Below are 57671 nucleotides of genomic sequence, written 5' to 3' on the forward strand. Positions count from 1 at the left end.
AGGCGAGGTGTCCGGGCCCGCAGCTCCCGGTCCAGGTCCGCCACAGTCCACGCGCCGTATCCCGACTTCGCCCGCCCCGTCTCCCGTGCCGCGACCGCCTCCGGCCTCGGCGCCAGGACCACGACACGCAGCGGGCGGGTGCGGATCAGGTCGACGTACGCGGTCAGCTTCTCGCCCAGCACCACGTCCTGGACCACCGCCGTGAATCCGGCCTCCGCGTACGCGTCCGCGGTCGCCGCCGACAGCCGGTACCTCAGTCGGAGTTGGGCCTCGCCCTCACCACCGTCGGCCCCGGGCACGTACTCCTCCCGGCCGGACACGACCATCCGCCGGAAGAGGTCCCCACGCACATGTGCCGCCCGCGGCAGCCGTTCGGCCAGCGCCTGCGCCACCGTCGACTTCCCGGACGCCATCACGCCGGTGATGAGAACGACCCCGTCCATGGAGATCAGGAGATCAGGAGATCAGGACTTCGGGGCTTCAGGACTTCCGAACTTCCGGGCATCAGGACTTCAGGACCGGTCCGTCACCACCGCCGCCTGCGGGCGGATCGGCAGCCGGTTCACGGGGCGGCCGGTCGCGGCCCGTACGGCGGACGCGATGGCCGCCGGGGAGGTGACCACCGGCACCGCGCTGACCGCCTTCGCCCCGAAGGGCGCGACGACATCGCGCTCCTCGACGAGCTTGACGATCCGGATGTCCGGCGCGTCCAGGGCCGTCGGCAGCGAGTAGCCGGTGAGGTCCGGGTGACGGATCAACCCGCGCGCGGTGCGCAGGTTCTCCGTCAACGCGATGCCCACGCCCTGGGTCACTCCCGCCTCGATACGCGCGGCCAGCTGGGCCGGGTTGAGCACGCGGCCGACGTCCTGGGCGAGCGCCAGTTCCACGACCCGTACCGAACCGAGCTCGATGTCGACGTCGACGACCGCGCGGATCGCGCAGAAGGCCATGCCGACGAAGGCGTCGCCCTGGCCGGCCTCGTCGAGCGGCTCGGTGGGGTGCGGGCGGCACTGGGCGGTCGCCCACAGCTCCTTGCCGTCCATGGCCTCGGTGACGGTGGTCGACAGGACTCCGTCGTACGAGGTGATCTTGCCGTCGGTGATCTGGAGCAGCTCCGTCGACATGCCGAACTTGTGCGCCAGGGGCTGCAACAACTGTGTGCGGACCATCTTGGCCGCTCGTTCGACCGCGCCGCCCGACACCCAGGTGTGGCGGCTGCGGTTGCCCGCGCCGGCCGGGGGCTGGTCGGTGTCCACGGGGGCGACGTGCACCTCGTCGATGCCGAGCGTCTCCTGGACGATCTGGCGGGCGAGTGTGGTGAAGCCCTGGCCGGTCTCGACCGCCGCGCACAGGACCGTCGCCACGCCGTCCTGGACCTTCACGGTCGCCGTGGAGACCTCGTCCGCGCCCTCGGCGCCGAGCATGTGCACCATGCCCAGGCCGTAGCCCACGCCCCGGCGCACCGCGCCCGGTTCGCCCGCGCCCTCGGGGCCGCCGGGCAGCAGCCACTCGTCCTCGGGGGTGTCCTTGGGGAGCGCGGGCAGCGGGAAGTCCCGTACGGCCTGCAGCAGTTCGGCGACCGGCGCGGGGCACGTCACCGTCTGGCCGGTCGGGAGTACGTCACCGGTGGCCAGGGCGTTGCGCAGGCGCAGTTCGGCGGGGTCGACGCCCAGCTTCTTGGCCAGCTTGTCCATCTGGGCCTCGTAGGCGGCGCACACCTGCATGGCGCCCTCGCCGCGTACGTGCCCGGAGGGCGGATTGTTGGTGCGTACGGCCCAGCCCTCGATGAAGGCGTTCGGGACGACGTAGGGGCCGCAGGCGAAGCCGACGGCGGCGGCCAGGGCCTCGGAGGAGGTGTCGGCGTAGGCGCCGGCGTCCAGCAGGATCTGCGCCTCGACCTTCACCAACTTGCCGACGGCGTCGGCGTGGTGGCGGTACCTCAGCAGGGTCGGATGCCGGTGCGCGTGCCCCAGGAAGGACTCTTCGCGCGTCGCGGTGAGCTTGACCGGGCACTGCGTCTTCAACGCCAGCAGGCCGAGCGGGAGTTGGAAGCCCTGGTCCTCGCGGTCGGCGGTGGCGCCGGGGACGCCGGTGACGACGATCTTGACGCGCTCGGGTTCGAGGCCGTAGCAGGCGGCGGCCGTGTCGCGGTCGGCGTGCGGGTCGGTGGAGGCCAGGTAGAGCTCCACGCCGCCGTCGGGGCGCGGGACTGCGAGGCCGGCCTCGGCGCCGATGGGGGCCGGGTCCTGGCGGCCGATGCGGTACAGGCCCTCGACGACGATCTCGCCGGCCGCGTCCGGGTCGCCGTGGCGCAGCGGGATGTGGCGGATCAGGTTGCCGTCGGGGTGCAGCGGCTCGGCCTCGAACGCCTGCTCGGGGTCGGTGACCGGGTCGAGGATCTCGTACTCGACCATGATGGCCGCGGCGGCCATGCGCGCGGTGTCGGGATGGTCGGCGGCGACGGCGGCGATGGGCTCGCCGTGGTGGCGTACGACCTCGGAGGCGAAGACCGGGCGGTCGGGCTTGCCACGGCCGTAGCGGGCCGCGCCCGGGACGTCCTCGTGCGTGACGACGGCCCGGACACCGGGCATCTCCCGCGCGTGGGATGTGTCGATGTCCACAATGCGCGCGTGCGGGTGCGGGGAGCGCAGCACGGCGGCCCACAGCAGGCCCTCGGCCCACAGGTCGGCCGCGTACGGGAAGGTGCCCTCGGTCTTGGCGCGGGCGTCGGCGGCCGGCAGGGACGCGCCGAGCCCGTGCGGCAGCGACTCGGGGGCGGGTGCTGCCTCCGCGGCGGTGGTCGCGGTGGCGGCTTCGTTGCTCACGCCTGGCCTCCGTCCTGTCCGTACGCCTGGTCGTGCGGTCCGGCGGGACCAGGGTTCATGGCCCCGGGTGCCTCGAACGCCGACGAGTGGACCCCGCCGGCTCCCGGGCCCGCCTGATGAGGAATACGCGCCTCGTCGCCGTCGTGTTCGGCGGAGTGCGCCTCGCGTTCGGCGACGACCTCCTGGACGGCGTCCACGACGCCCCGGTAGCCGGAGCAGCGGCACAGGTTGCCGCACAGGGCCTGGCGGGTCTCCAGCTCGGTCGGCGCCGGGTTGCCCTCCAGCAGGTCGTGCACGGTCATCGCCATGCCGGGCACGCAGAAGCCGCACTGGACCGCTCCGCACCGGGCGAGGGCACGCTGCACGTCCGACGGCCGGCCGTCCTCGGCGAGCCCCTCGACGGTACGGACCTCACTGCCGGCCGCGGTCACGGCGGGTACGAGGCAGGAGGCGACGAGGCGCCCGTCGACCTGCACGTTGCAGGCCCCGCACTCGCCCTGCGAGCAGCCGTCCTTGGCGCCGGCGAGCCCGAGGCGCTCCCGCAGCACGTACAGCAGCGACTCGCCGATCCACGCGTCGGAGACGGGGCGTTCCACGCCGTTGACGCGCAGGACGTAGGAGGCGAGGGGGTGTTCTTCGCCGGAGGGCGGGGGGCCGGGGTCCTCGGAGGCCTCGGGGGTGGCGGCGTCGTCCTGGCCGGCGTCGGAGTCCGGGTGGGCCGAAACGGCGGCGGAATCCGGGCCGTTGGGGTCGGCGGACGCGGGCCCGTCGGCGGCGGAACCGGTCGCCGGGGGAGCGGACTCCTCCGCGTCCCGTGCCCCGGGCACACCGTCCGCGCCCTCCGCGGCCCCAGCGAGCGCCTCTACGGCCCTCTCAGCGGCCTCTACGGGCCCTCGGGCGCGCTCGGCCACCCCGGCGGCCTCACGGGCCTCGTGGACGGCCTGTGAGGCGTCGATGGCGGCGTCGGACGCGGAGGCGTAGGGATCCGCGTGCTCGGTGGCACGGAGTCGGGCGGGGTGGTCGGCGGTACGGGCCCCGTCCGTGCTCCCGGTGACGTGCTCGCCCGCGAAGGGCCCACCCGCGCCTTCGGTGGTGTGTCCGCCTCCGAGCGGGCGACGCGTTCCACCGACCGTGTGCCCACCCGTACCGGGCTGTCCGGTGTACTCGGCCGTCGGTGACTGGGCGGCCTGCGGCCGCTCGCCGTCGTGCGCCGGCGCGTGTCCGCCCTGCTCGGTGGCGGTACGCGGCGTGGACCGGCCCTGCGCCTCGTCGGCATCCGGCGCGTGGTCGCGCGCGTGCCCGGTCCCGGAGGTCGCCTCATGACCGTGCTCGACGTCCACCGGGAACGCACCGGTGTGCCCGTGGACCTGCCCGGTCTCCGGCGCCCGCACGTGCGCGTGGCCGGTGCCGGCCTGCCCCCCGAACGTCTGCCCGCCGGTCGGCTCGTGCGTCTGCCCAGGGGCGATCCCCGCCCCCGCAGCCGCCCCGTGGACCTGTCCGGCCTCGCCCTCGGCTCCCGGCGTCCCGGTGTCCTGCTGCCCCCACGGCTGTCCCGCCGCCTCCGTCGCCCACGGGGCGGGGGCGCCGCCCGGGAGGGTCGCCGGAGGGGTGCCGCCCCACTGCTGGACCAGGGACGACGTGGTGAACTCGCCCGATTCGTCCGGGAGGTCGCCGTCGGCCACGGGGATCGACCACTGGCCGGTCACGTCGTGACCCGGCGCGGGGGCGGCCTCCGGAGCGGGCGGCTCCTCGTAGGCCCACTGCTGGGTGGCCGCGGGGTTGTACGTGAACTGGTCGTTCCCGGCGCTGTGGGGCACGGCGTTGGGGTCGGGCCAGTGGGCGCCGTCGGCGGGGGCCGCCCAGGCGCCGTTGCCCGCGGGATCGGCCCCGGGCGTCGGCGTTATCTGCGGCGGGACGTAGCCGTGGCCGCGCGCGGCCAGCGGGCTGTCGGTGGAGGCGAGGAGCGCGTCGATGCCGCCTTCGGGGAGCTTCACGAAGGCGGTCGCACCGTCGTCGTAGTCGCCCTGGGGCAGCGGGTCCCAGCGGCCCCCGCTCTGGGGCGTGGTGTCCTCTCCGTGCTGGTCGTCGGTCACGACAGCGCCCTCCCCAGTGCTCGTCGGGCCAGCGCGGCGACGGTGCGCCGCAGGTGCAGTACGGCGGGCGGAAGCGTCGGTACGGTGCCGTCCGGCTCCGGGGCCGGATCGGGAATGCAGGCCGCGGCGACGTACTCCCCGAAGGCATGCAGCGCCTCGGGGACGATCGTGCGGTTGTTGTCCCAGTCGATGAGCCGGGCGACCCACTGCTCGGCGTCCAGGGGGCGCAGCGGCATCGGCGCTATGGCACCGACGGCGCAGCGCACGCCGCGTCGCGCCGGGTCGAGGACCAGCGCGACGGAAGCCATCGCGCGGCCCGGTCCGGTGCGGCCGGTCGCCTTCAGGAAGACCTGCGGCGCGTGCAGCAGGGGCACGCGCACGTACCCGATGAGTTCGCCGCCGCGCAGCATGTCCACACCGGCCAGCAGGTGCGACACCGGGATCTCCCGGCGGGCTCCGCCCGGGCCCGCGATGATCAGTGTCGCCTCCAGGGCGGCCAGCACCGGCAGCGCGTCTCCGGTGGGCGCGGCCGTGGCGATGTTGCCGCCCAGGGTGCCCGCGTTGCGGATCTGCGGCGGGCCCGCGGCGCGCGCGGCGGCGGCGAGCGCCGGGATGAGGGCCGCGAAGTCGGGGCGGCCCATGCGCGCGTGCGTGAGGCCGGCGCCGAGCAGCGCGTGACCGTCCTGGTACTGCCAGCCGCGGATCTCGCTGATCCGCCCGAGCCCGACCAGCGCGGCGGGCCTGAGCTGTCCCGAGTTGACGGCGGCCATGAGGTCGGTGCCGCCCGCCACGGGCACGGCGGTGGGCACGGCGGCGAGCGCCGCCACGGCCTCGTCCAGCGTCGTGGGCAGCGTGACGGACTGCGCCGCCTGCGGTGCGTGCGTGGTCAAACCGGCTGCCCCTTCCCGCTGCCCCACCTGGTCCCACCTGTGTTGCCGTACGGTACGTGCTGACAGGGCGGACGTGGCAACTCTGGCACATCTTCGAGGCACCCGAAGACGGGGGTCCACTACGAGGCATTCGCCCCCGCCACCAGGGAGATGGTCCGTTTTCGCACGGCATTACCGGTGCGCGCGATTTGCCACTCTTCGGTGATGCATACGACGTTTTTCCAGTGTCCGTTCGGGACGGCCGGTTACCTGTTCGCGGGCTGCCCGTTCGTGCGCTACCTGTTCGGGGGCGCGCCCTCGATCGGGCGGCCCGGCACTCCCGGCCGCCGCTGCCACGGGTGCGGTCCGGCCGGTGGCCGGTACCCGACGCCCAGGGCGTCGAGTCGCCCGTAGTGGACGGCCATACGCCGCTCGAACCCGGCGAGGTCACGCTCCCCGGGGGCCGGCAGGGAACTCCACGCCACCTCGGCGAACGCCGCGAGCCTCGGGAAGGTCTGGTAGTCCACGCGCGTGTGGTCCTCCATCACCTCGGTCCACACGTTGGCCTGCGTACCGAGGACATGTCCGGCCTCACTCGGCGTCAACTGCGCCGGAACGGGCTCGAAGCGGTAGACGTCCTCCAGGGTGCGGACGTACCCGATGGGGACCGGCTCGTCGGCGCCCGCGTCCTGACGGTGGTCCAAGTACACGTACTGCTCGGGGCACATGACGACGTCGTGCCCGGCCCGGGCGGCGGCCACCCCGCCGGCGTAACCCCGCCACGAGGAGACGGCGGCCCCGTCCGCGAGCCCGCCCTCCAGGATCTCGTCCCAGCCGATGAGCCGACGCCCGCGCGCGGTCAGCCACTTGTCGAAGTGGCCGATGAACCACGCCTGCAACCCGTCCTCGTCCGTGAGCCCGAGTTCCTCGATACGGGCCTGCGCGGTGGGCGACTGCTTCCACTGGTCCTTGAGGCATTCGTCACCCCCGACGTGAACGAACTCCGAGGGGAAGAGATCGAGCAGTTCCTCGAAGACTCCCTCGTAGAAGCGCAGCGTGTTGTCAGTGGGGGCCAGTACGTTTGCGGAGATCCCCCAGTTGTCCCAGACGGTAAGGGCGGTGGTGTCGATGACGTCGGTGTTGCCGAGTTCCGGGTACGCGGCGATGGCGGCCTGCGAGTGTCCCGGTACGTCGATTTCGGGGACGACGGTGATATGCCGCTCGGCGGCGTAGGCGACGATCTCCCGGATGTCGTCCTGGGTGTAGTAGCCACCGTGCGGCTTCTCCTCCCAGAGCGGAGAGGCCCGGTGGCCGAATTTGGTACGCGCCCGCCATGAGCCGACCTCGGTCAGCCGGGGGTACCGCTTGATCTCGATCCGCCAGCCCTGGTCGTCCGTCAAGTGGAAGTGGAAGACGTTGAGTTTGTGCGCGGCCATCAGGTCGAGGTAGCGCAGGACGCCTTCCTTGGGCATGAAGTGCCGGGCCACGTCGAGCATGAGGCCCCGCCAGCGGAAGCGGGGCGCGTCGTGGACGGTGACGTGCGGCACGGCCCAGGTGCGGTCGAGGTCGACCGGGGCTTTGCGGTAGGCGTCGGGACCGAGGAGCTGGCGCAGTGTCTGGGCGCCCCAGAAGACACCGGCCGGGCTGCCCCCCGCGATGAGGACACCGGTCGAATCGATGACGAGACGGTACTCCTCGGGGCCGAGTCCACGGTCGAGTCGGAGCCCGATGCCGTCGCCGTCGGTGTCGTCGAGTGCCCGTCCCTCGCGCAGGGGCAGGCCGGTGGCCTGCCCGAGGACCGTGCGCAGCCAGCGGCCGACGCCCTCCACCCCGGTGCCGGCGTAGAGCTGGGAGCGCGCCGTCAGCCGCACCTCGCCGGAACCGGCGACCACGCTGCGGGGTGCCGGAATCAGTTCCGTCTCTGAAGTCACGTCAGTCCTTAACCGCTCCGCCCAGCCCGGAGACCAGCCGTCGCTGTACGAGTACGAAGAACACCAGCACCGGAATCGTCATCACCGTGGAAGCCGCCATCACGCCTCCCCAGTCCGGGTCGTCCGGCTTGTAGAACACCAGCAGCGCCATCGGCAGGGTCGACCGGGACGTGTCGCTGATGATGAACGACTTGGCGAACAGGAAGTCGTTCCAGGCCGAGATGAAGGAGAACACGCTCGTGGCCACAAGGCCCGGGAAGACGAGCGGGAAAAGGATCTGCCACAGGAATCGCCCACGGCTCGCCCCGTCGAGGTACGCGGCCTCCTCCAAGGCCTCCGGCACCCCCTTCACAAACCCCCGCAGCATCCAGATCGCGAAGGGCAGCGAGAAGGCGATGTGGGGCAGGATCAGCGAGCCCAGCGTGTTCAGCAGACCGAAGTCCCGCATCTGGAAGAACAGGGGGATGGTGAGGGCTTCCACGGGCACCATCTGGGCCACCAGGAACATGATCAGCAAGGTGGTCCGGAAGCGGAAGCGGAATCGTGCGACGGCGGTCGCGGCGAGAAACGCGACCAGCGCCGAGACGATCACCACACTGCCCGCCACGACAAGGCTGTTGACGAAATACCGACCGAAATCCTGCTGTCCGAACACGCGCCGGAAGGAATCCAGAGAAGGGGACGTCGTCCACGGCCGGGGCTCGCTCGACTCGATCTCACCGGCCGGTTTGAAGGCGCCGAGCACCATCCAGTACAGCGGGAAGGCGACCACCACGGCGACGACGAGCGCCGCGGCGTCAGGCAGCCATCTGGTCCGCAGGACAACAGGGTTCACCCGGGTCACAGCTCCTCCCCCTGCCTCCGCAGCAGCCGCAGATACACCAGCGTCACGGCCAGCAGGATCAGCAGCATCACGACGCCGACCGCCGAGCCGAGGCCGTACTGCGAGGAAGCGAACGCCTGTTGGTAGGCGTAGACGTTCAGGACGAGGTTCTGCCCGGCGATGCCGCCGCCGTTCGTCATGACGTAGATCTGCGTGAAGACCTTGAAGTCCCAGATCACCGACTGGATGGTGACGACGGTCAGGATCGGCCGCAGCATCGGCGCCAGCACGGAGCGCCAGATCCGCCACTGCGAGGCGCCGTCGAGGGCCGCGGCCTCCAGCACCTCACTCGGTACGGCGCGGATACCGGCGTACACCGTGACCATCACGAACGGGAAGGAGCACCACACCACTTCGAGCAGCACGAGGAAGAAGGCGCTGAGGCGGCCGTATGTCCATGAGTGGTCGCCGAGGCCGAGGACGCGGTTCACCGGCCCGAAGTCGGGGTCGAAGAGGAACAGCCACACCGTCGAGCCCGTCACCGCGGGTGTCGCCCACGCCCCGAGCGCGGCCAGCATCAACGCCAGCCGCGGCACGGCACGCACGCGCGTGAGCAGCACGGCGAGCGCGCAGCCGACGGCGAGCGTGGAGACGACGCAGGCGGACGCGAAGAGGACGGTGGCGAGGAGCACCTGCCAGAACTCGGAGTCGGAGAAGAGCTCGCTGTAGTTGCCGAAGCCCTCGAAGGTGGTGGGTTCGCCGCCGCTGACCTGGGCCTGGGTGTAGTGGAAGAACGAGATCAGGCCGAGCTGGTAGATGGGGTAGAGGAGCAGGCCGCCGAGGAGGATCAGGGCGGGGGCGAGATAGAGCCAGGGGGTCCAGCGGAGGTCGGTACGCAGGTTCACAGGCTCAACCCACAGAGCTGAACGCGGCGTTCATCTTCTTCGCCGCTTCCTTCGAGGCCGCCGCCACGTCCTTCTTCCCGCTGATGACCTCCTGCAGCATCGTCGGCAGCACCAGCTGTGAGTCGATCTGCGACCAGGCGGGCGAGGCGGGCACGAACTTCGTGCCCGCCGCCAGTGTCTGCGCGAAGGGCTTCACATACGGCGCCTTCGCCGCGACCTGGGACCGTACGTCCGCGAACGTCGGCAGGAAGCCCATCGCGTCGAACATCGACGCCTGCGTCTTCTTCGAAGTGAGTTGCTCCATCAGATCGACGGCGAGTGTGCGGTGGGACGTGCTCTTGAGGACCCCGATGTTGTTGCCGCCCGCGAAGGCCGGCGCGATCGAGCCCGCCGTCACCCCCGGCAGCGGCACCACCCCGTACTCGCCCTTGACCTTCCCGGCCTCCACCGCCGTATGGCTGAAGTCGCCCCCGAGCGCCATCCCCGCCTTGCCCGCGGCGAACGCGGTGATCGTGTCGTTGCCGCCCATGCCCGCGCACTTGGCGGCGGGACAGTTGTCGTCGGTGAAGAGGGAGGTGTACGCCTTGACGCCCTTCTGGGCGTCCGCGCTCTCGATGGCGGAGGCGTAGGAGCCGTTCTTGCCGGTGGCGAGTTCGCCGCCGTTGGCCCAGACGAAGGGCATCGCCCCGTACGTGTAGGCCCCGCCGACCACCAGGCCGTACAGGTCCGGCTTCGCGGCGCGGATCTTGCGGGCGGTCGTCGCCAACTCGGCCATGGTCTTCGGGGGTTCGAGGCCCAGGTCCTTGAAGACGTCCGTGCGGTAGTACAGGGCGCGGACGCCTACGTAGAAGGGGGCGCCGTAGATCTTGCCGTCGACCGTGACGGACGTCTTCGCGGTCGGGTCGGTGTCCTTCGCCTCGCTCCAGGCGCCGAACTCCTTGGTGACGTCGAGGAGTCCGCCGTCCTTGACGTAGCCCGCGGTGTCCGTGTTGCCGAACTCCATCACGTCCGGCGCGGACTTGGGGTCGTTGAAGGCGGCCTTGACGCGCTGGGCGCGGGTGTCGATGGGGATGTACTCGACGTCCACCTTGGTGCCGTTGTGGGCCTTCTCGAAGGCGGCGACCACGGAGTCGACGACCTTCTCCTTGGGCTTGTTGCCGACCTCCTGGAAGAGCCAGACGCGCAGGGTGCCGCTCTTGTCGTCCTTCTCGGAGGAGGAGTTGGTGGAGGTCTGGGGGGCACAGGCGGTGACGACCGCGGCTGCCGCGAGGAGTGCGGCGAGGCGGGAGGGGAGCTTCATGGGGGGAGATCCTCCGAGCGTGTGCGTTGCAACATATGCAATGACTGTTTCGCTCTGTACAACGCCCGGAGCCTAAGGACTACATGAACATGTCCACAAGAGGTCTCAACCACTTCGTGACACACAAAGGCCCTCGGAGCGCGCCGAAACGCGCCCCGAGGGCCTCGCGGAACTCAGATCGAGAGCAGGGCTCCTACTTGTCGCCGCCCTTGCCGTTGTCGCCACCGCCGGCGCCCATGGAGTCGTAGATCTCCTTGCACATGGGACACACGGGGTACTTCTTCGGGTCGCGGCCCGGCACCCAGACCTTGCCGCAGAGCGCCACGACGGGGGTGCCGTCGAGGGCGCTCGCCATGATCTTGTCCTTCTGGACGTAGTGGGCGAAGCGCTCGTGGTCGCCGTCGCCGTGGGACACCTGTGGCGTCGGCTCTACGAGGGTCCCCGTACCAGTCCCGCGCTCGGGCTCAAGAGTGCTCATAACAGCCAAGGGTACTGAAGCTCACACGCATCAGTTGAGCGAAGGGTCGTCCGGATAGGTGGCCACCATCGCGAGCTCGTTGCGCTGGCGGCGCAGGACCTCGCGCCAGAGTCTCTCCGGGGACGGGGACGAGACGTCGCCGGGCTCCGACTCCACGACGTACCAGGCGCCCTCCGTGAGCTCGTCCTCCAGCTGGCCCGGGCCCCAGCCCGCGTATCCCGCGAAGATCCTCAGGGACCCGACGGCCGAGGCGAGCAGCTCGGGCGGGGCCTCCAGGTCGACGAGTCCGATCGCGCCGTGCACCCGGCGCCAGCCGAGCGGAGCCCCGTCGACGGAGGAGCCGCCGGGGATGACGGCGACTCCGAGAGCCGAGTCCAGGGAGACCGGACCGCCCTGGAAGACGACGCCGGGCTCGCCGGCCAGGTCCGCCCAGCCCTCCAGGATGTCACCGACGTCCACCGGGGTGGGGCGGTTGAGGACGACACCGAGGGAGCCCTCCTCGTCGTGGTCGAGAAGGAGCACCACCGCACGGTCGAAGTTCGGGTCCGCCAGGGCGGGCGTTGCCACGAGCAACCGCCCTGTGAGCGAGGACACCTCGGTCATGCCAGACATGATCCCGCATCTGCCGTCGGTGTGGGGAGGCAATCCGCGTAAGGAGGGGGAATGCAGCTCAGGCGGACGGATGCATGCCGGGGGCACGCGCGAGGGGCGGTGACCCCATGTGCCCGACAGGGAACCGTTCGTGTTGTGACAGAGCTATGACGGAGCTGAGCGGTACTTGGGCTTACAGAAGGGGGGTAGGCGGCGATTACCCTTTCCCTTCTGGCCCTGCCCCACTCATCGGAACGCGAGATACATGACCGTCAACGACGATGTCCTGCTTGTCCACGGCGGAACCCCGCTGGAGGGTGAGATCCGTGTCCGCGGTGCGAAGAACCTCGTACCGAAGGCCATGGTCGCCGCCCTCCTGGGCAGCTCGCCGAGTCGACTGCGCAACGTTCCGGACATCCGTGACGTGCGTGTCGTACGCGGCCTGCTGCAACTGCACGGGGTGACGGTCCGTCCGGGTGAGGAGCCGGGCGAACTGGTGATGGACCCCTCGCACGTCGAGAGCGCGAACGTCGCCGACATCGACGCCCACGCGGGTTCTTCACGCATCCCCATCCTCTTCTGCGGTCCGCTGCTGCACCGCCTCGGCCACGCCTTCATCCCGGGTCTCGGCGGCTGCGACATCGGCGGCCGCCCGATCGACTTCCACTTCGAGGTGCTGCGGCAGTTCGGCGCGCGGATCGAGAAGCGCGCGGACGGGCAGTACCTGGAGGCGCCGCAGCGGCTGCGCGGCACGAAGATCCGGCTGCCGTACCCGTCCGTCGGCGCGACCGAGCAGGTCCTGCTGACCGCCGTGCTCGCCGAAGGCGTCACCGAGCTCTCGAACGCGGCCGTGGAGCCGGAGATAGAGGACCTCATCTGCGTGCTGCAGAAGATGGGCGCCATCATCGCGATGGACACCGACCGCACCATCCGCATCACCGGTGTGGACAGCCTCGGCGGCTACAACCACCGCGCCCTGCCGGACCGTCTGGAGGCCGCCTCCTGGGCGTCCGCGGCACTGGCGACCGAGGGCAACATCTACGTCCACGGCGCACAGCAACGCTCGATGATGACGTTCCTGAACACCTACCGGAAGGTGGGCGGTGCCTTCGAGATCGACGACCAGGGCATCCGGTTCTGGCACCCCGGCGGCCAGTTGAAGTCCATCGCGCTCGAAACGGACGTCCACCCGGGCTTCCAGACGGACTGGCAGCAGCCGCTGGTGGTCGCCCTCACCCAGGCCACCGGCCTCTCGATCATCCACGAGACGGTCTACGAGTCCCGTCTCGGCTTCACCTCCGCGCTCAACCAGATGGGTGCCCACATCCAGCTGTACCGCGAGTGCCTGGGCGGCTCGGTCTGCCGCTTCGGCCAGCGCAACTTCCTGCACTCGGCGGTCGTCTCCGGCCCCACCAAGCTCCAGGGCGCCGACCTGGTCATCCCCGACCTCCGCGGCGGCTTCTCGTACCTCATCGCCGCCCTCGCGGCCCAGGGCACGTCCCGCGTCCACGGCATCGACCTGATCAACCGCGGCTACGAGAACTTCATGGAGAAGCTCGTGGAGCTCGGCGCGAAGGTCGAGCTGCCGGGCAAGGCGCTCGGCTGACTCCGGCCACAACCAGCCCGGTCGGCGGTCGAGACCATGTGTGACCGCGACAACGATGGGGCGGCACCCGAACCATTCGGGTGCCGCCCCATCGCACTGCCTACCTGCCCCACACCGTCCCACGAGGTGTGGACGGCGAGGTCACTTGCCCTTGGCCGCTTCCTTGAGCTTGGAACCCGCCGAAACCTTGACGCTGTAGCCGGCCGGGATCTGGATCGGGTCGCCGGTCTGCGGGTTGCGCGCGGTGCGAGCTGCACGGTGGGTGCGCTCGAAGGTCAGGAAGCCGGGGATGGTGACCTTCTCGTCGCCCTTGGAGACGATGTCGCCCACAACCTCGGCGAACGCGGCCAGCACGGCGTCGGCGTCCTTGCGGGTCACCTCGGCGCGGTCGGCCAGCGCGGCCACCAGCTCACTGCGGTTCATGTTGTTACTCCCGTGTTCTTCTTGCCGTTGGGGTGTGCCACGCGGCTAGGCCGCACGCGAGGCACAGCGAAGCCGATGCGCTCGCGCCCAGGGACGCATCCTGCCCCTACCTGCTGCGGGAAAGCCAATCCGGCACCCGCTGGAGTCGTGAGAACACCCTTGGGTGTCACACGAGGAGAGCTCCCGAGCCTGGCCGACACGATAAACGTCGACCAGGAGGCCCGGGTTCCACGACGCGCCGGTGCAAGGCCTTGCCGTGGCGATGCTCACAGCCTACGTCCACCTCGCGGCGCGTCCACCAGGACAGGCCCTAGGAGGCCGTCGCGGCCTTCGCCGCCTCGCGCACCGCGCCGGCCACCGCGCCCGCGACCTTGTCGTTGAAGACGCTGGGGATGATGTAGTTCGGGTTGAGCTCGTCCTCGGTCACCACGTCCGAGAGGGCGGTCGCGGCGGCGAGCATCATGTCCGTGTTGACGGTGCGGGACTGGGCGTCCAGCAGACCGCGGAAGACACCCGGGAAGACCAGCACGTTGTTGATCTGGTTCGGGAAGTCGGAGCGGCCGGTGGCCACGACGGCCGCCGTCTGACGGGCGATCGCCGGGTCGACCTCGGGGTCCGGGTTCGCGAGCGCGAACACGATGGCGCCCTCGGCCATGGCGGCCACGTCGGCGCCGTCCAGGACGTTCGGGGCGGAGACACCGATGAAGACGTCGGCTCCGCGAACGGCTTCCTTCAGCGTGCCGGTCAGGCCCTCGGGGTTGGTGTTGTCGGCGATCCAGCGCAGCGGCGAGTCCGCGGCGGCCTCGCGCAGGTCCTCGCGGCCGGCGTGCACGACGCCGTGGATGTCGGCGACGACGGCGTTCTTGACGCCCGCGGCGAGCAGCAGCTTGAGGATGGCCGTACCGGCCGCGCCGGCACCGGACATGACGACGCGGATGTTCTCAATTGCCTTGCCGGTGACGCGAAGTGCGTTCTTCAGGGCGGCCAGGACGACGATCGCGGTGCCGTGCTGGTCGTCGTGGAAGACGGGGATGTCGAGGGCCTCGCGCAGCCGCGCCTCGATCTCGAAGCAGCGCGGGGCGGAGATGTCCTCGAGGTTGATGCCGGCGAACCCGGGGGCGATCGCCTTCACGATCTCGACGATCGCGTCGGTGTCCTGGGTGTCGAGACACAGCGGCCAGGCGTCGATGCCGGCGAACCGCTTGAAGAGGGCCGCCTTGCCCTCCATGACCGGGAGGGCGGCCTTGGGGCCGATGTTGCCCAGGCCCAGCACGGCCGAGCCGTCCGTCACGACCGCAACGGAGTTGCGCTTGATGGTGAGGCGGCGGGCGTCCTCGGGGTTCTCGGCGATCGCCATGCAGACGCGGGCCACGCCCGGCGTGTAGATCATGGAGAGGTCGTCACGGTTGCGGATGGGGTGCTTGGACTGCATCTCGATCTTGCCGCCGAGGTGCATCAGGAACGTACGGTCCGAGACCTTGCCGAGGGTGACGCCCTCGATGCCGCGCAGCTGCTGGACGATCTCGTCGGCATGGGCCGTGGAGGTCGCCGCGATGGTGACGTCGATGCGGAGTGTCTCGTGGCCTGAAGCGGTCACGTCGAGGCCGGTCACCGAGCCTCCGTGGGACTCTACGGCCGTGGTGATCTGGGAGACCGCGGTTCCGCTCGCGGGCACCTCCAGTCGGACCGTTATCGAGTAGGAGACGCTGGGCGCCGTTGCCATGGCCGACTTCCTCTGCTTTCACCGTGACGCTGGTATGCCGTCCGATCGTCGCACCTACTGCCGAGTAGGCGTTAGCCGCGCTGGATTGCGAACGTTTTGTTCACAGCACGAAGAGGCCCGCGTCGCCTTTCGGTGACGCGGGCCTCTCACACGCTCAAGTGGCACCGACCCGCCATGCTCGCCTCGCGGCAAGTGGTCGCTCGTAGCGACGAAGGTTGGGCCCGGGGGCTTGGATCGGGCCGGTGCCACGTCCAGGCTAACAAACGGATCCCGTAAGGCCATTCCCGTGCCGAGAGTTCATCCGCTTCTCATCCGGTCGGCCCCGGCGATCAGTCCCTGAGCAGGTCCGGCACTCCCTCCGCGTCCGGCTGGTCCCGCTCGCCCGAGACGATCGTGAGCTGCTGGGTCGCCCGGGTGAGGGCGACGTACAGCACCCGCAGGCCGGCCGGGGACTCGTCGGCGATCTCCGCGGGTGAGACGACGACCGTGGCGTCGTACTCCAGGCCCTTCGCCTCCAGGCTGCCGAGCGCCACCACGCGGTCCCCGAGCCCGGCCAGCCACCGCGCGGCCTCCTCGCGCCGCTGCATGGCGACGACGACGCCCACGGTGCCGTCGACCCGGTCGAGCAGACGGGCGGCTTCCTGACGGGCGGTCTGGGCGAGCGAGTCGTGTACGACGGCGAAGCGGGGCTCCACACCGGTGGACCGTACGGCCTTCGGCGAATCGGAGCCGGGCATGGCGAGGGCGAGCACCTTGGACGCCAGCTCGGCGATCTCGGCCGGGTTGCGGTAGTTGACGGTGAGTTCGAAGCGTCGGCGGGGGCGGGTACCGAGCGCCTCGTCCCGGGCCTCCGCCGCTTCGTCAGGATCCGACCAGGAGGACTGGGCGGGGTCTCCGACGACCGTCCAGGTGGCGTGCCGCCCCCGTCTGCCGACCATGCGCCACTGCATCGGCGTGAGGTCCTGGGCCTCGTCCACGATCACGTGCGCGTACTCGGTGCGCTCCTGGGCCAGCCGCTCGGCCCGCTCCCGTTGCGACTCCTCGCGCACCGGCATCAGCTCTTCGAGGCCGGTCAGCTGGTCCAGCGGGTCCAGCTCGCGTCTCCTTCTGGGGCGGGCGGGGACGCCGAGGACGGCCTGGAGCTCGTCGAGCATGGCGATGTCGTGCACGGAGTACCCGTCGCGCCGCAGCGAACGGGCCACCCGCCGCACCTCACCGGGGTTGAGGATCCGCCGCGCCCAACGCCCGAGCCGCCGCTCGTCGGCCATCGCGTCGAGCACGGCCTTCGGGGTCAGCTCGGGCCACCAGGCGTTCAGGAACTCGACGAAGGAGTCCTCCGACACCATGTCCTCGTCGAAGGAGGAGCGCAGTTCGGCGGCCAGCTCCGGGTCGGTGTGGCGGCCGGCGGCACCGGACTGTTCCCACAGCGCGTCGAGGAGCAGCTTGCGCGCACGGGGACGCAGCAGGTTGACCGGGGCGGTCCCCCCGAGGGCGATACGGCGGAGCCGTTCCAGCGCCCCCGCCTCCAGCTCGAGGCGGCGCCCGAAGGCGACGACGCGGAGACGGGTGGGGGTCCCCGCGGGGGCCTGCACCTCACTGGCGTCGAAGGACAGCTGACCGGAGTCGCCCCCGCCTGGCCGCCCGAGCTCCAGCGCCCCCCGCGCCGCCTTCCGCAGCACCCTCAGCATCCGGTGCGAGCCCTTGGCGCGGGCCGTCGACGGCGAGTCGTACAGCGTGGCCTGCGCGCCGTCGACGAGGGAGCCGATCGCACGGATGGCGACCTGGCCCTCCTCGCCCAGCGACGGCAGGACGCCCTCGGTGTACGCGACCAGCAGCGGGGTCGGCGAGACGATCAGGATGCCGCCCGAGTACCGGCGCCGGTCCTGGTAGAGGAGATACGCGGCGCGGTGCAGGGCGACGGCCGTCTTGCCGGTGCCCGGGCCGCCCTCGACGTATGTCACCGACGCGGCAGGGGCCCGGATGACGAGGTCCTGCTCCGCCTGGATGGACGCCACGATGTCCCGCATGGTGTGGCTGCGGGCCTGGCCGAGCGCGGCCATCAGGGCGCCGTCGCCGATGACGGGCAGCTCATGGCCGTCGAGGGAGGCCTTGAGCTCGGGGCGCATCAGGTCGTCCTCGACGCCGAGGACCCGGCGGCCCTTGGAGCGGATGACGCGGCGGCGCACGACCCGGCCGGGGTCGACGGGGGTGGAGCGGTAGAAGGGGGCGGCCGCGGGTGCCCGCCAGTCGATGACCAGCGGTGCGTACTCGGAGTCCAGGACGCCGATGCGCCCGATGTGCAGGGTCTCCGCGATGTCGGCCGTACCGTCGTCCCGGACGGCCCCCTCGGCAGGCTCGACGGCGGTGTAGGCGCCGTCGGGCCCCTTCTTGCCGTCCTTCCCCAGCAGCAGGTCGATGCGCCCGAAGAGGAAGTCCTCGAACTCGTTGTTGAGGCGGTTGAGGTGGACGCCGGCCCGGAAGACCTGGGCGTCCCGCTCCGCGAGCGCGCCGGGCGTGCCGACCTGGCCCCGCTTGGCCGCGTCGTTCATCAGGAACTCGGCCTCGTGGATCTTCTCCTCGAGACGCCGGTACACCCGGTCGAGGTGTTCCTGTTCGACGCTGATCTCTCGGTCCCGTACGGAGTCGTGATCCGAGCCGACCGCGGTTTCCTGCTGAGCCTGAGCGGCCACCGGGCCCCCTTCTGACGTGCTGGGCAGCCGTCAACCGTACGCGAAGGGGACCCCGGATAGCTACGAAAGCTACGCGTCGACCTGGACGAGCTTCTTGCCGTCGAAGGTCATGACCTCGAAATGGTCGATCTCATTGGGCTTGAAGGCGGCGCCGCCCTGCGCGTACAGGGGCTGCTTCGCTTCCTCGGTCTTGCCGTTCGGGATGCCGTAGCCCCACTTCGGGACCGCCCAGGTGGACATCGTCTCGCGCTCGCCGTTCTTGCCGACGGCGATGAGGGAGCACTTCAGCGGGCCCTTGACGTTGCTGAGTTCCACGACACCCCAGGTGCCCCAGTCCTTCTGCTCCATCGCCACGGTCGCCTTGACCTTGGTGGAGGCGTCCGTCGAGGAGACCTTGTCGGTCAGGGTCCCGAAGGCCGCCTTGGCGCCGGTCGACAGAGGTGTGGCGGTCGTCGTACCCGAGTCCCCGCCGCCGTTCACGGCCATCACCGTGAGTGGTCCGCCGATGATCAGCGCGGCCGCGGCCGCGACCAGATAGAAGCCCTTGCGGCGCTTCACGGCCCGGCGTTCGGCGACCTCGTCGACGAGCTTCTCCGCGAGCCGTGGACTGGGCCGCGCGGACAGCGACTCTCCGATGGCGGGCGTACCGGCTCCGGGCAGGTCGGCGAGGGCCGCCAGCATGGGCTCCATCCCGGCGAGCTCGTCGAGCTGCCGAGCGCACCACTCGCAGGTCGCGAGGTGTGCTTCGAAAGCGGTTGCCTCGGCGTCGTCGAGGATACCGAGGGCGTAGGCACCGACCGTTTCATGCTCGCTCGGGCCCGGAGATCCCATCATGGAGCCAGACATACCCGAACCACCTGTGCCGAATCCCTGGTTTCCCCCGTAAACACTCATCACGCCGTCACCCCCCGCTCCTCCAGTGCGAGCTTCATCGACCGCAGGGCATAGAAGACCCGCGAGCGCACCGTGCCGCTGGGAATGCCCAGCGTCTCGGCCGCCTCATTGACCGTACGCCCCTTGAAATACGTCTCGACCAGTACCTCCCGGTGAGCCGGGGTCAGGTCGTCCAGCGCGTCCGACAGCGTCATCAACCACAGCGCCTTGTCGATCTCGTCCTCCGCGGGGATGACCTCCAGCGGCGACGGATCGACCTCCTGCGGCCGGGCCTGCCGGCTGCGGTGGCCGTCGATGACGATGCGGCGTGCGACCGTCACCAGCCAGGGGCGTACCGATCCGGTCGCTCGATTGAGCTGACCGGCGTTCTTCCAGGCACGGATGAGCGTTTCCTGGACCACGTCCTCGGCGCGCTGCCGGTCTCCGGCGACCAGGCGCAGTACATATGCAAGGAGAGGTCCGGCGTGCTCCCGGTACAGGGCACGCATCAGCTCCTCATCAGGTTCCGAGGGCTGGGACATGCGATGTCGGGCCCTCGATCCACGTTCATTGGCCACGACGGAATCCTTGCGCACGCCCACCTCCGATGTCCGGGGGTTCCCCCGTTCGGTCGCTCGTGCACAGGTACGGATGTGGTGCGCGTCATGTTCAAACCGCGACGACAGTTTTCTTCGGGGTGTCGTGATGAGAGGGACATGAGAGCACATTCCCCCCTCGCGATCTTTACATTTCCGCCACATCGGCAAGATCACGCCAGCTGCCCGCGGGTTGCCGATGACAAACGGAGTGTTGCCGAAATCACTTCGACAACACAGTAGCCCTCCCCTCACAGAAGGCGCATATCGGACACCTAGGCGCGCGTGAGGGCGGCTCTCCGACGGTGCCGAGCGACTCTTTCCCGGTTCCCGCAGACCTCACTGGAGCACCAGCGCCTCCTGCGCCCCCGGGACGAATCGACATAGACGATCGGGCAGTTGTCCCCCTCGCACTGCCGCAGACCCGCTCTCGCGACCGGATCGGTGAGCAGTTCGACGGCGTCCCTGGCGATGGCACCGAGCAGCGCGGCGCACTCCGGCGGCCCGTCCAACTCCCGCACGAGCACCCCGTCTCCGCCATGGACGGCACGGGGCGCCGGCGGCGCGACACGGGCGAGCTCGTTCACCCGGGCGAGCGCGATGTCGTACGACGACCTCGGTACGGCGGCGACCAGCCCTCCCCGCACCAACTGCCCCACCTGCCCCCGCAGTTCCCGGAATCCGACCAGCCAGGAGGCGTCGGCGTGCGCGAGCGACGTGCTCGGTGGCACCAGCCCGGCCCTCACCACCCACGCGCACAACACCTCGACCGAGTCGAACCGTTCCTCGGGATGGGTGGTCGCGAGGAGATCGAGGCAGATCCGTCCTGCGTCGAACCGCAGCTCGTACGGGGCCGTGGCCGTACCCAGTGCCATGTGCCTGTCACCGCCTAGGGGTTACCAGGGGCTGGGGAACCGTTCCCTCTAACAGTGCCTGCCCGCTCGTGCGGCCGGAAGACCTCGTTGGACGCGTGCTTGTGCGAGCGCGCGTCTCGGCCATGTTTCGAGTGGGTCGCCGTCCGTTCACCAAAGACGTGACGACACAGAGGCGCACAAGCGCGGGGTTCGGTGTTGTACGGGGCCGAGGGACGGCACATTCTCGACGCCGGCCGGCACATCTCAGCCCGTCCGGCGTTTGAGGACGAGGCCGTTCAGGCCGAAGCGGGGGTCTGAGGGCTGCAAGCCCCCAGGTACGCCCGCACCAACGCCGGGTGCCTGCCTCACACGTCCGCGTACTTCGCGTCCGCCGCCGGATCCAACGCCAGCCGATACCCCCGCTTCACCACCGTCTGGATCAGCTTCGGCGCCCCAAGTGCCGTCCGCAGCCGAGCCATCGCCGTCTCCACCGCATGCTCATCGCGCCCGGCACCGGGCAGCGCACGCAGCAGCTCCGCCCGGGCCACCACCCACCCCGGACGCCGGGACAGCGCCCGCAGCAGGGACATCCCGGCCGGCGGTACCGGCTTCAGGTCACCGTCGACCAGGACCGCGTGCCCCCGGATCTCGACCCGGTGACCGGCGATGGGCAGCGCCCGAGCCCGGCCCGGCAGCTCCTGGCACAGCAGCTGGACGAGAGGCCCGAGCCGAAACCGCTCGGGCGCGACCGTGTCGACCCCCCGTGCCTGCAACGGCAGCGCGGTGACCGGCCCGACACACGCCGGCAGCACGTCATGGTGGAGGGCGGCCAGCAGCTCGGGCAGCAGCCCCCGCTCCTCCGCCCGGTTCAGCAGGGACGCCGCGGCCGGGGCGCTCGTGAAGGTGATCGCGTCCAGCCCGCGTGAGACCGCCGCGTCCAGCAGCCGGTCCACCGGCCCGATGTCCTCCGGCGGCATCCACCGGTACACCGGCACCCCGACGACCTCGGCCCCGGCCACCCGGAGCGCCTCCACGAAGCCCGGCAGAGGCTCGCCGTGCAGCTGGATGACGATACGGCGCCCCTCGACCCCCTCCTCCAGCAGCCGGTCCAGCACCTCGGCCATGGACTCGCTCGACGGCGACCAGTCCTCGGTGAGCCCGGCGGCGCGTATCGCCCCCTTCACCTTGGGCCCGCGGGCGAGCAACTCCACGCCCCGCAACCGCTCCAGCAGCGGCTCCCCGAGCCCCCAGCCGTCGGCGGCCTCGACCCACCCGCGGAACCCGATGGCCGTGGTCGCGACCACGACGTCCGGCGCCTGGTCGATCAGATCCTTCGTCGCCGCCAGCAGTTCGCTGTCGTCGGCGAGCGGCACGATGCGCAGGGCGGGTGCGTGCAGGACGGCGGCTCCCCGTCGCTGCAGCAGTGCGCCCAGTTCGTCTGCCCGGCGGGCGGCGGTCACGCCCACGGTGAATCCGGCCAGCGGGCCGTGTTGACCGGGGTCTGGTCGCTGCTGTTCGTCGTACATGGCTCTCGTCCCGAACCTCGAGTCGCCGTACATACAGCACGGCGGTGTACCTACATGCCGAACGAGCCTGTCAACGGTCCGTGACAGGCTCGGTTCGGCTTCATGTCGCCAGTGTTACGTCACACCTCGGCGTAGCTGAGCTGGGGCTTTGTCTCTGCGGCTGCCGCGGCCCGGGTCACCGAGGCCGTACGGCGAAGGTATACGGCCCAGGTGACCGCGAAGCAGAGGGCGTAGAAGGCGAGGAAGACGACGAAGGCGCCGGTTCCGGAGCCGTTGGAGAGGAAGGACTGGCGGAAGGCGAGGTTGATGCCGACACCGCCGAGCGCGCCCACGGCGCCGATGAGACCCATGGAGGCACCGGAGAGCCGGCGACCGTACGCGGCGGCCTCCTCACCCTCCAGTCCCTTGGCGAGCGCCTTGGCCTGGAAGATGCCCGGGATCATCTTGTACGTCGACCCGTTGCCGAGGCCGCTGAGCACGAACAGCACCACGAAGACGGCCACGAACATCGGCAGCGACTTCTGCATGCTGGCGACGATCAGGGCGCCGGTCGCGGCGGCCATGCCGATGTAGTTGTAGAGGGTGATCTTCGCGCCGCCGTACTTGTCGGCGAGCCAGCCGCCGACCGGCCGGATCAGCGAGCCGAGCAGCGGGCCGATGAAGGTGAGGTACGCGGCCTGCAGCGGCGTACGGCCGAACTGCACCTGGAGCACCTGCCCGAAGGCGAAGGCGTATCCGATGAAGGACCCGAACGTGCCGATGTAGAGGAAGGACATGATCCAGGTGTGCGCGTCCTTCGCGGCGTCCTTGGCGGCGCCGGTGTCGTTCTTCACGGACGCGAGGTTGTCCATGTAGAGCGCGGCGAGGACGGCGGCGATGAGGATCAGCGGGATGTAGATGCCGAGCAGGACCCGCGGCCCACCGCTCGCGCCGATGACCGCAAGCGCGACCAGCTGGATGACCGGCACACCGATGTTGCCGCCGCCGGCGTTGAGCCCGAGGGCCCACCCCTTCTTCTTCAGCGGGAAGAAGGCGTTGATGTTGGTCATGGAGGAGGCGAAGTTGCCGCCGCCGATGCCGGCCAGCAGGCCGATCCACAGGAAGGTGTCGAACGACGTCCCCGGCTTCATCACCGCGAAGGCCGCCACCGTCGGGATGAGGAGCAGGCTGGCCGAGATGATCGTCCAGTTCCGCCCGCCGAAGAGGGCGACGGCGAAGGTGTAGGGGACGCGGACGACGGCGCCGACGAGCGTCACCATCGACGTCAGCAGGAACTTGTCGGCCGGGGTGAGCCCGTACTCCGGGCCCATGAAGAGCACCAGCACGGACCACACGGTCCAGATCGAGAACCCGATGTGTTCAGAGAGGACGGAGAAGAAGAGGTTCCGCTTGGCGATCTTCTCTCCGGTCTCCTCCCAGAAGGTCTCGTCCTCGGGATCCCATTGCTCGATCCACTTGCCAGCGGCTGTCATGACGCCTCCACGGTGCTCCGGGGCTCGGTGATACTCGGGGGTGCTGAGCGGTATGAGTCCTGAAGGTAGGGAGGCGGCGTTTCCGCGCTGTGGCACTGGGTGACCGTGAAGGAACTTTGCTCTCACCCCGCCCGAAGGCGGGATGAGAGGTACTGCGTCGGTACGTTACGAACAGCTCCCCCGCCAGGTGCGGCTCCCCGTGAGGACGACGACCTGCCCGGCCCCGCTGGCGGCGACCGCGATGTCGGCGGTGCCGTCCCCGTCGAGATCGGCGACGGAGGCGTCGTAGGCACCACCGGCCGTGAGCGTGGTCAGCGCCGAGAGCCCGTCGCCGCCTCCCCTATATACGGCGACGGAGGAGCCGACGGCGACGGGGAGGGGGTCGGTGGTGTAGGTGGTGGCGGCGCCGAAAGTGCCGTCCCCGTTGCCGATCAGCACATCGGGGGCGTCGGAACCGTTGCTGACGGCGGCGAGGTCGAGATCGCCGTCGCCGTTCACGTCCGCGGTGGGGAGGGAGTAGAGCCGGGAGATGGCGGAGTGGGCGACAGCGCTCCCGAGCCCGCCCTCCCCGTCTCCCAGATGCACACTGCCCCCCGCGCTCCCGACGCTGGCAGTGGCCACGTCCGGACTCCCGTCCCCGTTGAAGTCCCCGACGACGATGTCACCGTAGTCGGCGAGGTAGTAGGCGGCGCAGACGGCGTTGTAGTTGCACCGGCTGCTGAGGGCTCCGTCGGCGTACGTGGTCCCGGCGTCGTTCCCCCAGGGATAGGTGTACGACGACGGCCCGCGCGCCGCGTTCTCCCACTCGGCCTCGGCGGGGAGCCGGAAGGTGACGCCGTCGGCCTGCCCGTTGAGCCAGTCGCAGAAGGCGCCGGCCTGGTCGAGGGAGACGGAGAGGACGGGGTGCTGTTCCTTCCCCTCCGGACAGGTCCCGTCACTCCGGTAGCCGGGCGGGTCCCCACCGCTGCTGTCGAGGAACTCCTTCCACTGAGCGTTGGTGACCTGGTGGGCGTCGAGCTGGTGGGCGGCGGTGATGGGCGAGGACTCGCCGACGCCGGCCGTGTTGCTGGTGTCGGCGGTGAAGGTGAAGGTGGGGTTGGCGGGGACCTGGACGAGCGTCTGACCGGCGGTGGTGGCGGCCAGGGCTGTGGCAGCGGCAAAGGCACCACTGCTCATGAGGGCGACGGTGCCTGCACCGCCGTAGAGAAGCAGTCTGCGCCGACTCGGCCGGGCCGGCTCGGTGAGCCCCCCGCCGACCGTTTCGTGGGTGTGGTCGTTTCCCGCCATGGGCGCGGGAAGATATCCGGCGGGGCTGTGCTGCGCGTGTCAGGGGGCTGTGGGTGGGTCACAAGGTGGGTGGCCTGTTTTCAGCGCTGCCCACGGCGGTCGCCGGCCGTCAGATCGATCTCGATGTCGTAGGGCACGGAGACCTTGAGCCGGTCGTGGAAGATGCCGGTGAGGCCGTAGGACTTGGTCGCCGGGTCGAGCTCATAGACGTACACGACAGGGTGTCCCCTGTCGTCGTCCTGCTCGACGCGCCAGAAGTGCGGCACGCCGGCTGCCGCGTACTTGCGGGGTTTGACCTCGCGGTCGCGCTCGCGGGAGTCGGCCGAGACGACTTCGACGGCGAGGACGATGTCCTCGGGCTTGTTACCAGGTCTGGTTGGGTCCGGTCACCGCGTCCACGGGAAAGACCACGATGTCCGGCTCGGGGCGGTTCTTCGTGTCCAGTTTGACCGTCATCTCACGGTCGACGTCCAAGTACTCCGGGGCCTGGTCCAAGAGGGCGTTGTCCAACAGACGCATGGTCCGGCTGTGGAAACGTGTCTGCGGACTCATGAAGACGAGACTCCCGTCGATCAACTCCGTGTGCGGCGGGAGACCGGGAATCCGGTCGAGGTCGTCCGCGGTCCAGCCCTCGGCGGGCGGGATGGGCCAGCGGTACGCCGGCTCGTCGTCCAGCCCGTCGTCGGATGCGGCGCTCATCAGTGCTCCCATGGGACGGAGTCTCGCCTGTTGGTTCAGCGTACCCAGGGGGAACGGTGGTCGCCTCACCTGAATGAGTGATCCGACGCCGCGGTCGCCGACTCCTCCGACAAATCCGCTGGTCGAGCTTCGGAGCTCGGAGTTGCATGGCGTGGGTGCCGGGGGGACGCCCAGGACAGGCGGAAGTCGTGACCTTGCTGTTGGGATCGGTGGCTCGCCCACCCCATCCGCCACCACCCCGCCTGGTCACCCCATCTCCACATCCACACCCGGCATCCATCCCCCTTCCGGCCACCTCAACCACCCTTCCCCCGCCGCCACTTCCCCCACAGCCCGTCGAAGCGCGTCGAACGCCGGGTGCACCAGCCCCTTCCGCCACACCAACGACACCGGCGACAGGGGCACGGGATCGACCAAGGGCCGCAACACCCTCCCGGGCATGGCCGGAAAGTCCACCACCGCGAGGATCGGGTTCCGCATCTTCGCCATGATCCGCTCGAACTCCTCCTCCCCCACGGCCAGTGGCGCCGGTGGCGCGATCTCTATGCCGCGTCCCTCGAACAACCGCCGCGCCAGATCGGTCCACTCCGGGGTGCGGGGATTTCCGGCGCCCGCATACACCGTCTCGCCCGCCAGCGCGGCGAGCGGCACCGCCTCCAGTGACGCCAAGCTATGGTCCTCCGGCAGCACGATCGCCATCGGCTCGTAGCGGACGGGCTGGTGTTCCAGCCGGGCCCGGAGCACCGGATCCAACCCGGCGTACCGGCCGAACGACGCGTCCAGCCGCCCGGCCAACAGCTCCTCCGCCGCGCCGGTCAGCCCGCTTTCGTAACGCGCCATCAGCTCATGTTCGGGGGCGAGTTCACGCGCCCGGTGCAGCACGCGTCGCGCCGTCACCGCGTCCCGGAAGTTGAGGTCGACCAGCAGGGGGCGGGCCTGTCCGAAGGCGGCGAGGAGGTCGTCCTGGGCCTCCAACACCCGGCGGGCGTAGGGGACCAGTCGCGAGCCGTCGGACGTCAGCGTCACCTGCCGGGTGGACCGTACGAACAGCTCAGCCCCCAACTCCCGTTCCAGCGGGCGACGACCGCGCCCTGCACACCGCGAACTCCTTCGAACAGGCCGTCGACGAGGCGTGCTTCATGCTGGGGCCGGTGCTCGCGGCCTTCCTGTGCGGGACGTTGTTCCCGGAGGCCGGCACGCTCGTCGCAGCGGTCCTGCTGCTGTCGGGTGTGGTGCTGTTCGCCGCCCAGCGGTCGACCGAGCCGACCGTGCACCGACGCGACGCGGCGAAGTCCCCTGTGCGCGTGCCCGGAATGCCGCCGATCCTCGCCGTCTGCCTCGCCATGGGTGCGGTGTTCGGTTCGATGGAGGTCGTCACGATCGCGTTCGCGGACACGCAGGGGCATCGCTCGGCGGCGGGGGTCGTGTTGGGGCTCCAAGCGGCCGGTTCGTGCGTGGCGGGACTGGCGTTCGGCAGCCTTCGTCCCGCCGGGTCCGCCGACGACCGGCTCCCCTGGTGCGTCGCCGCGATGACGGCGCTCCTCACCTTGCCCCTGCTCGCCGCCTCCTTCACCGGCTCGCTCCCGCTCCTCGCGTTCGCCCTGCTCATCGCCGGGATGGCGACCGCCCCGACCATGGTCACCACCATGACGCTGGTCCAGCGTCGCACCCCCGTCAGCCGCCTCAACGAGGGCATGACCCTCGCGGTGACCGGGCTCCTCGGCGGGATCGCCTGCGGCTCGGCGAGCGGCGGGTGGGTGGTGGATCACGTATCGCCGACGGCCGGGTTCGGGGTGCCGGTGACGGCGGCAGCCGTCGCGCTGATGATCTCCCTCTCCACAAGCACTCCGAACAGCGATTCGTGTCCGATGCATTGACGCACCCAAAAGTCCGCACCTACCGTCCTCCGTCGAAGCGCTTCGACAACATGCATCGAATCGATTCGACACATCTTTCTCTCCCCCTGGAGGCACGGGATGTTGACGGCACGAAGGCGTATGACGACGGTGGCGGCAGCGGTCTTCAGTGGATCGCTGCTCCTTACCTCCTGCGGCGGCTCGGACAGTGGCTCCTCCGACTCCAAGACGCTCAAACTCTGGCACTACGAAGGCTCCGACAGCGCGATGGGCGTGGCCTGGAACGAGGCGATCAAGGAGTTCGAGGCCCAACACCCCGGCGTGAAGGTGAAGTTCGAGGAGAAGGGCTTCGAGCAGATCCAGAAGACCGCGCCCATGATCCTCAACTCCTCGGACGCGCCCGACATCATGGAGTACAACAAGGGCAACGCGACCGCCGGTCAGCTGTCGAAGCAGGGACTGCTCACCGATCTCACCGCCGAGGCCACCCAACGCGGCTGGGACAAGAAGCTCAGTGCCGGTGTCGCCACGACCAGCAGGTACGACACCAACGGCGTGATGGGCTCCGGCAAGTGGTACGGCGTGCCCAACTACGCCGAGTACACGATGGTCTACTTCAACAAGGACCTCTTCAAGAAGTACAACATCGCCGAGCCGAAGACGTTCGACGAACTGACCGCCGCCATGGACAAGTTCGTCGCCAAGGGCGTCACCCCGCTCGCCAACGCCGGTGCCGAGTACATGGCCCAGCAGTACCTCTACCAGCTCGCCCTCTCCAAGGCCGACCGCTCCTGGGTCGACCGTTACGAGCTGTACAAGGGGAAGACGGATTTCCATGACGCCGCCTGGACCTACGGCGCCACCACCTTCGCCGACTGGGTGAAGAAGGGCTACATCAGCAAGAAGACGACCAGCACCAAGGCCGAGGACGCGGGCGTGTCCTGGATCCAGGGCAAGGCGCCGATCCTGTTCTCCGGCAGCTGGTGGTACGGCCGCTTCCAGTCCGAGGCCAAGTTCGACTGGGACACCGGCCTGTGGCCCGGTTCGAACCTCACCCTCGGCTCCGGCGGCAACATCTGGGTCGTCCCCAAGAACGCCAGGAACAAGGAACTCGCCTACGACTTCATCGACATCACCATGTCGAAGAAGATCCAGAACCTGCTGGGCAACAAGGGCGGCATCCCGGTCGCCGCCGACGCGAGCGCGATCACCGACCCGAAGTCCAAGGAGCTCATCGGCAACTTCAACACCGTCAGCCGGCGGGACGGGCTCGCCTTCTACCCGGACTGGCCGGTCAACGGCTTCTACGACGTCCTGGTCTCCGAGACCCAGAAGCTGATGACCGGCAGCGAGAAACCGGACGCCTACCTCAGCGCGCTGCAGCAGGCGTACGACAAGGGCGCCCCGAAGCAGTGAGGGCCGCCTCCCGCTCCCGCGACTCGTACGCCCTGTTCCTCCTCCCCGGCATCCTCGCGTTCACGGCGATCATCGTCGTCCCGTTCCTGATGAACACGGGCGTGAGCTTCACCGAGTGGCAGGGCATCGGCAGCCCGAAGTGGACCGGTCTCGCCAACTACCGCGAGCTGATGGACGATGCGGAGTTCTGGGCGTCCTTCCGGCACAGCCTGTTCATGGTCGTCGCCATGGCCGCCGTACCGACGATGCTCGGACTCGTCCTGGCCGCCGCCCTGTTCGACTTCATCGGCAGACACTTCGGCAGCAGGTGGGCGGCGGTCCTGCGGGCGTGCTTCTATCTCCCGCAGGTACTGCCGATCGCCGTCGCCGGCATCGTCTGGAGCTGGATCCTCGCCCCTGACAACGGCTCCCTCAACTCCCTTCTGAAAGCAGTGGGGTTGGGGTCCTGGCAGCAGGACTGGCTCGGCGACCCCGACATCGCGCTCTACAGCGTCATGGGCGTCATGGTCTGGGTCCAACTCGGCTTCCCGCTGGTCGTCTTCATGGCGGGCCTGCAACGCGTCGACCCCCAACTCCACGAGGCCGCCGAGCTGGACGGCGCCGGCTGGTGGCGCCGCTTCTGGCACATCACGCTGCCGCAGATCCGTCCGGAGATCTACGTCGTCCTGACCTGGTGCACGATCGCCGCGCTGAAGGTGTTCGGGGCGGTGTACGTCCTGACGAAGGGCGGGCCCGGCGGTGCGACCGACGTGCCGTCCTACTTCTCCTTCACCACCTTCTTCGAGAAGACGCAGGTCGGCTACGGCGCCGCGATCTCCACCGTCCTCACCGTGATCATCCTGGCGCTCACCCTGATCCTGCTGAGACTCCAGACCAGAGCAGAGGAGAGGGAGCGCCCATGACGTCCGCCCTGCGCCGCTACCCGGTGCTGATCGCCCTGTGCATCGCGGCCCTCTTCATGGTCGTACCGTTCCTGATCGTGGCCGTGAACGCGGTCAAGTCCCCGGCGGAGTACTCCGAACACGGCCCCCTCAGCCTTCCCGAGGGCCTCTACCTGGACGGCCTGAAGGACTTCTGGCAGCGGGTCGACTACGGCCAGAAGCTCTTCAACTCGGTCCTGATCAGCGGATCGGTGGCCGTCCTGGCGGCCGTCCTCTCCGTCCTCAACGCCTACGCGATCGGCATCGGCAGGATCAGGGGCCGCACCTGGGTCCTGGCCTTCTTCGTCCTGGCCAACATGCTTCCGCAGGAGGCGCTGGTCTACCCGATCTACTACCTGAGCAAGCAACTCGGTCTGTACGACACGAGGTTGAGCGTGATCATCGTCTTCACGGTGATCCAGGCGGCCTTCGGCACGTATCTCCTCTCCTCCGTCCTGGGCCAGTTCCCCCGCGAGATCATCGAGGCGGCGCGGATCGACGGCGCCAACAAGTGGCAGGTGCTGTGGCGGATCGTCGTCCCCGTCAGCCGCCCCACCATCGGCGTCCTGCTCGTCTTCTTCTTCATCTGGACCTGGAACGAGTTCCTGCTCCCCCTGGTCATGCTGATCTCCAACGACAACCAGACCGTGTCGGTGGCCCTCGGCGTCCTGCAGGGCCAGCGCCTGATGGACGCCACGATGACCAACGCGGCGGCCCTCCTCGGCGTGCTCCCCGCGCTCGTGTTCTTCCTCGTCTTCCAGCGGACCCTCACCCGCGGCATCGCCGTGGGTGCCGTCAAGTAAGGACCCCCCACGTGAAGTTCACCGACGGTTACTGGCTGCTGCGCGAGGGCGTCACCGCGGCCCACCCGGCCGAGGTCCTCGACGTCGCCGAGTCGGACGGCGTGCTGGAGATCCACGCGCCGACCCAGCCCATCCGCCACCGCGGCGACCTGCTGAAGGGACCGGTCGTGACGATCAGCGCCCACACCCCGCTGCCCGACGTCATCGGCGTCACCTTCACCCACTTCGAGGGCGAGCAGCCGCGCGGGCCGCAGTTCGAGGTCCAGAAGGGCGTCCGGGGGTCTGGGGGATGTCCCCCAGAAACGTACAGTTCCTCCCATGTCTCCTACGACGACGAGCACGCGACCCTGACCTCCGGCGAACTGTCGGTCCGGGTGGCCCGCACCGGCCCCTGGCACGTCGACTTCCTGGTGGCCGGCCGCACGCTCACCTCCAGCGGCCCCAAGGGCATGGGCATCATGCGGGACGCGACCGGCGCCCACTACCTGCGCGAGCAGCTCAACCTGGGCGTCGGCACCTCCGTCTACGGCCTCGGCGAACGCTTCGGCCCGCTCGTCAAGAACGGCCAGGTCGTCGACATCTGGAACGCCGACGGCGGCACGGCCACCGAACAGGCCTACAAGAACGTGCCGTTCTACCTCACCGACGCGGGCTACGGCGTCTTCGTCGACCACCCGGGCAAGGTGTCCTTCGAGGTCGGCTCGGAGGCGGTGTCGAGGGTCCAGTTCAGCGCGGAGACCCAGGAGTTGACGTACTACGTCATCTACGGACCGACCCCGAAGGAGATCCTCCGCAAGTACACGGCCCTGACGGGCCGTCCGGCACTGCCGCCGGCGTGGTCGTTCGGGCTGTGGCTGTCGACCTCGTTCACCACCTCCTACGACGAGAAGACGGTGACGTCCTTCATCGAGGGCATGCGGGAGCGCGAACTCCCGCTCTCCGTCTTCCACTTCGACTGCTTCTGGATGCGGGAGTTCAACTGGTGCGACTTCCAGTGGGACCCGCGGGTCTTCCCGGACCCGGAGGGCATGCTGGCCCGCCTCCACGCCCGCGACCTGCACATCAGCGTCTGGATCAACCCGTACATCGCCCAGCGCTCCCCGCTCTTCGCGGAGGGCAAGGCACTCGGCCATCTGCTGAAACGCCCCGACGGCAGCGTCTGGCAGTGGGACATGTGGCAACCCGGCATGGCCCTGGTCGACTTCACCAGCCCCGCCGCCCGCGACTGGTACGCCGCCAAGCTGGAGGCACTGCTCGCCCAGGGCGTCGACTGCTTCAAGACCGACTTCGGCGAGCGGGTCCCGCTCGACGTGGCCTGGTCCGACGGCTCCGATCCGGAGCGGATGCACAACTACTACACGTACCTCTACAACCGCACGGTCTTCGACGTCCTGCGCAAACACCGCGGCGAGGGCGAGGCGGTGGTCTTCGGCCGGTCGGCGACGGTGGGCAGCCAGCGCTTCCCGGTGCACTGGGGCGGGGACTGCGAGGCGACGTACGAGTCGATGGCGGAGTCGTTGCGGGGCGGTCTCTCACTGGGCCTGTCCGGCTTCGGCTACTGGAGCCACGACATAGGCGGCTTCGAGGGGACGCCGACACCCGCACTCTTCAAGCGATGGCTGGCCTTCGGGCTCCTCTCCTCCCACAGTCGGCTGCACGGAAGCTCCTCCTACCGGGTCCCGTGGCTGTTCGACGAGGAATCGGTGGACGTGCTGCGGGAGTTCACGCGTCTGAAGCTCCGCCTCATGCCCTACCTCTACGAGGCGGCACGCACCGCCCACGCCGAGGGTGTGCCGATGATGCGGGCGATGGTGCTGGAGTTCCCGGACGACCCCGGGTGTGCGCATCTGGAACGGCAGTACATGCTGGGGCCGGACCTGTTGGTGGCGCCGGTGTTCAGCGACGAGGGGGACGTCTCGTACTACGTGCCCGAGGGGACGTGGACCCACTTCACGAGCGGGCAGACGGTGACCGGGCCGCGCTGGGTGCGCGAGCGCCATGGCTTCTCCAGCCTGCCGCTGCTGGTCAGGCCCGGTGCGGTGATCCCGGTGGGCGCGGTGGACGACCGGCCCGACTACGACTTCGCCGACGGGGTGACGCTGCGGGCGTACGGCCTGGAGCGGGGAGCGCAGGTGACGGTGGTGGTCGGGGACGTCACCTTCACGGTCGTACGGGAAGGGGACACGCTGCGGGCGTCGTGCGGTGACCCGGTGGCGCCGTGGGCGCTGGCGGCCGGGGAGCGGGTCGGGCGGGCGCCGGCCGGGACCGGATTCCTCACGGTGGAGTTGGGCTGATGGTGAAGATCACCGATGTGGCGCGACGGGCCGGGGTGTCACCGAGCACCGTCTCGTACGCGCTCAGCGGCAAGCGCCCCATCTCGGAGGAGACACGGCAGCGGGTCGAGGCGGCCGCACGTGAGCTGGGGTACCGCCCCCACGCGGGCGCCCGAGCCCTCGCGAGCAGCCGCTCGAACGTCCTGGCCCTGGTCATCCCCTTACGGGCCGGCATCCACGTCCCGGTGGTGATGCAGTTCGCGGTGTCGGTGGTGACGACGGCCCGGCGGTACGACCATGACGTGCTGCTCCTGACCCAGGAGGAGGGCGAGGACGGGCTGCGCAGGGTCGCCGACACGGCACTCGTCGACGCGCTGATCGTGATGGACGTCCAACTCCACGATCCCCGGCTGCCGTTGCTGCGCTCGCTGGACCGGGCGTCGGTGATGATCGGCTTCCCGGCCGATCCCGAGGGCCTGACCTGCATCGACCTCGACTTCAAGGCGGCGGGCGAGGCGTGCGTGGAGCATCTGGCGCGGCTGGGGCATCGGGTGGTGGCGCTGGTCGGCTCACCGCCGGAGGTGTACGTCCGCGGAACGGCCTTCGCCCAGCGGGTCGTTCAGGGCTTCACGGCCGCGGCCGACCGCAGCGGCCTGTCGTCCTCGGTCCACCCCTGCGAGGCGTCCCCGGCGGCGGCACGTCTGGTCGCCGAACAACTCCTGCGCGAACAACCGGCGTTGACGGGGGTGGTGGTCCACAACGAGCCCGTCCTGGAGCCCCTGATAGACGCCTTCGAGCAGTTGGGCCTACGCGTGCCGACCGACTTGTCGGTCACCGCGATCTGCCCGGACGAACTGGCAGAGTCGATCCGCGTCCCGGTCACGTCCGTCGCCCTCCCCTCCGCCGAGGTGGGCGAGCGGGCGGTGCAGTTGCTGATGAAGAAGCTGGGCGGGGGTGCCGTACCGGAGTCGACGCTGCTGGCTCCGAGGATGACGGAGCGGGCGAGCACGGTGCCCCGCACGGTGGGGTGATGGGGCGAGCGGGAGTTCGTGGTGTGGCGTGGAGGGTCGTTGTGCTGTACTGGAGGCAAGGGTGGGCCCCCGCTCCGGAGCTGGTTACTCCGAACCGAGGGCCCGGCTCATCAGGAGCCTGTCGGATGTCCCCAGGCCTTGTGGGGATATCCGGCTACCTGCCGAGCCACCAGAGCAACCACCTCCTCGCGCGCTTCGCCGCCTGCTCCGGCAAAAGCCGGATCAGCCGCATGACGAGAGTCGGCTTCCGCTCCTCGCGACAGCCCATGCGGGGACGTCCTCCCTTCGACGTGAGGCGGCCTTCCAAGGCCCCGGGACCGCTCTCGTCGGGCCGGGCCCCGACAAGGAGGGGCCCGGAGTGAAGGGAGGACGCACCCGTGGGGCACGTCACGGCGCCAAACTAACCGCCTCCATGCCCCACCTGTCCCGCAATGCGCAGAAGGCGCCCCGGAAGAGTGAATCTTGCCGTCGGCGCTACCAGACTCCGCCGTATCGCACGGACCGACCAGGGCCGAGTTCGGCGGCGACGCGTGCGGTGAGCTCGGTGCCTTCGGCTTCCAGGTGTTCGTATGCGGCCCTCTGGCGCGCGTCGTCCCGGTCCGTCAGCCAGGTGTCCATGACCGCGTCGATGTTCCGTGCCCAGGTGGACAAGTCCTGCACGAGGGCGTCGGAGAGGTCCAGGGCCACCGAGGGGTCGTCCGGGGCGAAGTTGCCGAAGCCCTCGGCGCGGAGCGGGTGCCAGCGGTACTGACCCCTCACCATGATGTCGAGGGGGTGCGGCGGCGTGCCGTGGGCGTCCGCGCTCCAGTCCAGGCGGTCGCAGCCCCAGCAGACGTACTTGGCGGAGCCGTGCTGCTCGTCCCAGTACCGCACCACCCACGCCGGACCCAGGTGCTTGGCGAGAGACTGGGCCGCCTCCCGGCCCTGGCGGACGTGCTTGCGCAGGGCCGGCCGGCTGGTGAAGCCGCCGGGAGGGCGGGAGTCCTTCCAGGCGCGCAGTCGGTCGGCGAGGGCCGCGGGGAGCTTCAGCGACGGATCGTCCAGGGGCAGGGTGTCGTCCAGGGGCGGCGGGCCGTCCTGGGCTCGGACCAGGACGGGGCGCGGCTCTGTCGCGTCGTAGGTCATGAGCCGTTCTTCCTGCGGTTTTCCTCTGGCGCTTCCTCTGACGAATGACAGAGACCCCGCCGCTCGGAAGCGACGGGGCCTTTGCCCACATGGGGTAACCCCCGGAGGGGTCGGTGGAGATGGCGGGAATCGAACCCGCGTCCAACGGTGCGGAATCAGGGCTTCTCCGTGCGCAGTTCGCTGTGATTTTCTCGGCCCCGGCGATCACGCGAACAAGTCGCCGACGGGCCCAGTCACTGTTTGATTTCCCTCGTCACCCCGTGACCGGGATAGAGGTTTAGTCCCCTAGCTGATGCCAGGATCCGGGTCGGGAACACCCCCGGGCTGACACTCCCATTAAGGAGCTATTCGATCACTACCTGATCAGGCAGCGAGAGCGAAAAGCTCGGGAGAATCGCTCTTGGAATTGGCGATTATTGGTTTCGGCCTGTGGTTTACGAGATCATGGCCGCTTCCTCGACACGCTTCCCCTGCTTCGACAGCCGCTGTCGAAACCGATCATCCCCATGTTGTGTTTTCAACCCCCTTGAGGGGGCTCGCACCCGCTGTGAGGTGCAGTGCCATCCTACGTGACCAACACACGCCGATGCCACCGTATTCCCAGCCGGTCAGGCCCCCCGCTGCCTGCGCTTCGCCGCCGCGATCGCCCGGTCCGACTCCCGCCGGTCCTGCTGCTCGCGCAGGGTCTGCCGCTTGTCGTACTCCTTCTTGCCTCGTGCGAGCGCGATCTCGGCCTTCGCACGGCCGTCCTTGAAGTACAGGGCGAGCGGCACGATCGTGTGACCCGTCTCGTCCGCCTTGACGGACAGCTTGTCGATCTCCTCGCGGTGCAGCAGCAGCTTGCGCTTGCGGCGCGCGGAGTGGTTGGTCCAGGTGCCCTGGGCGTACTCGGGGATGTGGGCGTTGTGCAGCCACGCCTCGCCCCCGTCGACCTGGACGAAGCCGTCGACCAGCGAGGCGCGACCCTGGCGCAGCGACTTCACCTCGGTGCCGGTGAGGACGAGCCCGGCCTCATAGGTGTCGATGATCGCGTAGTCGTGCCGGGCCTTCTTGTTCTGCGCGACGATCTTGCGCTTGCCGCCCTTCTCGCCGTCCTTGGCCTTGGCAGCCGACGCCCCGCCCTGCTTGGGCTGGGACTCCTTGGGTACGTACATTCCCTTGCTCATAGTGCCGTCCATTTTCGCACTACGGAGGGGGGCGGGGGCCAGCCCTTAAACCAACGGTGGGGAGAACCCCCTCAGGGGCGCGGGGCGTATGGATTTTCGGCTCCGCCGCGTGGGCGCGACAAGCCACGACGGACCGCAGCCGTGTGACGGCCGCTCCTGGCGACTCAGTCGGCGTCTCCCAAACCACTGAGCACGGTCTCCGCCCTCTGGACCGCCGCCTGCGAGTCGGCCTGATCCACATCCAGGTCAGGAGTGATCCCCCGCCCGTCCACGCTGCGCCCCGACGGAGTCCTGTAGTGCCCGACGGTCAACTCGGCGACCGACCCGCCAGGCAGCCGGCTGGGCATCTGAACCGACCCCTTGCCGAAGGTCCGGGAGCCCACCACGACCGCACGCCCACGGTCCTGCAAGGCTCCGGTCAACAACTCGGCCGCGCTCATCGTGCCGCCGTCGACGAGCGTGACCAGGGGTCTGGTCGTGTCGCCGCCGGCGTCCGCGTGCAGGGCCTGCTGTTCGCCGTTGACGTCGTACGTGGCGACGAGCCCGCCGTCGAGGAAGGCGGAAGCGGTGGTGACGGCCTCGGTGACCAGGCCGCCGGAGTTGCCGCGCAGGTCGAGGATGACGCCGGCGCCGGCCGCGGCCTGGCGGACCGCGGTGCGCACGAGGTCGCCGGAGCCCTTGGTGAACGCGGCGATCTTGATGACCGTGATGCCGTCGGCGAGTTTCCGAACGGTGACCGAGTCGGTGGACAGCCGGGCGCGCCGCAAGGTCTCGGTCCACGCGCGTGTGCCGCGCTGCAACCCGAGCCGCACCGCCGTACCGGCGGGGGCGTCGGTCGCGTCGCCGCGCAGTAAGGAGACGACCTCGGTGACGGGCTGCCCGTCGACGTCCGCGCCGTCGACGCTGCGCAGCCGGTCGCCCTTGCGGATCCCGGCGGCGGCCGCGGGCGACCCGGAGGCCACCTTGGTCACCTCGATCCGCCCGTCCCGCTCGCGCCGCGCCCACAGCCCGACGCCGGTGTACTCGCCGTCGAGGGCCTCCTGGAACTCCTGGTACTCGCCCTGCGAGTAGACGGCACCCCACCGGTCCCCGCTCCGGCTGACGGCCCGCTCGGCGGCCTCCATGGGCGACTTGCCGTCGGCCAGCGCCTCCTCGGCCGCCTCGGCCACAGCCGCCTTGCCGTCGTGATGCCCGGCCGGAACCGCCGAACGGGCCTGTCCCGCCGCAGACTTCCGGTCGAGGTCGGGAAAGGAGCTGGTCGCCGCACCGGCGACGAGCACACTCGCGAACACCAATGTCAGGGCGGCCCCGCGGCCGAAGCGGCGGGGCTGACAGAACAGGTCGCGACCTGACATGCCGGTGAGTCTAGGACAAGCCGAAGGGCCGCACGGTCGGTTGACCGTACGGCCCTCTTGGCATGCGTCACACCTTCAGGTACTTGCGCAGCGCGAAGAACGCGGCAAGCGCAGGCATCAGGAGACTCGTGGCGAGGATGAGCGGAAGCTTCGTGAGGACGGCGTCCCAGCCGATGAAGTTGATGAGGTTCAGCTTCTGCGACAGCGCCAGGCCGTGGTCGATGATGAAGTACCGCGCGATCACCAGGAACCCGCACGCGACCGTCCCGCCGATGAGCCCGGCGACGGCGGCCTCGGCGATGAACGGCGCCTGGATGTAGAAGCCGGAGGCCCCGACCAGCCGCATGATCCCGGTCTCACGCCGTCGGCTGAAGGCGGAGACGCGCACGGTGTTGACGATCAGCATCAACGCCACGACGAGCATCAGCGCCATCACCGCCCGCGCGGCCCAGTTCATGCCGTTGAGCAGCCCGAAGAGGTTGTCCAGAATCCCCTTCTGGTCCTGCACGGACTGCACCCCGTCACGGCCGTCGAACGCCGTGGCGATGACCTGGTACTTCTGCGGGTTCTTCAGCTTGATCCGGTACGACTCCTGCATCTGGTCCGGCGTGAGGGAGCTGGCCAGCGGGGAGTCGCCGAACTGCTGCTTGTAGTGCTTGTACGCCTCGTCCTGGGACTCGTACGTGACCTTCTCGACGACGTCCATCTTCTGCAGGTCGGCGAGGATCGACTTCTTCTGGTCGTCGGTCACCGCGCCCTTGGCGCAGTTGGGATCCGACTCGGCGTCGCTCTTGTTGCAGAGGAAGATCGAGACGTTGACCTTGTCGTACCAGTAGCCCTTCATCGTGGTGACCTGGTCGCTCATCAGGAGCGACCCGCCGAACAGGGCGAGCGACAAGGCGACGGAGACGATGACGGCGAACGTCATCGTCAGGTTGCGGCGGAGACCGACACCGATCTCCGACAGTACGAACTGGGCGCGCATGGCGTGGGGTTCAGGCCTTTCCGTGGACGGTCGTCGTCAGGTGCGTCAGTGCTGGTAGCCGTAGACGCCACGGGCCTGGTCGCGGACGAGGCGGCCCTTCTCCAGCTCGATGACGCGCTTGCGCATCTGGTCCACGATGTTCTGGTCGTGCGTGGCCATGACCACCGTCGTACCGGTGCGGTTGATCCGGTCGAGCAGCTTCATGATGCCGACCGAGGTCTGCGGGTCGAGGTTGCCGGTGGGCTCGTCGGCGATGAGCAGCTTGGGCCGGTTGACGAACGCGCGCGCGATGGCCACACGCTGCTGCTCACCACCCGAGAGCTCACCGGGCATCCGGTCCTCCTTCCCACCCAGCCCGACGAGGTCGAGCACCTGGGGAACGGACTTGCGGATCTCGCCCTTCGACTTGCCGATGACCTCCTGTGCGAAGGCCACGTTCTCGGCGACCGTCTTGTTCGGCAGCAGCCGGAAGTCCTGGAACACCGTCCCCAACTGGCGCCGCATCTGCGGCACCTTCCAGTTGGAGAGGCGTGCGAGGTCCTTGCCCAGGACGTGCACCTGACCGTGGCTGCACCGCTCCTCGCGGAGGATCAGCCGCAGGAAGGTGGACTTTCCGGAGCCGGAGGACCCCACGAGGAACACGAACTCGCCCTTCTCCACTTCCAGGGAGACATCCCTGAGTGCGGGGCGGGTCTGCTTGGGGTAGACCTTGGAGACGTTGTCGAATCGGATCACGGATGCACCACGGGTAGCCGGGGGTAGATGAGCGTGACCATACGCGAGTCAGACGTGCAACCGCAGGCGCGGGAATAGGTTGCGCACTCGATATACCTTTTGTGTACGCCTAAGGGACGCGAGGCTGTGACATTGGCGGCTCCGCCGCGGGGCGCGACCGGCGCCCACCGCCCCGCGGCCGCGAGACGAAGCCCACGCACTCCCTTCGGAGCGAACCGCGCGACCTCCGGAGGAACCTGGCACAGTAGTGAGGGGAACGTTCGCCGACCTCCGAACGTTCTCCAGATGAAACCGTAGGTCAAGGAGGGCGAGCGCATGACGTACGACCGGCTGGTGTGCGCAAACTGCGCGGCGCCCGTGAGCGAGGGCCGGTGCCCCGTGTGCCGTGCGAACCGCGAGCGGCTGCAGCAGGAGAACTTCTTCGCGGGGCTGAACCCCATGGCGCTGATCGCCCTCCTCGCGGTGTTCATCGCCGCGGTGGCGCTCCTGGCGCACCAGACCGCGTGAGGCAGGCCCAGACCGCGTAAGCAGGCACAGCGCCTCGTACAGACGCCCGAAGGGCCCGGAGCGACATCCGCTCCGGGCCCTTCGTCGTACGTCGTCGCGCACACGGTGCGCGCGGACGGCTACGGTCGGCTACCGTCAGGCGGCCGCACCGCCACGGCCGCCCATGAGGCGCGGCAGCAGGCGGAAGCCGACGCCACCGGCGATCATCGTGGCCGCGCCGATCACCAGGAACGCGGTCTGGCCGGCACCGGTCTCGGCGAGCTGCGCACCGCCCTGGGCCGAGGTGTTGGAGCCGGTGTCGGTGAGGGCCGAGGAGCCCTCCTCCTGCGCGGAGGTGTTGGAACCGCCGTCGGGGTCGGTGTTGCTGTTGCCCCCGCCGCTGTTCCCGTTGCCGTTGCCGTTCCCGTTGCCGTTTCCGTTCCCGTTGCCCGGGTCGGTCGGGTCCTCGGTGGGCTCCGTCGGCTCCTGGGTGGGCTCGGTCGGGTCCTGCGTGGTCGGCGGGTCCGTCGGGACGGTCGGCGGGTCCGTGGGAACGGTCGGCGGGTCCGTCGGAAGGGTGGGCGGGTCGGTCGGGTCCGTCGGGATGCCGGTGGGCGGGTCCGTCGGGTCGTCGCCGAGGCCGGTGTCGACGTTGACGCCCACACCGCTCTCGTCCACGCTCACGCCGATGTCGAGGGCGGAAGCGGCACCGGCGGCGGTCAGCGAGGCGCCCGCGGCGATCACGGCACCCGCGGCGATCCGCGCGATCCGGATCCGCGTCTTCTTGGTCATCTGGTTGCTACCCCCAGTAGCTCTCGTCATTGAGGCGGCGCTCGGGGGCAGTGATCGACGGAGGCGGCTGCGCTGCAAAGTCCCCCGGTTCACATGCGCCCCAGAGATACGCATGCCACGCTTTACCCTTCCCATTTTTCAAAGCAACGTCAAGGCCATTGCGTGCGCAATGTCCACTTGCGTCTCGTTTACATCGAGTTGGAACCTGTGAGTGTGATGTAAAACCCAGGCATACGCGAACTGCCGCCCAGGGGGCGGCAGTTACCAAGTCGACAAAGTAACTCCGGTCGGCGGCCTCGCGACTGCTTCCCGGCTGCTACTTCTCCTGCTACTTCTCCTGCTGCTTGCGCCAGCGAATTCCGGCCTCGAGGAACCCGTCGATCTCGCCGTTGAACACGGCCTCCGGGTTGCCGACCTCGAACTCGGTGCGCAGGTCCTTGACCATCTGGTACGGGTGCAGCACGTACGACCGCATCTGGTTGCCCCAGGAGTTGCCGCCGTCGCCCTTGAGGGCGTTCATCTTCTCCTGCTCCTCCTGGCGGCGCCGCTCGAGCAGCTTGGCCTGGAGGACGTTCATCGCGGTGGCCTTGTTCTGGATCTGCGACCGCTCGTTCTGACAGGAGACGACGATGCCGGTGGGGAGGTGGGTGAGGCGCACCGCGGAGTCCGTGGTGTTCACGCCCTGGCCGCCGGGACCGGAGGACCGGTACACGTCCACGCGCAGTTCGGACTCGTCGATCTCGATGTGGTCGGTCTGCTCGACCACGGGCAGCACCTCGACGCCGGCGAAGGAGGTCTGGCGGCGGCCCTGGTTGTCGAAGGGCGAGATACGGACGAGCCGGTGCGTGCCCTGCTCGACGGAGAGGGTCCCGTAGGCGTACGGCACCTGCACGGCGAAGGTGGTCGACTTGATGCCGGCCTCTTCCGCGTACGACGTCTCGTAGATCTCGGTCTTGTAGCCCTTGCCCTCGGCCCAGCGCAGGTACATGCGCTGCAGCTTCTCGGCGAAGTCGGCGGCGTCGACGCCACCGGCCTCGGCGCGGATGTTGACGAGCGCCTCACGGGCGTCGTACTCACCGCTCAGCAGCGTCCGGACCTCCATCTCGTCCAGCGCCTTCCTGACGGCGGCGAGCTCGGACTCGGCCTCGGCGCGGGTGTCCGGGTCGTCCTCCTCCTCGGCCATCTCGAAGAGCACGGCGAGATCGTCGATCCGCCCGCGCAGTGCCTCGGCCTTCCTGACCTCGGCCTGCAGGTGGCTCAGCTTGCTGGTGATCTTCTGCGCCTCGTCCGGGTTGTCCCACAGGGACGGCGCGGCCGCCTGCTCCTCGAGCACGGCGATGTCTGCCCTCAGCTGGTCGAGGTCCAGAACGGCCTCGATCGACTCCATGGTCGAGGAGAGGGACTTGAGCTCTTCGGATACATCGACGACTGCCACGCCTCCAGCCTAACGGCTGTGGCAACCGACGTTCGCCGTGCGCCTTGTCTGACCTGTGACCGGGGCTTTCAGGTCCCGTCTCCCTGGGGCTGCCGCCCCCGGACCCCCGCTTTCGGCCTGAACGGCCTCGTCCTCAAACGCCGGACGGACACCGACCGGGACCAATCAGCCTCTCCGGCCTCAGAGGATTTCAGCCCCTCCGGCGCCAAGGGGTTTCAGCCCCTCCGGCGCCAGAGGATTTCAGCCCCTCCGGCGTTTGAGGAGCGGGGGTCCGGGGGCCGGCCCCCGAAGCGGGGTCCGGGGGACGCAGTCCCCGCCAGGGTCAAGAACGCAGTCCCCGCCAGGATCAAGGGGACGCCGTCCCCGCCGAGGTCCAAGGGACGCAATTCCCGCCGAGGTCCAAGGGCGGAGCCCCTGATGGGGTCCAAAAGACGCAGCACCGCGCCGGGGTGCAGGAAACACAGTCCCCGCCAGGGTCTGGGGAACGCAGTCCCCGAAGCGGGGTCCGGGGGACGCAGTCCCCGCCAGGATCAAGGAGACGCAGTCCCCGGAGCGGGGTGCAGGGGACGCAGTCCCCGCCGAGGTCCAAGGGACGCAATTCCCACCGAGGTCCAAGGGCGGAGCCCCTGATGGGGTCCAAAAGACGCAGCACCGCGCCGGGGTGCAGGGGACGCAGTCCCCGCCAGGGTGCAGGAAACACAGTCCCCGCCAGGGTCTGGGGAACGCAGTCCCCGAAGCGGGGTGCAGGGGACGGAGTCCCCGCCAGGGTCCAGAGGCGGAGCCCCTGGCGGGGGCGAAGGGGCGGAGCCCCTGGCGGGGGCGAAGGGGCGAAGCCCCTGGGGAAGGGACGGGGAGGGGCGGCGGGGGCGAGGAGAACCCGGCGCTCACGCCCGCGCCCTCACGGCGACGCGGGTGCCGAGTGCTTGGTGTCCTGCGGTGTCGCCCCCGCGTCGTCCCCCGACGTCGCCAGCCACGTACCCACCCCCACCGCCGCCGCCAGCACCAGCGCCCCCACGCCCAGTGCGATCCTGCGGCGCCGGGTCACGGCCCGGTGCCGGGCGGAACCCGGCCTCGGCGCCCCCGCGGCCCGCGGCACACGGGCCGTCCCCCGCGCACCCCCGGCCAGCTCGTCGGGCGCCGGCACCCTCATCGACGTATGCGTGTCGCGGTTGGAGTCGGCCGGCTTGGCGCCCGGCACCAGCGGCACCGCCCCCCGCCGCCGCACCGGCTCCCCCACCGACGCCGAGCCCTCGCCGGACGCCTCCTCGGCCTCCTCCTCCGGCTCCACGTCGGGCTCGTCCACGTCCAGCGGCGGCATGCCCGCGAGCAGCGGCAACAGCTCCCGGAGCCGTACACCCAGCTCGGACGCCCGCAGCCGGGAAGCGGGGGCCTTGGCCAGGCACTGGACGATCAGTTGCCAGAGCTCGTCGGGGATGCCGGGGAGCGGGGCCACCGTCTCCGTGACGTGGCGGCGCAGGACCGCGCCCGGGTGGCCGCCGCCGAACGGGGTGAAGCCCGCCAGGAGCTCGTACAGGACGGTCGTGAGCGCGTAGATGTCGACGGCCGCCCTCGGGGGCAGACCCTCCACGATCTCCGGGGCCAGATAGTCCGGCGTGCCGATGATCTTCGTGGCGCGGGTGCGGCGGGGCGTGTCGATCAGCTTCGCCACGCCGAAGTCGGTGAGGAGGGCCGGATGGGAGCCGCCGGGGCCGAGGGGGCCCTGCATGTCGAGGAGCACGTTCTCCGGCTTGACGTCCCGGTGCACGACCCCGGCGGCATGCGCGGCCGCCAGCCCGTCCGCGACGTCGGCGACTATCGCGACCGCCGCCTCCGGGGCGAGCCTCCGGTCGCGGTCCAGGCGGGTGCGCAGGTCGGTGCCGCGGACCAGGTCCATGACCAGGGCGAGGTCGTTGCCGTCCACGACGAGGTCGCGGACCGAGACGACGTTCGGGTGCTCCAGACCGAGCAGCGCCGTGCGCTCCTGCACGAAGCGTCCGACGAGCTCCTGGTCGGACGCGAGATCCTCGCGCAGCAGCTTGATGGCGACGGGCCCCTGCGGCCCCTCGCCCAGCCACACCGTGCCGGCGCTGCCCCGCCCCAGGATCTGGTTCGCGGTGTACCGGCTGCCGATCTTCCGTCCCAAGACTGCTCCTACCGACGCGTGTTGCCGATAAAAGTACGCGTCCGAGGAGCCAACCTTCACTGCGGAGACGGAAATCACCCGCCAGATGTCGACAAATCCCCAAACCAGCGGTCGGAGCGATCAGTTGCCGTTGCCGCCACCGGACGAGCTGCTCAGGTCGCCGATCCACCCGCTCACGTTGTCGTACCAGTGCTTGAGCTCGGAGAAGTAGCCCCTGCCGGTGCCGATCCAGTCCTGCAACGGGGTCAGCTCCCAGACGAGCCAGCCCGCGACGAACAGGATGACGATCATGAAAAGGCAGCCCTTGAGACAGCCGAGCCCGGGGATCTTCATCCGGTTGGGGCTGGGCTGCCGTGGCTGACGGGGCTCACGCGCGGGCCGCTGCTGCTCCGGCGGGGGCGCGTACCGCTGGGGCTGCTGGTGCTGCGGCGGCGCGTACTGCTGCGGCTGTTGCTGCTGCGGATAGCCGTAACCCTGCTGTCCGCCCTGCGGGGGCCGTTGCGGCGGCCGCTGCTGCTGGGGGCGCTGCGGCTGCTGCTGCGGGCGGGCCACCTGGCGCTGGGGGCGCCGGCGCAGCGGGTCCTCGTTCGGGTCGAGGTACTGGACCTGTGTCTGCTCGTTGCGGTCGCGGGCGGCGCGCAGCTGGTTCTGCCAGGGGTGCGGCTGCTCGGGCTGCTGCCCCTGCTGTCCCGGCTGCCCCTGGGGCATCGGCGGCATGACCGCGGTGGGGTCGGCCGCCCCGGTGTTCGGGAGTACGGCGGTGGGGTCGGCGGCGCCGACGGGGCCCGGTCGGCCGGTGGTCGGCAGGACGTTCGTGGCGGCGCCGGGGTCGTAGCCCATGCCGGAGCTGTGCGGCAGGACCTGGGTGGGGTCGGCGGAGCCGGGGACGGCGGCCGGTGCCAGGTCGGGCGCGAGCAGGGCGCCGACCGCCTCCGCCGCGGCGATCTGCGCGGAGTTCGCGTGCACACCGATGCCCTCGGCGACGACGCGCAGCCCGCGCGCGAGGTTCTCGGCGCTGGGGCGTTCGTCCGGGTTCTTGCGCAGACAGCGCTCGATGACCGTCCAGAGCGGGTCCGGGACGGTGGAGGGGCGGCGCGGCTCGGCGCTGAGGTGCTGGTGGAGGACTTCCAGGGCCGATCCGCCGCCGAACGGGGGGCGGCCGGTGACCAGCTCGTACATCAGGATGCCGGCGCCGTAGACGTCGACGGCGGAGGTCTGCGGGCGGCCCTCGGCCGACTCCGGCGCGACGTACGCGGGCGTGCCGACGAACTCGTGGGTGCGGGTCAGGCCCGGGGAGTCGGCCAGTCGGGCGATGCCGAAGTCGGTGAGCATCGGGTGCATCTGGCCGCCGTACTGCGCGAGCAGGACGTTGGCCGGCTTCAGGTCGCGGTGGACGACGCCGTCGGCGTGGCTGGCGGCGAGCGCGTCGGCGATCTGGGCGGTGAGCAGGGCCGCGCCGACGGGGCTGAAGGGGCCGTTCTCGCGCAGGTAGCGGTGCAGGTCGGGGCCCTCGACGAGGTCCATGACCAGGGCCAGCAGATCGCCCTCCACGACCAGGTCCCGGACCCGGACGATGTTCGGGTGGGTCAGGCGCAGCAGGACGGAACGCTCTCTGAGGAACCGCATCACGATGTCGGCGTCGCTCGCGAGTTCTTCCTTGAGAACCTTGATCGCGACGGTCTCGCCGGGCTGACCGGGCACGGCGGCCTCGGCCCCCGCGGTCTCTCGCTGGCGGGCTCGCCAGACGGTGCCCGTGGCGCCGCGTCCGAGCGGCTCCTCGAGCAGGTACTTGCTGCCTACCGGCCGCACGTCATGCGCTCCCTGCTTGCTTGCCTGTGTTCCGGTCCACTGTAGTGCCGCCACCCCGGGCGGCATCCTGTCCGCCTTCCGTGCCCTCTGCGTCTGTGTCTTTCTGTGCCTCTTACGTTCCGCTCCCCATCCTTGTTCGAAGGAAAGACGCTTGCTCCGGTCGGCCGGTTGCCCGGGCGCGGACGTGACCGATCTCAAGTGATCACCCGCGCGCTACTGGTCAGGCACTTTTGGGGGCAGAGCTGACCAATCAAGATCACTTGGGACGGGGGCGGGGGTGTGTTGTCAGTGGCAGGTGCGAGGATGCTTTCCGTACTGGCCGCAATGCTCGTGTGGGGTGGGGGGTTCCGCGCCGCCCGCGCAGAAGGGATCGCTGACGGCGATGCAGATCCGGCTGACCGTCGTAGACCCGCTGGGCCCGCCCGAGAGGGCGCGGGGCCGCACCGCGAGCTGCGACATGCTGGTCACGGCCCCCGCGGGCACGGCCCTGGCCGCGGTGGCGTCGGCACTGGCCTCGGCGGTCTCCGGCGAGGGCGGCTCCGCCTCCGGAAGCGGCTCGGTGGTGCTGTACGCGGGCGCGGAGCGGCTGGACGACCAGCGCAGCACCCTCGGCGAGCCCCCGCTGATCGACGGCGCGGTGCTGTCCCTGGGCGCCCCCGCGGAGCCCGAACCCCATCCCGAGTTGGACGACGCACCGACCCAACTCCACGTCGTGGCAGGCCCGGACGCGGGCGGGGTCCATCTGCTGCACGGCGGCGAGATCCGCATCGGCCGCTCCGCCGACGCCGACGTCCCCCTCGACGACCCGGACGTCTCCCGCCTCCACTGCGCGATCACGGTCGCCTCCGACGGCCATGTCTCGGTCGCCGACCTCGACTCGACGAACGGCACCACGCTGGACGGCACCCGCGTGGGCACCCGCGCGGTGCGCTTCGCCGCTGGGGCACTGCTGAGGATCGGCGAGTCGGCCCTGCGCCTGGCACCGGCCGGAGGGCCCGGGGCGCGGGTGCGCACGGCGGCGGACGGGGAGGGGTGCGTACGGGTGCCCTCCGGAGGCGAGGCGGGGGCGGTCGTCGAGACCGGGGGCGCGCGAGCCGACGGTCCACCCGCCCCGGCGAGCGGCGAAACGCCACCTCATGCGCGCGTGGCCGACGGCGGCGACCCGGCAACACCGTCGCGCGGGATACGCACGGCCCAGGGGCACGGCTCCGCCGAGGCACCGATCGTGCCGGGCCAGGGCGGAGCGCCCCGCATCGAGCACCGAGAAGCGGGAGCGGGGGACACGCACGCGGGCCGGTTCGGCGCGGTCGCGTGGAACACCTCTGCCGCCGCGACCGCCGCCCATGACCCGGCACCGGACGGCGAACCGTCCGGCACCCGCACGCGTGCAGGCGCTGACGAGGAGCCCTCCGGAGCCGGCCGACGCGGGGGGACACCCCTCAGGAGCACAGACCCCACGGACATGCCGGACACCGACGCCGCTTCCGGTACCGGAAGCCGCAAGGGCACGCCTCTCCGGGGCACGGACATCCCCCAGGGTGTGCGCAAGCGAGGCGGACTCTCCGCGTGGGCACGGAAGCTCGCCGGCGGACGCGCGGAGCAGGCCGCGCACGAGGGTGAGGCGTACGGCCACGAGGACGCCCCCGTCCCGGCCGCGGGCCCGGCACCGGCCACCGGCCCTCAGCTCCCGGAGATCTGGCCGGACCCCGCGACACTGCTGCTGACGGCGCTCGGACCCGGCCCCCGGCTGTGGGAGCGCGGCCCCGGACACCCGGAGGCGCTCACCGTGCGGCTCGGGACGGCCGACCGGACGGCACCCGACGGCTCGGGTCTGCTGCCGGCGGTCCCGGTGACCGCGGATCTGCGCGAGGCCGGTGCGCTGGGCCTCGCCGGCCCCCGCACCCGCCTCTCCGGGCTGGCCCGCGCGGTGGTGGCCCAACTGGCCGCGCTGCACTCGCCGGAGGCCCTGGAGCTCGTCCTGATCAGCGCGGACCGCTCCCGCCCCCTGGCGGAGCGCACGGCGGAGTGGTCCTGGCTCGGCTGGCTTCCCCACCTCCGCCCGGCCCACGGCCAGGACTGCCGCCTCCTGCTCGCCTACGACCGCGAACAGGCGAAGGCCCGCACGGACGAGCTCCTGCGGCGTCTGGAGGACCAGTTGGCGGAGGCGGGACCGATCCCGGCCCCTCCGTCCCGCGGGCAGGGTGAGGCCCGAGCAGCCGTCCGACGCCCCTCCTGGGCCCGCGACGACGACGGCACCGACGAGGCGGCCGGCTTCGCGGGGCCGTACACCGTGGTCGTCGTGGACGGCGACCCCGGGGGCGCGGCCGTGCGGGAAGCCGTGGCGCGGCTGGCACTGGACGGCCCGAAGGCCGGTATCCACGTCGTCTGCCTCGCCGAGACGGCGTCCGCGTCGCCCGCCTCACCGGTGTCGGAGACGTACGAGGCGGCCTGCGAGGTGGCTCCGGCGTTCCGCGAGTGCGGCGCGGTCGCCCTGCTGAGCGGCGATGTGGCGACGGCGCTGCGGCTGATGCGGGTGGCACGGGGCGGGGCGGGCACGCCGTCCGGGGCCGGTGTCGGGGCCTCCGGGCCGGGGGCGGGCGGACCGGCGGGAGGACTCGCCGGAGCGGCAGTGGCCGTGGACCGCCTTGTCACACCCCGGTCCTCCGGTCCGGGCGATGCGGCGTCGACACCGGGGCACCCACCCACCACCGATCCCGATGTCTCCGCTCCCCACCCCCCGCACCCCGCCCTGATAGCCCCCGGCACCGTAGCCACGGTCGACGCCGTCTCCCTCCCCTGGGCCGAGCGGTTCGCGCGGGCCCTCGCGCCGCTGCGGCTGGACGGAGCGGTGGCCGAGCGGCCCACGCGCGTGTCCGTGCCGCTCCCCCAGGCCGCCCGTCTGCTGGACGAGTTGGGGCTGGCGCGGGCCACCCCGGCCTCGCTGATGGCGCGTTGGGCGGATGCAGCGGACGACGCGGAGTCGCTCGGCGGGCGGGCGTGGGCCGTGCTCGGGGCCGGCCCCCGCGGCCCGGTCTGCGCGGACCTCCTGGCCGACGGACCGCACCTGCTGATCGAGGGCCCGGCGGGCAGCGGCCGTACGGAGCTGCTGCGGGCCGTGGTCGCCTCGCTCGCCGCCGCCGAGCGCCCCGACCGGCTCGGCATCGTCCTGATGGACGGCCGGGACAGCGTGAGCACAGGCGGCGGCCATGGCGACGGTCTGCGCGTCTGTACGGACGTCCCGCATGTGACGACTCACCTGACCGCCAACGACCCCGTCCGCATGCGGGAGTTCGCCCAGTCCCTGAGCGCCGAGCTGAAGCGGCGTGCCGAGCTCCTGGGCCGCAGCGACTTCGCCGAGTGGCACACGGGCCGCGAGCTCACGGGCCGGATGGTGTCCCAGCGGAGCACCCAGACACGGGGAACCCCGGCCCCCGGCACGACCGCCACCGGCGACCTGGACACCCCGCCCAGCTCGACCATGCGGCTGCGTCCGGCGGCATCACGTCAACAGACGGAGTCCGCCCCGCCGTTGCCCCGCCTCGTCGTGGTCGTGGACGACCTGGACGCCCTGGTCTCCCCCGCCCTCGGTTCCCCTGGCCGCCCGGCGGCGGGCTCGGTCGTGCGGGCCCTGGAGGCGGTGGCGAGGGAGGGCGCCCGCCTGGGCGTCCATCTGGTCGCCGCGGCGGGCCCGGGCGGCCGTACCGCGGAAACGGAACCGGCACGCAGGGCGACCTTGCGGGTGACCCTGGAACCAGCCGCTTCCGGCCCCGACGAACCCTCCCCCGGCCGCGGACGTCTGACCTGGGCGGATGGTCGGACCACACCGTTCCAGGGCGGCCGAGTCACCGGCCGCATCCCGAGAACGGCCACCCTGCGCCCGACCGTCGTCCCCCTCGACTGGCAGCGCATGGGCGACCCGCCGACCCGCAGGCCGGTACGAGAACTGGGGAACGGGCCGACGGACCTGGCGCTGCTGGCGAGTGCGCTGGAGAGGGCGGCGCGGGAGGTCTCGGCGTCTGAGGTGCCGTCACTGCTGTAGTGCCGGTTGGTCAGTTCAGGCCGCACCTAGTCACGACCGGGTCACGATCCTCTACTTGACACGGGACGCGGTCTTGCCGCCCTACACCCGTCGGCGTAGACCAGACCGCACGGGACAGCGCTCGACGTTCGACGAGGAACGGAGAACGGGGCAGTGATGCGCAGCACGAGCAGCAAGAACCGGACATCCAGGGCCGCCAGAACGGCAGCCGCCCTCCTCGCGGGAGCACTCGCACTGGCGTTGAGCGGCTGCGGCGGCAGCGACGACAACAAGAGCGGCGGCGGAGGCAGTTCGGAGAGCAGCAGCAGCGGACTGAAACTCCCCAAGCTCAACGGCCAGACGCTGGAGGTCGCCGCCGTCTGGACCGGCGCCGAGCAGGCCAACTTCATGAAGGTGATGGACGAGTTCAAGAAGCGGACCGGCGCCAAGATCAACTTCGTTCCGACCGGCAACAACACCTCCACCTTCCTCGGTACCAAGATCCAGGGCGGCAAGCCGCCGGACGTCGCGTTCCTCCCGCAGGTCGGCGTGCTCCACCAGTTCGCGGACAAGGGCTGGCTCAAGCCGCTCGGCGCCGACGCGCAGGCACAGCTCACCAAGAACTTCTCCAAGGGCTGGGTGGACCTGGGCGCCTGGAAGGGCAAGCAGTACGGCGTCTACGCCAAGGCCGCCAACAAGTCCCTGGTCTGGTACAACACCCAGGCCTTCGACGCGGCCGGCATCAAGACCGCGCCCAAGACCTGGAAGGACTTCCTGCAGACCGCGCAGACCCTCTCGGATGCCGGCTCCCCGGCCGTCTCGATCGGCGGCGCGGACGGCTGGACCCTCACCGACTGGTTCGAGAACATCTATCTCTCCCAGGCCGGCCCCGACAAGTACGACGAGCTGGCCGCCCACAAGATCAAGTGGACCGACCCCTCCGTCAAGGACGCCCTCACCACCCTCGCCCAGCTCTGGGGCAAGAACGACCTGATCGCGGGCGGTACCAAGGGCGCGCTGAACACGGAGTTCCCGAAGTCGGTCACCCAGACCTTCTCCGGCTCCACCCCGGCCGCGATGGTCTTCGAGGGCGACTTCGTGGCCGCCAACATCAACGGCGACACCAAGGCGAAGCTGGGCACGGACGCCAAGGTCTTCCCGTTCCCGGCGGTCGGCTCGCAGGCCCCCGTGGTCAGCGGCGGTGACGTCGCCGTGGCGCTGAAGAGCGGCCAGGGCGCCCAGGCGCTGCTGACCTTCCTGGCCTCCACCGACGCGGCCCAGATCTGGGCGGCGCAGGGCGGCATCCTCTCCCCGAACAAGGAGATGGACATGTCGTCGTACAAGGACGCCATCACCAAGCAGATCGCCCAGCAACTGCTCGCGGCCGGTGACAGCTTCCGCTTCGACATGTCCGACCAGGCCCCCGCGGCCTTCGGCGGCACGGCGGGCGTCGGCGAGTGGAAGGACCTGCAGGACTTCCTGCGCAATCCGAAGGACATCGCCGGCACCCAGCAGAAGCTGGAGGCCGACGCGGCCAAGGCGTACGGCACGGGCTGACGGCCGGCGATGACATCTGTGGCGAACACGGCGGGGGGCGCCGGCGCGCTGCCGGCGCCCCCCGCCGAACCGGGCAAGAGCGTCACGGGGACGCGATTGTGGGTGGCGGTGCTGTTCCTGCTGCCCGCGTTCGTGCTCCTCGGGGCGCTCGTGGTCTACCCGATCGGGTACTCGATCTGGCGCAGCCTCTACGACGCCGACGGCTCGGGCTTCGTCGGGATGAAGAACTACGGCGACATCTTCTCCAACGACGCGACGCTGACCGCCGTACGCAACACGGCGATCTGGGTCGCGGTGGCGCCCGCGATCGTCACCGCGCTGGGTCTGATCTTCGCGGTGCTGACCGAACGGGTGCGCTGGGGAACGGCGTTCAAGCTGATCGTCTTCATGCCGATGGCGATCTCGATGCTCGCCGCCGGGATCATCTTCCGGCTCGTCTACGAGCAGGACCCCCATCTGGGGGCCGCCAACGCGGTCGCCAAGTCCATCCACGACACCTTCGTCTCGTCGTCCGTCTATCCGGGCGCCCGCCCGAACGCGACGGCGAGCGATCTCAAGCCCTCCGGCGGCGGCTCGTTCACCACGACCGGCACCGTGCACGCGGGCACCCCTGCCCTGCTCCCACTGGTCGGCATCGCGCCGAACAAGCTCCCCGGCAACCCGGAGAACGCCAGGGCCGCGACCGGCTCCGGCATCACCGGCACCGTCTGGCTGGACTTCAAGCTGGGCGGCGGGGGCACGAAGGGCAAGGTCGACCCCGGTGAGAAGGCGCTCAAGGGCGTCAAGGTGGAGGCCGTGAAGGGCGGCAAGGTGGTCGCGTCGGCCAAGAGCGGCGCGGACGGCGCCTTCACCCTCCCGGCGAAGGCCGACGGAGCCCAACTCCGCCTGCCCGCCTCGAACTTCTCGGCGCCGTACGACGGCATCGACTGGCTCGGCCCGACCCTGGTCACCCCGGCGATCATCGGGGCGTACGTGTGGATGTGGGCGGGCTTCGCGATGGTGCTGATCGCGGCGGGACTTGCCGGTGTGGACCGCAATCTGCTGGAAGCGGCCCGCGTGGACGGGGCGAACGAGTGGCAGGTGTTCCGAAGGGTCACCGTCCCCCTGCTCTCCCCCGTCCTCGTCGTCGTCCTCATCACGCTGATGATCAACGTGATGAAGATCTTCGACCTGGTCTACATCATCGCCCCACAGCCCAGTCAGGACGACGCCAACGTCCTTGCGCTGCAACTGTTCCTGTCGTCCTTCGGCGGCGGTGGCAACGAGGGAGTCGGCAGTGCGATCGGCGTGATCCTGCTGCTGCTCGTCCTGCCGGTGATGTGGGTCAACATCCGGCGACTGCGAAGGGAGCGTCAGCGGTGACCACCCTCGACACGACCGTGCGCGCCAAGCGCTCCCTCGCCGCCAGGGTGGCGAGCGGCGCGGGCGGCGGGGTGCTGCACGTCTTCCTGATCCTGGTGGCCGTGTTCTGGCTGGTGCCGACCTTCGGTCTGCTGGTCTCGTCGTTCCGCGAGCCGACCGACATCGCCGCCTCGGGCTGGTGGAAGGTGTTCACCGCGCCGAGCCAGCTCACCGCCAAGAGCTACAAGTCGCTCCTGGAGAACGACGCGATCACCCACTCCCTCTTCAACACCATCTGGATCACGGTCCCGGCCACACTCCTCGTGGTGCTCCTGGGCGCGATGGCCGGATACGCCTTCGCCTGGATGGACTTCAAGGGCCGCGACTGGTGGTTCCTGGTCGTGGTCGCGCTGCTCGTGGTCCCCGTCCAGATCGCGCTGATCCCGCTCGCCGACCTCTTCGGCAAGATCGGGATCTTCGGCGACATCATCGGCGTGGTCCTCTTCCATGTCGGCTTCGGACTGCCGTTCGCCATCTTCCTGCTCAGGAACTTCTTCGCGGAGATCCCGCGCGAACTCCTGGAGGCGGCACGGCTGGACGGCGCCGGCGAGACCCGGCTGTTCCTGACCGTCGTACTGCCGCTCGGCGCCCCGGCGATCGCCTCGCTCGGCATCTTCCAGTTCCTGTGGGTGTGGAACGACATGCTGGTCGCGCTGGTGTTCTCGGACTCCGAGTCACAGCCGCTGACGGTCGCACTGCAGCAGCAGGTACGGCAGTTCGGCAACAACATCGACGTCCTGGCACCCGGCGCGTTCATCTCCATGGTGATCCCGCTGGCCGTGTTCTTCGCGTTCCAACGGCAGTTCGTGTCGGGCGTGATGGCGGGCGCGGTCAAGTAGCCCTGCGGCAAGCCGAAAGGGGGACGGCGTTCACCCGGCGTCCCCCTTATGACGTACGAAACCGTAACCAAGTCACTCCATCGGCCGTTCCCGGGCAAGGCCCCGTCGTCCGCGCCGACCCCATGGATGTGCCTTGCCCAGGTTCAGTGTCATCGTCCCCGCGTACAAGGTTCAGGCGTATCTGCACGAATGCCTGGCATCGGTGCTGACCCAGTCGTACCCCGATCTGGAGCTGATCGCGGTCGACGACCGCTCGCCCGACGGATCGGGCGCGATCATCGAGGAGTTCGCGGCCCGCGACCCCCGTGTACGCCCCGTGCACCTGCCCGAGAACCAGGGTCTGGGCGGCGCCCGCAACGCCGGCATGAAGCACGCGACCGGCGACTACCTGGTCTTCCTCGACGGCGACGACACCCTCACCCCGCACGCGCTCCTCGCGATCGCCGACCGGCTGAAGGAGACCGGCGAACCGGACGTCCTGGTCTACGACTACGCGCGCACGTTCTGGACGGGCGAGACCGTCCGCAACGTCGTCTCCGTCCAGCTCGCCGAACAGGGCCCGACCCCGTTCCGCCTGGAGGACCGGCCGGGTTTGCTGCGCCTGCTGATGGTGGCCTGGAACAAGGCGTGCCGCCGGGAGTTCGTCGAGCGCGAGGGCTTCGCCTTCCCGCCCGGCTTCTACGAGGACACCCCGTGGACCTTCCCGGTCCTGATGACCGCCGGGTCGATCTCGACCCTCGACCGGGTCTGCGTCCACTACCGCCAGCGCCGCCGGGGCAACATCCTCTCCACCACCAGCCGCAGGCACTTCGACGTCTTCGAGCAGTACGACCGTGTCTTCGCGTACGTCGACCGACACCCCGAACTCGCGCGCTGGCGCCCGGTGTTGTTCCGCCGCATGGTCGACCACCTGACGAAGATCCTGGCCCGCCGCGACCGCCTCCCGCGCGGTACCCGCGCCGAGTTCCTGCGCAGGGCCCGCGCCCACTACCGCCGCCACCGCGTCCCCGGCATCCGCGTCCCCCTGCGCCACGCCCTGATCCGCTGGGGCCTGCACCGCACGTACCGCGCCCTGCAGCTGACGGCGTCCGCCCACCGCCGCACGACCAAGCTGACCGCCAAACTCCTGCGCACGGTAAGGGCGTTGATCCTGCGCGCCCACTACCGCATCCAGCTCCGTCTCCCGCTGCGCGCCGACCGAGCCGTGTTCACCGCGTCCGACGGCCCCGGCGGCAACCCGGCCGCCCTCGAAGAGGCCTTCCGCGCCCTCGCCCCGCACATCCGCACGGCCTGGCTCGCCCACCCGGACACCGCGGCCCACTGGACCGCCCTGGCCCGCTCCAAGTACCTGGTCAGCAACACCGACTTCGAGCCCCGTCCGGTCAAACGCCCCGGCCAGATCATCATCCAGACCCAACAGGGCACCCCGCTCGGGCACATGGGCCTCGATCTCCTGGAACGCCCGGCCGCAGCACGGGACCTGGACTTCGCACAGCTCCTGCACGGCGTCGACCAGTGGGACTACGTCCTGTCGGCCAACCGCCACTCCACCCTCACCTGGGAACGCGTCCACCCGGGCGGCTACACCACGCTCGAATACGGCAGCCCCCGCAACGACGCGTTCCAGAAGGCCACTTCGACCGACGTGGCCCGCATCCGCGCCTCCCTCGGCATCCCCGACGACACGGTCGCGATCCTCTACGCCCCCACCCGCCGCGACTACCGCCGCACCCAGCTCTCCCCCGTGGACCTGGAACGCGTCCTGCGCCGTCTGGGCCCCCGCTTCGTCGTCCTGGCCCGCACGCACAGCCCCGTCCCGCACAGCGCGCGGATCATCGACGTCACCGGCCACCGCAGCGTCGAGGACCTCTGTCTCGCCTCGGACGCCCTGCTCACCGACTACGCGTCCATCATGTTCGACTACGCCAACCTGGACCGCCCGATCGTGATCCACGCCGGCGACTGGGAGGCGTACGAGGCGGCCCGCGGCACCTACTTCGACCTGCGCTCCTTCCCGCCGGGCGCGGTCGCGCGCAGCGAGGACGAACTGATCGACATCTTCGCCACCGGCCACTGGCGAGGCTCCCGCTCCTCCCAGCTGCGCACCGCGTTCCGGGAGCGCTTCTGCCCGTACGACGACGGACGCGCCGCCGAACGGGTCGTACGCCATGTGGTGTTGGGCGAGACCGGCCTCCCACCGGTCGTCCCGCTCGCCGACCGCCACCCCGTCCCCTCGGCCGCCGCGAGCCTCGCCCGCTCCCCGCAGGCGACCGTGCCCCAACCCGGCGGCCCCCTGACCGTCACCGACAGCCTCTGAACGCCGTTCTCACTCCGGGGAGTTCGCATGCCCTCCAGCCCGTCCCGGCCCACACCGACCCGGCCATCCACCTGGCGTCCCGCAGGGCGGCCGGGCCGCTAGACGGCACCTGACACTCCTCACGAACCTCGAGAGAAAGAGCAGAATGCCCCGCTTCAGCATCATCGTCCCGTCCCATGGGGTGGCCGGCCGTCTGTCCCAGGCGCTGGACTCCGTCCTCGCACAGTCCTACGGCGACTTCGAGCTGATCCCGGTCTGCGACGCCCCCGACTCCCCCGCTGCGGACGTGGCCGTCGGGTACGCCGAGCGGGACGCCCGTGTGGCCCCGGTGCACTCGCCGCCGTCGGCCGGTCTCGCCGGGGCGCGCAACACCGGGATGCGGGCGGCGAAGGGCGCGTATCTGCTGTTCCTCGACGGTGACGACACCCTGGTGCCGGGCGCCCTCGCGGCACTGGACGCGCGCCTCGCCGACACCGGTGACGTGGACGTCCTGTACGTCGAGCACGAGCGGGTCCCCTGGTGGGAAGGCGAGCCCACCAACCCGGCCGCCCAACTCCTGCCGAAGACCCCGGACGGCGCCTTCTCCCCCGACCAGGCCCCCCAGCTGACCGGCGTCCAGCTCCCGGCATGGAGTGCGGCCTACCGCCGTACCTTCCTCACCGATCACCGACTCGCCTTCCCCGACGGTCACTTCACGGACGTCGGCTTCGGCGGTCTGGTGGCGTTGCGGGCGGAGAAGGCGGCCGTGCTGCGCGAGGTCGTCGTACGGCATCTGGCGCGCCGGCAGGGCAGCCGGCTCAACCTCCCCGGCGAGCACCACCTCGAACTCCTCGACCAGGTCGACCTGGTCCTCACCCGTGCCACCGAACTGTCCCTGCACGAGGAGCGCTTGGTCCCCCTCTTCGACCACCTCTTCAGCGCCGTCCTCAAAACGGCGGCCCACCCCCGCCGCCTCACCGCCAAGCGCCGCGCCTTCTTCCGCCGGGCGAGCAGGCTCTACCGCCACCACCGGCCGGCCGGCTTCCGCACCCCGCCCGGCAGCCTCGGGGTACAGCACCGGCTGCTGGCGAGCGGTTCGTACGCCGCCTTCCGCGCCCTGCGCGGCGCCAACCAGTCGGCGGTCCGCGTCCTGGAGGCCCTCCCCCGTCCCCAGGGCCTGCGCACCCGCCTGCGCTACAGCCGCGCCCTGCGCCGCCCGATCGACCCCAACCTGGCCGTGTACTCGGCCTATTGGGGCCGCGGCTACGCCTGCAACCCGGCCGCGATCCACGCCAAGGCCCGCGAACTCGCCCCGCACCTCCGGGCGGTGTTCCTGGTCGAGCCGGACCAGGCACACACCGTGCCGAAGGACATCGAGTACGCGGTGATGGGCACCGCCACGTACTGGGACGTCCTCGCCCGCGCCAAGTACCTGATCAACAACGCCAACTTCGCGGACGCGGTGGTCAAGCGCAAGGGCAGCGTGCACCTCTCGACCCAGCACGGCACCCCGCTGAAGAAGATGGGCGTCGACCAGGCCACGTACCCCGTGGTCGCCGCCGCGACCGGCAGCTTCGCCAAGCTCCTGGCCCGCGTGGACCGTTGGGACTACAACCTGACCTCCAACGCCCACTCCACCCAGATGTGGGAGCGCGCCTTCCCGGCC

Annotated in this window: 41 protein-coding genes, 1 other RNA gene and 3 pseudogenes (2 of these 45 only partly in view); 14 read left to right on the forward strand and 31 right to left on the reverse strand. The window is 70.4% G+C overall.

The genetic code is table 11. The annotated features are described in order from the left end of the window. From ACWC09_RS14370 to ACWC09_RS14415, 10 genes are all read right to left on the reverse strand, one after another. A protein-coding gene (locus ACWC09_RS14370; RefSeq protein WP_450850836.1) for an AAA family ATPase crosses the window boundary here: on the reverse strand, window positions 1–443 show its 5' portion. 88 nt of this gene lie to the left of the window's left edge; 443 of the gene's 531 nt are visible here — the first part of the coding sequence; it begins with the start codon at window positions 441–443; its stop codon lies off the left edge, out of view. Window positions 444–512: 69 nt separating this feature from the next. Continuing rightward, window positions 513–2825 (reverse strand): xanthine dehydrogenase family protein molybdopterin-binding subunit, encoded by a 2313-nt coding sequence (locus tag ACWC09_RS14375; RefSeq protein WP_450850837.1) that lies wholly within the window; start codon window positions 2823–2825, stop codon window positions 513–515. Continuing rightward, entirely contained in the window at window positions 2822–4918 is a 2097-nt protein-coding gene (locus tag ACWC09_RS14380) for a 2Fe-2S iron-sulfur cluster-binding protein (protein ID WP_450850838.1), read from the reverse strand. The genes ACWC09_RS14375 and ACWC09_RS14380 overlap by 4 nt, the downstream gene beginning before the upstream one ends. After that, window positions 4915–5808, reverse strand: coding sequence for an FAD binding domain-containing protein (locus ACWC09_RS14385; RefSeq protein ID WP_450850839.1), 894 nt, complete (start codon window positions 5806–5808; stop codon window positions 4915–4917). Before ACWC09_RS14385 ends, ACWC09_RS14380 begins: the two co-directional genes overlap by 4 nt. Before the next feature lie 275 nt (window positions 5809–6083). Further along, complete coding sequence (locus tag ACWC09_RS14390; RefSeq protein ID WP_450850840.1) at window positions 6084–7718, reverse strand: beta-N-acetylhexosaminidase; 1635 nt, start codon at window positions 7716–7718, stop codon at window positions 6084–6086. Window position 7719: 1 nt separating this feature from the next. Then, window positions 7720–8553 carry a carbohydrate ABC transporter permease gene (locus ACWC09_RS14395; RefSeq protein WP_450850841.1) on the reverse strand — a complete coding sequence of 278 codons (834 nt, stop codon included), beginning with the start codon at window positions 8551–8553 and terminating at the stop codon, window positions 7720–7722. 5 nt (window positions 8554–8558) lie between these two features. Further along, window positions 8559–9446, reverse strand: coding sequence for a carbohydrate ABC transporter permease (locus ACWC09_RS14400; protein WP_450850842.1), 888 nt, complete (start codon window positions 9444–9446; stop codon window positions 8559–8561). A gap of 4 nt (window positions 9447–9450) precedes the next feature. Then, a complete protein-coding gene (locus ACWC09_RS14405) occupies window positions 9451–10746 on the reverse strand; it encodes an extracellular solute-binding protein (RefSeq protein WP_450850843.1) in 1296 nt (431 codons plus the stop codon). Between the two features lie 193 nt (window positions 10747–10939). Beyond that, window positions 10940–11224, reverse strand: a complete 285-nt coding sequence (locus ACWC09_RS14410) for a DUF3039 domain-containing protein (RefSeq protein ID WP_450850844.1) — start codon at window positions 11222–11224, stop codon at window positions 10940–10942. Window positions 11225–11254: 30 nt separating this feature from the next. Continuing rightward, window positions 11255–11827 carry a YqgE/AlgH family protein gene (locus ACWC09_RS14415; protein ID WP_450850845.1) on the reverse strand — a complete coding sequence of 191 codons (573 nt, stop codon included), beginning with the start codon at window positions 11825–11827 and terminating at the stop codon, window positions 11255–11257. 253 nt (window positions 11828–12080) lie between these two features. Here ACWC09_RS14415 and murA point away from each other — a divergent pair, with 253 nt between their 5' ends. Beyond that, complete coding sequence (gene murA, locus ACWC09_RS14420; protein ID WP_450850846.1) at window positions 12081–13421, forward strand: UDP-N-acetylglucosamine 1-carboxyvinyltransferase; 1341 nt, start codon at window positions 12081–12083, stop codon at window positions 13419–13421. Window positions 13422–13562: 141 nt separating this feature from the next. Here the strand turns inward: murA and ACWC09_RS14425 are convergent, their stop codons facing one another. The 11 genes and pseudogenes from ACWC09_RS14425 to ACWC09_RS14475 form a co-directional block, all read right to left on the reverse strand. Further along, window positions 13563–13844, reverse strand: a complete 282-nt coding sequence (locus tag ACWC09_RS14425; RefSeq protein ID WP_004000874.1) for an HU family DNA-binding protein — start codon at window positions 13842–13844, stop codon at window positions 13563–13565. A 310-nt stretch (window positions 13845–14154) separates the two neighbouring features. Then, window positions 14155–15567, reverse strand: a complete 1413-nt coding sequence (locus tag ACWC09_RS14430; protein WP_450850847.1) for a malic enzyme-like NAD(P)-binding protein — start codon at window positions 15565–15567, stop codon at window positions 14155–14157. A 329-nt stretch (window positions 15568–15896) separates the two neighbouring features. Then, window positions 15897–18257: a HelD family protein gene (locus ACWC09_RS14435; RefSeq protein WP_450850848.1), complete on the reverse strand. Its 2361-nt coding sequence runs from the start codon at window positions 18255–18257 to the stop codon at window positions 15897–15899. Window positions 18258–18326: 69 nt separating this feature from the next. Then, window positions 18327–19151, reverse strand: a complete 825-nt coding sequence (locus ACWC09_RS14440; RefSeq protein WP_450850849.1) for an anti-sigma factor family protein — start codon at window positions 19149–19151, stop codon at window positions 18327–18329. Then, a complete protein-coding gene (locus tag ACWC09_RS14445) occupies window positions 19151–19672 on the reverse strand; it encodes a sigma-70 family RNA polymerase sigma factor (RefSeq protein ID WP_010039908.1) in 522 nt (173 codons plus the stop codon). Before ACWC09_RS14445 ends, ACWC09_RS14440 begins: the two co-directional genes overlap by 1 nt. A 329-nt stretch (window positions 19673–20001) precedes the next feature. Next, complete coding sequence (locus tag ACWC09_RS14450; RefSeq protein WP_450850850.1) at window positions 20002–20601, reverse strand: CGNR zinc finger domain-containing protein; 600 nt, start codon at window positions 20599–20601, stop codon at window positions 20002–20004. A gap of 344 nt (window positions 20602–20945) precedes the next feature. Next, window positions 20946–22106, reverse strand: a complete 1161-nt coding sequence (locus tag ACWC09_RS14455) for a uroporphyrinogen-III synthase (RefSeq protein WP_450850851.1) — start codon at window positions 22104–22106, stop codon at window positions 20946–20948. Window positions 22107–22225: 119 nt separating this feature from the next. Beyond that, window positions 22226–23578, reverse strand: a complete 1353-nt coding sequence (locus ACWC09_RS14460; RefSeq protein ID WP_450850852.1) for a nitrate/nitrite transporter — start codon at window positions 23576–23578, stop codon at window positions 22226–22228. A gap of 165 nt (window positions 23579–23743) precedes the next feature. Then, on the reverse strand, window positions 23744–24865 hold the full coding sequence (locus tag ACWC09_RS14465) for an SUMF1/EgtB/PvdO family nonheme iron enzyme (protein WP_450850853.1): 1122 nt from the start codon (window positions 24863–24865) through the stop codon (window positions 23744–23746). 80 nt (window positions 24866–24945) lie between these two features. Beyond that, window positions 24946–25564: pseudogene (locus ACWC09_RS14470) on the reverse strand (Uma2 family endonuclease). 246 nt (window positions 25565–25810) lie between these two features. After that, a pseudogene (locus ACWC09_RS14475) lies at window positions 25811–26647 on the reverse strand (LysR substrate-binding domain-containing protein); the annotation flags it as partial. On the opposite strand from ACWC09_RS14475, the pseudogene ACWC09_RS14480 reads away from it, so the two are divergent. From ACWC09_RS14480 to ACWC09_RS14505, 6 genes and pseudogenes are all read left to right on the forward strand, one after another. Continuing rightward, window positions 26641–27441, forward strand: a pseudogene (locus ACWC09_RS14480) (MFS transporter); the annotation flags it as partial. The pseudogenes ACWC09_RS14475 and ACWC09_RS14480 overlap by 7 nt on opposite strands. 99 nt (window positions 27442–27540) lie before the next feature. Further along, entirely contained in the window at window positions 27541–28836 is a 1296-nt protein-coding gene (locus tag ACWC09_RS14485; RefSeq protein WP_450850854.1) for an extracellular solute-binding protein, read from the forward strand. Continuing rightward, on the forward strand, window positions 28833–29738 hold the full coding sequence (locus ACWC09_RS14490; RefSeq protein WP_450850855.1) for a carbohydrate ABC transporter permease: 906 nt from the start codon (window positions 28833–28835) through the stop codon (window positions 29736–29738). Before ACWC09_RS14485 ends, ACWC09_RS14490 begins: the two co-directional genes overlap by 4 nt. Next, window positions 29735–30559, forward strand: coding sequence for a carbohydrate ABC transporter permease (locus ACWC09_RS14495; protein ID WP_450850856.1), 825 nt, complete (start codon window positions 29735–29737; stop codon window positions 30557–30559). The genes ACWC09_RS14490 and ACWC09_RS14495 overlap by 4 nt, the downstream gene beginning before the upstream one ends. Before the next feature lie 11 nt (window positions 30560–30570). Continuing rightward, window positions 30571–32853, forward strand: coding sequence for an alpha-xylosidase (yicI, locus tag ACWC09_RS14500; protein WP_450850857.1), 2283 nt, complete (start codon window positions 30571–30573; stop codon window positions 32851–32853). Continuing rightward, the gene (locus ACWC09_RS14505) at window positions 32853–33863 is read left to right on the forward strand and encodes a LacI family DNA-binding transcriptional regulator (RefSeq protein WP_450850858.1); all 1011 of its coding nucleotides are present in this window, start codon (window positions 32853–32855) and stop codon (window positions 33861–33863) included. Before yicI ends, ACWC09_RS14505 begins: the two co-directional genes overlap by 1 nt. A 474-nt stretch (window positions 33864–34337) precedes the next feature. Here ACWC09_RS14505 and ACWC09_RS14510 read toward each other — a convergent pair whose 3' ends face one another. From ACWC09_RS14510 to ftsE, 6 genes are all read right to left on the reverse strand, one after another. Then, a complete protein-coding gene (locus ACWC09_RS14510; RefSeq protein ID WP_450850859.1) occupies window positions 34338–34988 on the reverse strand; it encodes a hypothetical protein in 651 nt (216 codons plus the stop codon). A 111-nt stretch (window positions 34989–35099) separates the two neighbouring features. Then, window positions 35100–35494: a transfer-messenger RNA gene (gene ssrA / locus ACWC09_RS14515) on the reverse strand. A 102-nt stretch (window positions 35495–35596) separates the two neighbouring features. Then, window positions 35597–36142, reverse strand: coding sequence for an SsrA-binding protein SmpB (gene smpB / locus ACWC09_RS14520; RefSeq protein WP_450850903.1), 546 nt, complete (start codon window positions 36140–36142; stop codon window positions 35597–35599). Between the two features lie 176 nt (window positions 36143–36318). Further along, window positions 36319–37509: a S41 family peptidase gene (locus ACWC09_RS14525; RefSeq protein WP_450850860.1), complete on the reverse strand. Its 1191-nt coding sequence runs from the start codon at window positions 37507–37509 to the stop codon at window positions 36319–36321. A gap of 67 nt (window positions 37510–37576) precedes the next feature. After that, complete coding sequence (ftsX, locus tag ACWC09_RS14530) at window positions 37577–38494, reverse strand: permease-like cell division protein FtsX (RefSeq protein WP_450850861.1); 918 nt, start codon at window positions 38492–38494, stop codon at window positions 37577–37579. Window positions 38495–38539: 45 nt separating this feature from the next. Continuing rightward, complete coding sequence (ftsE, locus tag ACWC09_RS14535; RefSeq protein ID WP_030943440.1) at window positions 38540–39229, reverse strand: cell division ATP-binding protein FtsE; 690 nt, start codon at window positions 39227–39229, stop codon at window positions 38540–38542. Window positions 39230–39544: 315 nt separating this feature from the next. Here ftsE and ACWC09_RS14540 point away from each other — a divergent pair, with 315 nt between their 5' ends. After that, a complete protein-coding gene (locus ACWC09_RS14540; protein ID WP_356347974.1) occupies window positions 39545–39736 on the forward strand; it encodes a hypothetical protein in 192 nt (63 codons plus the stop codon). A gap of 135 nt (window positions 39737–39871) precedes the next feature. Here the strand turns inward: ACWC09_RS14540 and ACWC09_RS14545 are convergent, their stop codons facing one another. The 4 genes from ACWC09_RS14545 to ACWC09_RS14560 all read right to left on the reverse strand — a co-directional run bounded on the left by ACWC09_RS14545 (window position 39872) and on the right by ACWC09_RS14560 (window position 45894). Further along, on the reverse strand, window positions 39872–40507 hold the full coding sequence (locus tag ACWC09_RS14545; protein WP_450850862.1) for a hypothetical protein: 636 nt from the start codon (window positions 40505–40507) through the stop codon (window positions 39872–39874). A 328-nt stretch (window positions 40508–40835) separates the two neighbouring features. Beyond that, window positions 40836–41942, reverse strand: coding sequence for a peptide chain release factor 2 (gene prfB, locus ACWC09_RS14550; protein WP_450850863.1), 1107 nt, complete (start codon window positions 41940–41942; stop codon window positions 40836–40838). Window positions 41943–42840: 898 nt separating this feature from the next. Then, window positions 42841–44085 (reverse strand): serine/threonine-protein kinase, encoded by a 1245-nt coding sequence (locus ACWC09_RS14555; protein ID WP_450850864.1) that lies wholly within the window; start codon window positions 44083–44085, stop codon window positions 42841–42843. A gap of 120 nt (window positions 44086–44205) precedes the next feature. Further along, window positions 44206–45894 (reverse strand): serine/threonine-protein kinase, encoded by a 1689-nt coding sequence (locus ACWC09_RS14560; RefSeq protein ID WP_450850865.1) that lies wholly within the window; start codon window positions 45892–45894, stop codon window positions 44206–44208. Between the two features lie 382 nt (window positions 45895–46276). On the opposite strand from ACWC09_RS14560, the gene ACWC09_RS14565 reads away from it, so the two are divergent. From ACWC09_RS14565 to ACWC09_RS14590, 6 genes are all read left to right on the forward strand, one after another. Next, window positions 46277–49933 carry an FHA domain-containing protein gene (locus tag ACWC09_RS14565; RefSeq protein ID WP_450850904.1) on the forward strand — a complete coding sequence of 1219 codons (3657 nt, stop codon included), beginning with the start codon at window positions 46277–46279 and terminating at the stop codon, window positions 49931–49933. Window positions 49934–50089: 156 nt separating this feature from the next. Further along, complete coding sequence (locus tag ACWC09_RS14570) at window positions 50090–51469, forward strand: ABC transporter substrate-binding protein (RefSeq protein WP_450850866.1); 1380 nt, start codon at window positions 50090–50092, stop codon at window positions 51467–51469. A 9-nt stretch (window positions 51470–51478) separates the two neighbouring features. After that, window positions 51479–52831: a carbohydrate ABC transporter permease gene (locus ACWC09_RS14575; RefSeq protein ID WP_450850867.1), complete on the forward strand. Its 1353-nt coding sequence runs from the start codon at window positions 51479–51481 to the stop codon at window positions 52829–52831. After that, window positions 52828–53709: a carbohydrate ABC transporter permease gene (locus ACWC09_RS14580; RefSeq protein ID WP_450850868.1), complete on the forward strand. Its 882-nt coding sequence runs from the start codon at window positions 52828–52830 to the stop codon at window positions 53707–53709. Before ACWC09_RS14575 ends, ACWC09_RS14580 begins: the two co-directional genes overlap by 4 nt. 133 nt (window positions 53710–53842) lie before the next feature. Beyond that, a complete protein-coding gene (locus ACWC09_RS14585; RefSeq protein ID WP_450850869.1) occupies window positions 53843–56026 on the forward strand; it encodes a bifunctional glycosyltransferase/CDP-glycerol:glycerophosphate glycerophosphotransferase in 2184 nt (727 codons plus the stop codon). Window positions 56027–56171: 145 nt separating this feature from the next. Continuing rightward, window positions 56172–57671, forward strand: partial view of a CDP-glycerol glycerophosphotransferase family protein gene (locus ACWC09_RS14590; protein WP_450850870.1) — the 5' portion only. 702 nt of this gene lie beyond the right edge of the window; 1500 of the gene's 2202 nt are visible here — the first part of the coding sequence; its start codon is at window positions 56172–56174; its stop codon lies beyond the right edge, outside the window.

This window comes from Streptomyces sp. NPDC001617, from assembly GCF_053596855.1.

Bases quoted from the DNA above. Each gene is read 5' to 3' on its own strand.
- ACWC09_RS14405 (WP_450850843.1), bottom strand. From the start codon at position 10,746: ATGAAGCTCCCCTCCCGCCTCGCCGCACTCCTCGCGGCAGCCGCGGTC.
- ACWC09_RS14410 (WP_450850844.1), bottom strand. From the start codon at position 11,224: ATGAGCACTCTTGAGCCCGAGCGCGGGACTGGTACGGGGACCCTCGTA.
- ACWC09_RS14415 (WP_450850845.1), bottom strand. From the start codon at position 11,827: ATGACCGAGGTGTCCTCGCTCACAGGGCGGTTGCTCGTGGCAACGCCC.
- murA (WP_450850846.1), top strand. From the start codon at position 12,081: ATGACCGTCAACGACGATGTCCTGCTTGTCCACGGCGGAACCCCGCTG.
- ACWC09_RS14425 (WP_004000874.1), bottom strand. From the start codon at position 13,844: ATGAACCGCAGTGAGCTGGTGGCCGCGCTGGCCGACCGCGCCGAGGTG.
- ACWC09_RS14430 (WP_450850847.1), bottom strand. From the start codon at position 15,567: ATGGCAACGGCGCCCAGCGTCTCCTACTCGATAACGGTCCGACTGGAG.
- ACWC09_RS14440 (WP_450850849.1), bottom strand. From the start codon at position 19,151: ATGAGTGTTTACGGGGGAAACCAGGGATTCGGCACAGGTGGTTCGGGT.
- ACWC09_RS14445 (WP_010039908.1), bottom strand. From the start codon at position 19,672: ATGTCCCAGCCCTCGGAACCTGATGAGGAGCTGATGCGTGCCCTGTAC.
- ACWC09_RS14450 (WP_450850850.1), bottom strand. From the start codon at position 20,601: ATGGCACTGGGTACGGCCACGGCCCCGTACGAGCTGCGGTTCGACGCA.
- ACWC09_RS14455 (WP_450850851.1), bottom strand. From the start codon at position 22,106: ATGTACGACGAACAGCAGCGACCAGACCCCGGTCAACACGGCCCGCTG.
- ACWC09_RS14460 (WP_450850852.1), bottom strand. From the start codon at position 23,578: ATGACAGCCGCTGGCAAGTGGATCGAGCAATGGGATCCCGAGGACGAG.
- ACWC09_RS14465 (WP_450850853.1), bottom strand. From the start codon at position 24,865: ATGGCGGGAAACGACCACACCCACGAAACGGTCGGCGGGGGGCTCACC.
- ACWC09_RS14485 (WP_450850854.1), top strand. From the start codon at position 27,541: ATGTTGACGGCACGAAGGCGTATGACGACGGTGGCGGCAGCGGTCTTC.
- ACWC09_RS14495 (WP_450850856.1), top strand. From the start codon at position 29,735: ATGACGTCCGCCCTGCGCCGCTACCCGGTGCTGATCGCCCTGTGCATC.
- ACWC09_RS14505 (WP_450850858.1), top strand. From the start codon at position 32,853: ATGGTGAAGATCACCGATGTGGCGCGACGGGCCGGGGTGTCACCGAGC.
- ACWC09_RS14510 (WP_450850859.1), bottom strand. From the start codon at position 34,988: ATGACCTACGACGCGACAGAGCCGCGCCCCGTCCTGGTCCGAGCCCAG.
- smpB (WP_450850903.1), bottom strand. From the start codon at position 36,142: ATGTACGTACCCAAGGAGTCCCAGCCCAAGCAGGGCGGGGCGTCGGCT.
- ACWC09_RS14525 (WP_450850860.1), bottom strand. From the start codon at position 37,509: ATGTCAGGTCGCGACCTGTTCTGTCAGCCCCGCCGCTTCGGCCGCGGG.
- ftsX (WP_450850861.1), bottom strand. From the start codon at position 38,494: ATGCGCGCCCAGTTCGTACTGTCGGAGATCGGTGTCGGTCTCCGCCGC.
- ACWC09_RS14540 (WP_356347974.1), top strand. From the start codon at position 39,545: ATGACGTACGACCGGCTGGTGTGCGCAAACTGCGCGGCGCCCGTGAGC.
- ACWC09_RS14545 (WP_450850862.1), bottom strand. From the start codon at position 40,507: ATGACCAAGAAGACGCGGATCCGGATCGCGCGGATCGCCGCGGGTGCC.
- ACWC09_RS14565 (WP_450850904.1), top strand. From the start codon at position 46,277: ATGCAGATCCGGCTGACCGTCGTAGACCCGCTGGGCCCGCCCGAGAGG.
- ACWC09_RS14570 (WP_450850866.1), top strand. From the start codon at position 50,090: ATGCGCAGCACGAGCAGCAAGAACCGGACATCCAGGGCCGCCAGAACG.
- ACWC09_RS14575 (WP_450850867.1), top strand. From the start codon at position 51,479: ATGACATCTGTGGCGAACACGGCGGGGGGCGCCGGCGCGCTGCCGGCG.